This window comes from Streptomyces sp. SAI-135 (assembly GCF_029893805.1).
Lineage (GTDB): Bacteria > Actinomycetota > Actinomycetes > Streptomycetales > Streptomycetaceae > Streptomyces.
The window spans coordinates 4,800,334-4,855,663 of the sequence record NZ_JARXYP010000002.1 but is presented as its reverse complement, the minus strand read 5'-3'; the positions used below and the strand labels follow the sequence as shown (position 1 = coordinate 4,855,663).

General features: G+C 73.0%; 51 protein-coding genes, 1 pseudogene and 1 riboswitch (2 of these 53 running past the window's edge). Of the genes and pseudogenes, 26 read left to right on the top strand and 26 right to left on the bottom strand.

The window, feature by feature from the left end:
- Positions 1-130 carry the 5' portion of a DUF6445 family protein gene (locus tag M2163_RS26450; RefSeq protein ID WP_280895211.1) on the bottom strand. The gene continues 551 nt to the left of window position 1, outside the view, so only the first 130 of its 681 coding nucleotides appear in the window; it begins with the start codon at positions 128-130; its stop codon lies off the left edge, out of view.
- A 229-nt stretch (positions 131-359) separates the two neighbouring features.
- Here M2163_RS26450 and M2163_RS26445 point away from each other — a divergent pair, with 229 nt between their 5' ends.
- The gene (locus M2163_RS26445) at positions 360-1,139 is read left to right on the top strand and encodes a DUF4142 domain-containing protein (protein WP_280897318.1); all 780 of its coding nucleotides are present in this window, start codon (positions 360-362) and stop codon (positions 1,137-1,139) included.
- An 8-nt stretch (positions 1,140-1,147) separates the two neighbouring features.
- Here M2163_RS26445 and M2163_RS26440 read toward each other — a convergent pair whose 3' ends face one another.
- Positions 1,148-2,833 (bottom strand): alpha-amylase family glycosyl hydrolase, encoded by a 1,686-nt coding sequence (locus M2163_RS26440; protein ID WP_280895210.1) that lies wholly within the window; start codon positions 2,831-2,833, stop codon positions 1,148-1,150.
- Between the two features lie 279 nt (positions 2,834-3,112).
- Here M2163_RS26440 and M2163_RS26435 point away from each other — a divergent pair, with 279 nt between their 5' ends.
- The 4 genes from M2163_RS26435 (at position 3,113) to M2163_RS26420 (ending at position 5,797) form a co-directional block, all read left to right on the top strand.
- On the top strand, positions 3,113-4,057 hold the full coding sequence (locus M2163_RS26435; protein WP_280895209.1) for an LAETG motif-containing sortase-dependent surface protein: 945 nt from the start codon (positions 3,113-3,115) through the stop codon (positions 4,055-4,057).
- A gap of 176 nt (positions 4,058-4,233) precedes the next feature.
- The gene (locus tag M2163_RS26430) at positions 4,234-4,455 is read left to right on the top strand and encodes a hypothetical protein (RefSeq protein WP_280850380.1); all 222 of its coding nucleotides are present in this window, start codon (positions 4,234-4,236) and stop codon (positions 4,453-4,455) included.
- A gap of 44 nt (positions 4,456-4,499) precedes the next feature.
- A complete protein-coding gene (locus tag M2163_RS26425; RefSeq protein WP_280850381.1) occupies positions 4,500-4,724 on the top strand; it encodes a hypothetical protein in 225 nt (74 codons plus the stop codon).
- 362 nt (positions 4,725-5,086) lie between these two features.
- Positions 5,087-5,797 (top strand): alpha/beta fold hydrolase, encoded by a 711-nt coding sequence (locus M2163_RS26420; protein ID WP_280854140.1) that lies wholly within the window; start codon positions 5,087-5,089, stop codon positions 5,795-5,797.
- Here the strand turns inward: M2163_RS26420 and M2163_RS26415 are convergent.
- From M2163_RS26415 to M2163_RS26385, 7 genes are all read right to left on the bottom strand, one after another.
- Positions 5,767-6,657 carry a YihY/virulence factor BrkB family protein gene (locus M2163_RS26415; protein ID WP_280895208.1) on the bottom strand — a complete coding sequence of 297 codons (891 nt, stop codon included), beginning with the start codon at positions 6,655-6,657 and terminating at the stop codon, positions 5,767-5,769. The two genes, M2163_RS26420 and M2163_RS26415, sit on opposite strands and share 31 nt — an antisense overlap.
- A complete protein-coding gene (locus tag M2163_RS26410; RefSeq protein ID WP_280895207.1) occupies positions 6,647-7,231 on the bottom strand; it encodes a hypothetical protein in 585 nt (194 codons plus the stop codon). Before M2163_RS26410 ends, M2163_RS26415 begins: the two co-directional genes overlap by 11 nt.
- Complete coding sequence (locus M2163_RS26405) at positions 7,231-8,208, bottom strand: DUF6286 domain-containing protein (RefSeq protein WP_280895206.1); 978 nt, start codon at positions 8,206-8,208, stop codon at positions 7,231-7,233. The genes M2163_RS26410 and M2163_RS26405 overlap by 1 nt, the downstream gene beginning before the upstream one ends.
- Entirely contained in the window at positions 8,205-8,390 is a 186-nt protein-coding gene (locus tag M2163_RS26400; RefSeq protein ID WP_280850385.1) for a hypothetical protein, read from the bottom strand. The genes M2163_RS26405 and M2163_RS26400 overlap by 4 nt, the downstream gene beginning before the upstream one ends.
- 55 nt (positions 8,391-8,445) lie before the next feature.
- Positions 8,446-8,952 (bottom strand): Asp23/Gls24 family envelope stress response protein, encoded by a 507-nt coding sequence (locus tag M2163_RS26395; protein ID WP_280850386.1) that lies wholly within the window; start codon positions 8,950-8,952, stop codon positions 8,446-8,448.
- 145 nt (positions 8,953-9,097) lie between these two features.
- Positions 9,098-9,757, bottom strand: coding sequence for a fasciclin domain-containing protein (locus tag M2163_RS26390; RefSeq protein ID WP_280895205.1), 660 nt, complete (start codon positions 9,755-9,757; stop codon positions 9,098-9,100).
- A 64-nt stretch (positions 9,758-9,821) separates the two neighbouring features.
- Positions 9,822-11,471 (bottom strand): molybdopterin-dependent oxidoreductase, encoded by a 1,650-nt coding sequence (locus M2163_RS26385; protein WP_280897317.1) that lies wholly within the window; start codon positions 11,469-11,471, stop codon positions 9,822-9,824.
- A gap of 371 nt (positions 11,472-11,842) precedes the next feature.
- Here M2163_RS26385 and M2163_RS26380 point away from each other — a divergent pair, with 371 nt between their 5' ends.
- From M2163_RS26380 to M2163_RS26370, 3 genes are read left to right on the top strand one after another with little or no spacing between them, the layout of a single operon-like run.
- A complete protein-coding gene (locus M2163_RS26380) occupies positions 11,843-12,427 on the top strand; it encodes a sigma-70 family RNA polymerase sigma factor (protein WP_280850388.1) in 585 nt (194 codons plus the stop codon).
- Complete coding sequence (locus M2163_RS26375; RefSeq protein ID WP_280895204.1) at positions 12,424-13,068, top strand: Asp23/Gls24 family envelope stress response protein; 645 nt, start codon at positions 12,424-12,426, stop codon at positions 13,066-13,068. Before M2163_RS26380 ends, M2163_RS26375 begins: the two co-directional genes overlap by 4 nt.
- Complete coding sequence (locus M2163_RS26370) at positions 13,065-13,442, top strand: hypothetical protein (RefSeq protein ID WP_280895203.1); 378 nt, start codon at positions 13,065-13,067, stop codon at positions 13,440-13,442. Before M2163_RS26375 ends, M2163_RS26370 begins: the two co-directional genes overlap by 4 nt.
- Positions 13,443-13,448: 6 nt before the next feature.
- Here the strand turns inward: M2163_RS26370 and M2163_RS26365 are convergent, their stop codons facing one another.
- From M2163_RS26365 to M2163_RS26355, 3 genes are all read right to left on the bottom strand, one after another.
- Entirely contained in the window at positions 13,449-14,201 is a 753-nt protein-coding gene (locus tag M2163_RS26365; protein WP_280895202.1) for an anti-sigma factor, read from the bottom strand.
- Positions 14,198-14,782, bottom strand: a complete 585-nt coding sequence (gene sigK / locus M2163_RS26360; protein ID WP_280850393.1) for an ECF RNA polymerase sigma factor SigK — start codon at positions 14,780-14,782, stop codon at positions 14,198-14,200. The genes M2163_RS26365 and sigK overlap by 4 nt, the downstream gene beginning before the upstream one ends.
- A 93-nt stretch (positions 14,783-14,875) precedes the next feature.
- Complete coding sequence (locus M2163_RS26355) at positions 14,876-15,412, bottom strand: TetR/AcrR family transcriptional regulator (RefSeq protein ID WP_280897316.1); 537 nt, start codon at positions 15,410-15,412, stop codon at positions 14,876-14,878.
- A 120-nt stretch (positions 15,413-15,532) separates the two neighbouring features.
- On the opposite strand from M2163_RS26355, the pseudogene M2163_RS26350 reads away from it, so the two are divergent.
- The 3 genes and pseudogenes from M2163_RS26350 to M2163_RS26340 all read left to right on the top strand — a co-directional run.
- Positions 15,533-16,387, top strand: a pseudogene (locus M2163_RS26350) (DMT family transporter); the annotation flags it as partial.
- Positions 16,388-16,874: 487 nt separating this feature from the next.
- The gene (thrS, locus tag M2163_RS26345) at positions 16,875-18,101 is read left to right on the top strand and encodes a threonine--tRNA ligase (protein ID WP_348541374.1); all 1,227 of its coding nucleotides are present in this window, start codon (positions 16,875-16,877) and stop codon (positions 18,099-18,101) included.
- A gap of 38 nt (positions 18,102-18,139) precedes the next feature.
- Positions 18,140-19,102, top strand: coding sequence for a nucleoside hydrolase (locus tag M2163_RS26340; protein ID WP_280850396.1), 963 nt, complete (start codon positions 18,140-18,142; stop codon positions 19,100-19,102).
- Positions 19,103-19,118: 16 nt separating this feature from the next.
- Here the strand turns inward: M2163_RS26340 and M2163_RS26335 are convergent, their stop codons facing one another.
- Entirely contained in the window at positions 19,119-20,213 is a 1,095-nt protein-coding gene (locus M2163_RS26335) for a HoxN/HupN/NixA family nickel/cobalt transporter (RefSeq protein WP_280850397.1), read from the bottom strand.
- Between the two features lie 28 nt (positions 20,214-20,241).
- Positions 20,242-20,448, bottom strand: a riboswitch (cobalamin riboswitch).
- Positions 20,449-20,543: 95 nt separating this feature from the next.
- On the opposite strand from M2163_RS26335, the gene M2163_RS26330 reads away from it, so the two are divergent.
- Together M2163_RS26330 and M2163_RS26325 are read left to right on the top strand one after the other, a co-directional pair.
- Positions 20,544-20,891 carry a metalloregulator ArsR/SmtB family transcription factor gene (locus M2163_RS26330; protein ID WP_280850398.1) on the top strand — a complete coding sequence of 116 codons (348 nt, stop codon included), beginning with the start codon at positions 20,544-20,546 and terminating at the stop codon, positions 20,889-20,891.
- Between the two features lie 148 nt (positions 20,892-21,039).
- Complete coding sequence (locus tag M2163_RS26325) at positions 21,040-21,837, top strand: hypothetical protein (RefSeq protein ID WP_280895201.1); 798 nt, start codon at positions 21,040-21,042, stop codon at positions 21,835-21,837.
- Between the two features lie 4 nt (positions 21,838-21,841).
- Here the strand turns inward: M2163_RS26325 and M2163_RS26320 are convergent, their stop codons facing one another.
- The 4 genes from M2163_RS26320 to M2163_RS26305 all read right to left on the bottom strand — a co-directional run bounded on the left by M2163_RS26320 (position 21,842) and on the right by M2163_RS26305 (position 26,186).
- The gene (locus tag M2163_RS26320; protein WP_348541375.1) at positions 21,842-22,846 is read right to left on the bottom strand and encodes an ANTAR domain-containing protein; all 1,005 of its coding nucleotides are present in this window, start codon (positions 22,844-22,846) and stop codon (positions 21,842-21,844) included.
- A gap of 137 nt (positions 22,847-22,983) precedes the next feature.
- Positions 22,984-23,742, bottom strand: coding sequence for a TIGR03943 family protein (locus tag M2163_RS26315; RefSeq protein ID WP_280895200.1), 759 nt, complete (start codon positions 23,740-23,742; stop codon positions 22,984-22,986).
- Positions 23,739-24,749, bottom strand: a complete 1,011-nt coding sequence (locus M2163_RS26310) for a permease (RefSeq protein ID WP_280854144.1) — start codon at positions 24,747-24,749, stop codon at positions 23,739-23,741. The genes M2163_RS26315 and M2163_RS26310 overlap by 4 nt, the downstream gene beginning before the upstream one ends.
- A gap of 90 nt (positions 24,750-24,839) precedes the next feature.
- Entirely contained in the window at positions 24,840-26,186 is a 1,347-nt protein-coding gene (locus M2163_RS26305; protein ID WP_280850401.1) for a tetratricopeptide repeat protein, read from the bottom strand.
- Positions 26,187-26,309: 123 nt separating this feature from the next.
- Between M2163_RS26305 and M2163_RS26300 the strand changes: the two genes are divergently transcribed.
- Complete coding sequence (locus tag M2163_RS26300) at positions 26,310-26,489, top strand: hypothetical protein (protein ID WP_280850402.1); 180 nt, start codon at positions 26,310-26,312, stop codon at positions 26,487-26,489.
- Positions 26,490-26,510: 21 nt separating this feature from the next.
- Here M2163_RS26300 and M2163_RS26295 read toward each other — a convergent pair whose 3' ends face one another.
- Positions 26,511-27,065, bottom strand: a complete 555-nt coding sequence (locus M2163_RS26295; protein WP_280850403.1) for a tellurite resistance TerB family protein — start codon at positions 27,063-27,065, stop codon at positions 26,511-26,513.
- 146 nt (positions 27,066-27,211) lie between these two features.
- On the opposite strand from M2163_RS26295, the gene M2163_RS26290 reads away from it, so the two are divergent.
- The gene (locus M2163_RS26290) at positions 27,212-28,447 is read left to right on the top strand and encodes an amidohydrolase (protein ID WP_280895199.1); all 1,236 of its coding nucleotides are present in this window, start codon (positions 27,212-27,214) and stop codon (positions 28,445-28,447) included.
- On the opposite strand, the gene M2163_RS26285 is transcribed toward M2163_RS26290, so the two are convergent.
- Together M2163_RS26285 and M2163_RS26280 are read right to left on the bottom strand one after the other, a co-directional pair.
- Positions 28,444-29,976 (bottom strand): hypothetical protein, encoded by a 1,533-nt coding sequence (locus M2163_RS26285; RefSeq protein ID WP_280895198.1) that lies wholly within the window; start codon positions 29,974-29,976, stop codon positions 28,444-28,446. The genes M2163_RS26290 and M2163_RS26285 overlap by 4 nt on opposite strands.
- 70 nt (positions 29,977-30,046) lie before the next feature.
- Positions 30,047-31,192 carry a PP2C family protein-serine/threonine phosphatase gene (locus M2163_RS26280; RefSeq protein WP_280850406.1) on the bottom strand — a complete coding sequence of 382 codons (1,146 nt, stop codon included), beginning with the start codon at positions 31,190-31,192 and terminating at the stop codon, positions 30,047-30,049.
- Between the two features lie 113 nt (positions 31,193-31,305).
- On the opposite strand from M2163_RS26280, the gene M2163_RS26275 reads away from it, so the two are divergent.
- Together M2163_RS26275 and M2163_RS26270 are read left to right on the top strand one after the other, a co-directional pair.
- On the top strand, positions 31,306-31,734 hold the full coding sequence (locus tag M2163_RS26275; protein WP_280895197.1) for a hypothetical protein: 429 nt from the start codon (positions 31,306-31,308) through the stop codon (positions 31,732-31,734).
- Positions 31,735-31,820: 86 nt separating this feature from the next.
- Positions 31,821-32,651, top strand: coding sequence for a hypothetical protein (locus M2163_RS26270; RefSeq protein WP_280895196.1), 831 nt, complete (start codon positions 31,821-31,823; stop codon positions 32,649-32,651).
- Here M2163_RS26270 and M2163_RS26265 read toward each other — a convergent pair.
- The gene (locus M2163_RS26265) at positions 32,560-33,888 is read right to left on the bottom strand and encodes a PLP-dependent aminotransferase family protein (protein ID WP_280850409.1); all 1,329 of its coding nucleotides are present in this window, start codon (positions 33,886-33,888) and stop codon (positions 32,560-32,562) included. The two genes, M2163_RS26270 and M2163_RS26265, sit on opposite strands and share 92 nt — an antisense overlap.
- A 90-nt stretch (positions 33,889-33,978) precedes the next feature.
- Here M2163_RS26265 and M2163_RS26260 point away from each other — a divergent pair, with 90 nt between their 5' ends.
- From M2163_RS26260 to M2163_RS26250, 3 genes are read left to right on the top strand one after another with little or no spacing between them, the layout of a single operon-like run.
- Positions 33,979-34,725: an alpha/beta hydrolase gene (locus tag M2163_RS26260; protein WP_280895195.1), complete on the top strand. Its 747-nt coding sequence runs from the start codon at positions 33,979-33,981 to the stop codon at positions 34,723-34,725.
- 10 nt (positions 34,726-34,735) lie between these two features.
- Positions 34,736-35,683: an endonuclease/exonuclease/phosphatase family protein gene (locus M2163_RS26255; protein ID WP_280895194.1), complete on the top strand. Its 948-nt coding sequence runs from the start codon at positions 34,736-34,738 to the stop codon at positions 35,681-35,683.
- Between the two features lie 22 nt (positions 35,684-35,705).
- Positions 35,706-37,631 carry an FUSC family protein gene (locus tag M2163_RS26250; protein ID WP_280895193.1) on the top strand — a complete coding sequence of 642 codons (1,926 nt, stop codon included), beginning with the start codon at positions 35,706-35,708 and terminating at the stop codon, positions 37,629-37,631.
- Positions 37,632-37,698: 67 nt separating this feature from the next.
- Here the strand turns inward: M2163_RS26250 and snpA are convergent, their stop codons facing one another.
- Complete coding sequence (gene snpA, locus M2163_RS26245) at positions 37,699-38,361, bottom strand: snapalysin (RefSeq protein ID WP_280895192.1); 663 nt, start codon at positions 38,359-38,361, stop codon at positions 37,699-37,701.
- Between the two features lie 151 nt (positions 38,362-38,512).
- On the opposite strand from snpA, the gene M2163_RS26240 reads away from it, so the two are divergent.
- The gene (locus tag M2163_RS26240) at positions 38,513-39,469 is read left to right on the top strand and encodes a LysR family transcriptional regulator (protein WP_280895191.1); all 957 of its coding nucleotides are present in this window, start codon (positions 38,513-38,515) and stop codon (positions 39,467-39,469) included.
- A 14-nt stretch (positions 39,470-39,483) separates the two neighbouring features.
- On the opposite strand, the gene M2163_RS26235 is transcribed toward M2163_RS26240, so the two are convergent.
- Positions 39,484-41,541, bottom strand: a complete 2,058-nt coding sequence (locus M2163_RS26235) for a PhoX family protein (RefSeq protein ID WP_280895190.1) — start codon at positions 41,539-41,541, stop codon at positions 39,484-39,486.
- A 272-nt stretch (positions 41,542-41,813) separates the two neighbouring features.
- Here M2163_RS26235 and M2163_RS26230 point away from each other — a divergent pair, with 272 nt between their 5' ends.
- The 3 genes from M2163_RS26230 (at position 41,814) to M2163_RS26220 (ending at position 45,738) form a co-directional block, all read left to right on the top strand.
- A complete protein-coding gene (locus M2163_RS26230; RefSeq protein WP_280895189.1) occupies positions 41,814-43,310 on the top strand; it encodes a VWA domain-containing protein in 1,497 nt (498 codons plus the stop codon).
- A 146-nt stretch (positions 43,311-43,456) separates the two neighbouring features.
- Entirely contained in the window at positions 43,457-45,184 is a 1,728-nt protein-coding gene (gene metG / locus M2163_RS26225) for a methionine--tRNA ligase (protein ID WP_280850417.1), read from the top strand.
- A 77-nt stretch (positions 45,185-45,261) separates the two neighbouring features.
- Positions 45,262-45,738: a hypothetical protein gene (locus M2163_RS26220; RefSeq protein WP_280850418.1), complete on the top strand. Its 477-nt coding sequence runs from the start codon at positions 45,262-45,264 to the stop codon at positions 45,736-45,738.
- Positions 45,739-45,748: 10 nt separating this feature from the next.
- Here the strand turns inward: M2163_RS26220 and M2163_RS26215 are convergent, their stop codons facing one another.
- Positions 45,749-47,005 (bottom strand): polysaccharide lyase family 1 protein, encoded by a 1,257-nt coding sequence (locus M2163_RS26215; protein ID WP_280897313.1) that lies wholly within the window; start codon positions 47,003-47,005, stop codon positions 45,749-45,751.
- Between the two features lie 305 nt (positions 47,006-47,310).
- Here M2163_RS26215 and M2163_RS26210 point away from each other — a divergent pair, with 305 nt between their 5' ends.
- Entirely contained in the window at positions 47,311-50,520 is a 3,210-nt protein-coding gene (locus M2163_RS26210) for a VCBS repeat-containing protein (protein WP_280895188.1), read from the top strand.
- Between the two features lie 71 nt (positions 50,521-50,591).
- Here M2163_RS26210 and M2163_RS26205 read toward each other — a convergent pair whose 3' ends face one another.
- Positions 50,592-51,545 (bottom strand): intradiol ring-cleavage dioxygenase, encoded by a 954-nt coding sequence (locus tag M2163_RS26205; RefSeq protein WP_280850421.1) that lies wholly within the window; start codon positions 51,543-51,545, stop codon positions 50,592-50,594.
- Positions 51,546-51,660: 115 nt separating this feature from the next.
- On the bottom strand, positions 51,661-53,424 hold the full coding sequence (aspS, locus tag M2163_RS26200) for an aspartate--tRNA ligase (RefSeq protein WP_280850422.1): 1,764 nt from the start codon (positions 53,422-53,424) through the stop codon (positions 51,661-51,663).
- Between the two features lie 145 nt (positions 53,425-53,569).
- On the opposite strand from aspS, the gene M2163_RS26195 reads away from it, so the two are divergent.
- Positions 53,570-55,330: the 5' portion of a SpoIIE family protein phosphatase gene (locus M2163_RS26195; RefSeq protein WP_280895187.1), read on the top strand. 420 nt of this gene lie beyond the right edge of the window; 1,761 of the gene's 2,181 nt are visible here — the first part of the coding sequence; it begins with the start codon at positions 53,570-53,572; the stop codon falls past the right edge of the window.

Below are 55,330 nucleotides of genomic sequence, written 5' to 3'. Positions count from 1 at the left end.
CGAGACAGCGTTCCCGTACGGCGTCGGCGTCGGGGAGCACGTCGTCGAGCACCCAGTAGTCGCGGCCCTTGGTGGGCTTGCGGTAGGGAAGGACGGGGAGGGACCGCTGCGACCGCTGTGGCATGGACATGCAGCGAATCTAGGTCCGGGGCACACCAGGTCTCTCCCGCGATTTCCTCCGGAGTTCCCCGCGAACCGGTCAACGAACGGTCAACGCGCCGCCGGTCCGTGACTCCGGCCACGCCCGGCGGACCTGATGAACACTCACGCCCCCGCGTCCGTACTCCTGTGCGTCCGACCCGCCTCGTGGCGGGGCAACCTACCGGGCAGGAGGCACGGTGCCACTCTCGCGCAACGCGATGGGAACGCTGTTCGTCGGCGGAGCCCTCACATTGACCCTGGGCGCACTCGCCTATCCGTCGATGCTCGGAGTGAGCACCGTAGCCAGCGCACAGGACAGAGTGATCGCCCAGACACAGTGGGGCCCGCTGACCGAGCTGGACCGGGACTTCGTCGTCAAGGTGCGGGCGGCGGGCCTGTGGGAGTACCCGCTGGGGGAGGTCGCCCTGCAGAAGGGGACGACCCCGGAGGTGAAGGAGGCCGGACGGCACCTCATCGACGGGCACGCGGCCCTGGACGCCGCGTGCCGCAAGATCGCGCCGATGCTCAACATCACCATCCCGAACGTGGCGAGCCCGCAGCAGGTCGGCTTCGTGAACACCATCGAGTCGAGCAGCGGCCAGCAGTTCGACACGAACTTCGCCAACATCCTCCGGGTGACGCACGGTTCGATCTTCAACACGATCTCGAAGGTGCGCTCCACCACCAAGAACTCGCTGGTGCGGTCGCTGGCCGACATGGCCAACGACACGGTGCTCGACCACATGACGGTCATGGAGAAGACCGGCTTCGTCAACTTCGACCAGGCCCTCTTCATGCAGACCACTCCGCCGAAGCTGCCGGACACGGACCTGACTCCGCCGGCCCCGCAGCCCGGCGCCCCGATGGTCGTGCTCACCCCGCCGCCGAACCCGACGTCGACGCCGCTCGCGGTCCCCGGCGAGAACGCGAACGGCGCCACCCCGGCCCCGGGGGCCACCCCGGCCACGGGCGCGACCCCGGCACCGACCGTCGGCTGACCCCGGCCCTATCCGAGCCAGACCGTCGTGTCCGGTCCCAGCAGCCCGTCCTCCAGGGGGCTGCTGGTCAGCAGCACCTCGCCGACCGGAAGCGGGACGGCGCCGGCCGACAGGTTGGTGACACAGCGCCAGCCCTCGTGGCGCTCGAAGTCCAGCACGCCGGCCGGGCCGGCGTCCGTCCAGGTGAGCTCCTCGCCCTCGAGGAGCTTGCGGCGCAGGCGCAGCGCGGTGCGGTACAGCTCCAGCGTGGAGCCCTCGACACCGTCCTGGGCCTCGACGGCGTACTCGGCGAACCACGGCGGCTGCGGCAGCCAGGCACCGCCCGCGCCGAAGCCGTACGACGGACCGCCCCTCGTCCACGGCAGCGGCACCCGGCACCCGTCGCGCCCCTTGCGGACCCGGCCCGTCTGCTCCCAGATCGGGTCCTGGAGCACCTCGAAGGGCAGGTCGGCGACCTCGGGCAGCCCGAGTTCCTCGCCCTGGTAGACGTACGACGATCCCGGCAGCGCCAGCATGAGCAGGGTGGCCGCGCGGGCGCGTCGCAGGCCGTGGGCCAGGTCGATGCCGGGCGCGTGGCCGCCGGACAGCAGCCAGGCGTTCTCGTCGGTGCCCGGCGGGAGCACGAGCCGGGAGGCGTGCCGTACGACGTCGTGGTTGGAGAGCACCCAGGTGGCCGAGGCGTGGGCCGCGCGGGCGGTGGCGAGGGAGTCGGCGATGACCTGGCGCAGCTCGCCGGCGTCCCAACCCGTCTGGAGATACTCGAAGTTGAAGGCCTGGCCGAGTTCGTCCGCGCGGGCGTACAGGGCGCGGCGGGCGGCCGGGACCCAGGCCTCGGCGACGGCCGTGCGGGGCGGGGAGTAGGAGTCGAGGACGGTGCGCCAGTCGCGGTAGATCTCGTGGACCTCGTCGCGGTCCCAGTAGGGGTGGCCGCCGGGCGGCAGAAGGTGCAGGGCCTCCTCCGCGACGCCGGGCAGGTCGCCGAGGTCGCGCAACGGCTCGGTGAGGTCCTTGGCCAGGGCGTGCGCCACGTCCACGCGGAAGCCGTCGACCCCGCGGTCGGACCAGAAGCGCAGGGTGGTGCGGAAGTCCTCGCGAACCTCGTCGTGGGACCAGTTGAGGTCGGGCTGCTCGGGGGCGAAGAGATGCAGGTACCACTGTCCGTCGGCGACCCGCTGCCAGGCGCTGCCGCCGAAGACGGACTGCCAGTCGGTGGGCGGCAGTTCGCCCTGCGCACCCCGGCCGTCCCGGAAGACGTACCGCTCGCGGGCGGGGGACCCGGGCCCCGCGGCGAGGGCCTCCTGGAACCACGCGTGCCGGTGGGAGGTGTGGTTGGGGACGAGGTCGACGATCACCTTCAGGCCGAGCCGGTGGGCCTCGGCGACCATCGCGTCGAAGTCGTCGAGGGTGCCCAGACGCGGGTCGACGTCCCGGTGGTCGGCGACGTCGTAGCCGCCGTCGGCGAGTTCGGAGGGGTAGAAGGGGCTCAGCCACAGGGCGTCGGCGCCGAGAGCGGCCAGGTGTGTGAGGCGCTGGGTGACGCCCCGCAGGTCCCCGAGCCCGTCATCGTCGGCGTCCGCGAAGCTGCGGGGATACACCTGGTAGACGACGGCCTGCCGCCACCAGTTCGGGTCGTTGCTGGAGAGGTCGGGCGAGCGGGTGGGCGAGGCGTCGGGCGTGGTGGTGCGGGCGGTCACGCGGGCTCCTCTGCAGGGGCGGGTGCGATGCACTTCCGTGAAGGCGACAAAGGGGATATCTGTCCACGTCACCGGAAAAGTGAACCTGGGTTGTGCGGAGTGAATCCTTCCCGGTGTGTCGAAATTGTGATGGGCGTCGAACCGCCCCCGTATCGCCGCCGGTTGACAGCATTCCGCAAGGAGATCCACGATGTGCGAACACCGTGGCTCATGTGACCAATGGGCCCAGTGTCTCTGAATGCTTGCTGTAACCACTCACCTCATCCTGACGGGATACGTATGTCCATAGCGAGACGTGTCACCATGCGGCGCCTGTTGGGGACGGGCGCCGCGACGCTCGCCTTCTCCGCCGCCCTCGCCTCCGTCGCCTCCGCCTCCGACTGCCCCGGCGGCAAGGGCTGGCAGGACGGCGGAAGCTACAAGCCGGGTACGGGCGCCGGCTCCAAGACCGAGACCGACCGCTGCGAGTTCTCCCTCGACGGCAAGAACTTCTTCGCCTCGGTCAAGGTCGACGACCAGAACCTGAAGCCGACCGACGACGGCAAGGTCCACGTCAAGGTCCGCGCGGCGGGCGACGCGGCCACCTGCACCGCCTCTCTCGCGTCCTACCTCGCGCACGGCCCGACGTTCGCCACCTCCGGCGAGCAGGTCTTCCACGACTTCGACACCGTGACCGTCAAGGCCGGCTCCGTCGACTCCCTCGACATCTCGATCCCGGACCTCGGCTGCTACGCGCAGATCGACCTCTACCGGGGCAACACGAAGTTCGACGGCAAGCTCGACGCCAACGACGGCCTCCCGCACGGCGATCTCCCCAAGGGCCCGGACCACCCGGTCATCAAGGACAAGCTGATCGCGGCCTGGAACGGCGGCACGAAGGACTGCACGACCACGCAGACCACGCCCCCGGCGACCCCGCCGGCCTCGGAGAGCACTCCGCCGGCCTCGGAGTCGACCCCGCCGGCCTCCGAGTCCACCCCGCCGGCGTCCGAGAGCACGCCCCCGGCCTCCGAGACCCCGGGCACGGACACCCCGACCCCGTCCGCCTCGGAGTCCACCACGACTCCGGGCGCCCCCACCCCGAACGGCGGCGGCGGTGACAACCTCGCCGAGACCGGCGCCAGCAGCAACACCCCGCTGATCGCGGGCGGCGCCGCCGTGCTGCTCGCGGGTGGCGCGGGCATCGTGCTCGCCACGCGTCGCCGCAAGGCCTCGCGCGCCTGATCCCTTCCGACGACGGGCCGTCCCACCCTGCGGGGTGCGGGCGGCCCTTCGCGTGCGCGGGTGCCTGCCGTCAGTGCCCGGTTCGTCTACTGGGTCTCCGGTCTCTCCGAGGAACTCGGACGCGTCGCTCGGCCTCGCCATGGCACAGAAAATCGAACACATGATTGAATCCGGGCATGCGACCGTTCCCCGACGACCTCGCCCGGGCCCAACGCGAGTGGAGTGCCGCCTACCGGCAGCTCGCCGAGCGCCCCGGCCGCACGGAGCTGCGCCGACGCCTGTACCGGCTGTCGGCCGAGGTGTTCTTCCACCCCCACTGGCAGGACCGGCGCCCGCCCGCCGCGGAGTGGCGGGACCTGCGTGACCTCGCGGCCGTCGCCGAACGGCTCGACCGATGACGGACCGACATGCGGGACCGTACGCCGCGGACGATCCTGAAGACATGTCCGGACCGATCCGCGTGATCGTGCACCCCCCGTCCCCCACCGGCGGCCGCCGCGTACGCGTCGACGGCGAGATCCTCGGCCTGGCCCACAACCTGGCCGACGTCGCCGAGTTCCTCCGCCGGGCGGGGCTGGAGATCGATCCGGCGGAGGTGGCGCAGTCGGCCTGGATCGACTGGCGGGGAGGCGGGCCCGAGCAGTGGGGCCCGGAAACGAGCGGCTGAGCGCTCAGAGAAGGCTGAGAAGATCCCGTGCCGGGCGCCGCTCCGGCCGAATGCGGCGCACAGGCAGGGCGGTCGTGCCGCTCGCCCGACCGGCGCCAGGGCCAGGGCCTGCGGCCGTGGGCACAGGGCCCGTTCGTACCGACGGCCGCCGTCCGGTGTGCGGCCCGCCGTACGGCGGCGTGCGGGCCATGGCCGCGGTGCGGTCGCTCGTGGTGGGCACGACAGCTTCCCAGGACGGTGACCCGCGAGGACCAGGCACGCACGAGCGGTTTCCTCCCCCGGCCGCCGAGGAAGAAGAGGGTGGGCCCGTCATGACGGACCGGTCCGGCGGACACGGGTACCGGGGCAGGGGGCGCGACGGCATGCGGCAGGACGCGAACGCTCTCCCCGTACCGGCCGCGCGCGCGTTGCTGCCCCGCCTGAGCCCGCCCGACCCGCGGGCCGCCGTCGTGGTGCTGCACGGCGGGCGGGCGACGAGCGAGCGGCGGACCCGGTCCTGGCAGCTCGCCGCTCTGCGGATGGATCCGTTCGTACGCTCGGTGACGGCCCTGCTGCCCCGCCAGGACATCCTGGTCGCCCAGGTCCGCTACCGCCTGCGCGGCTGGAACGGCAGCCGGGCCGATCCCGTGCGCGACACCCGGCAGGCACTGGACGAACTCGCCGAACTGACCGGGCCGGTCCCGACGGTGCTCCTCGGCCACTCGATGGGCGGCCGGGCCGCCCTGCACGCCGCGGGTCATCCGCAGGTGCGCGGGGTGGTCGCGCTGGCCCCGTGGTGGCCGCCCGGCGAGCCCGTGGACCATCTGGCGGGCCGGCACGTCGTCGCCCTGCACGGCGACCAGGACCGGGTCACCTCCCTCGCCGACACCGCCGACTGCGTACGCCGGGCGCGGCGGACGGCGACCCGCGCGGGCCTGGCGGTGGTCGGCGCGGGCGACCACGCGATGCTGCGCCGGCACCGCCTGTGGCACCGCACGGCCGCGGGGGCCGTCGCCCACCTGCTCGACCCGGAGGGCACCCCCGACCCGCTGCCCGCGGGCTGCTACCGCGCCGGGGACGTGCCCGTGCTCTGACCGCGGCTGCCCGCGAGCTCCGCCGCGAACTGCGCTCCCGCGAGCAGAGCCAGGTTCGACAGCCACAGCCAGACCAGGAAGACCACGACGCCGGCGAGGGAACCGTAGAGCCGGCTGTAGGCGCCGAGCGTCGAGGCGTAGACCGAGAAGCCCGCGGAGACCGTCAGCCACAGCCCCGCGGCGAGCGCCCCGCCGGGCAGGCTGTGTCCGCGCCGGCGCGCCGGTGCCGGGCCGGTCCGGAAGACGACCACGACCAGGAGCGCCACCAGGCACAGCAGCACGGGCCAGCGCAGCAGGCTCCACGCCCAGGCGGCGGTGCCGTCCACGCCCACCGTACGGCCCGCGGCCTGGGCGAGCGGGCCGGTCAGCAGCAGGGTGAGCGAGCCGACCAGGAGCAGCCCGAGCAGCACGAGCGCGGTGAGGGCGATACGGGGTGCCGTGCGCCAGGGCGAGCGCCGGTCCTCGACGTGGTGCATGCGGTGCAGGGAGCGGCGGAAGACGGCGAGATAACTGGACGCCGACCACAGGGCGCTGGCCGCACCGGCCGCCAACAGGGGCCAGGCGCGGCCGTTGCCCAGCGCGCGGGTCAGGACGGCGTGCAGGTCCGTGCCGGACTGGGCGGGCGCGTACGCGGTGACGTGCCGTAACTCCTCCGCGGTGGCCGGGCTGATCATGCCGAACGCCAGGACGGTGGCCAGCATCGCGGGGAGCACGGCGAGGATCGCGTAGTACGTCAGCGCCGCCGCGTCGTCCGAGAGGTCGTCGTTCCACAGCGACACCGGGGTGCGGCGCAGCGCCGGCCACCAGGTGGCGGGCGGACGGGGCCGGCGGGCGCCGCCGGGACACGGTTCAGCGGACATGGGGCATGCGGTGCGACACGGCGCTCAGGCGGACCCGGGCGCGCAACTCGTAGGGCGCCGCCGACTCTTGGGCCTCGGCGGTCACCGCGCGAAGGCCGGGAACGACCTCGTCCGGTGGCGTGTCCGGATCCAGCCAGACATGCAGGCCCACCTCCAGCCGCCGACCCGGCCGGGTCAGTACCCGGGCCCGGCTGCGGGCGACACCGGGAAGGGCGGACACGCGGACCGTCAGTGCCTCGGCCAGTGCCTGCGGACGGATCGTGCCGCCGGGCGAGGGCAGGTCGAGCCGCCGGGTACGGCCGGGGCGCAGCCTGGTGAGGGTCCCGTACGCGAACAGGACGGTCAGGCCGATCGCCACGGCCATGACCGCGGGCGTCCACCAGCCCTCGGCGCGCCAGCTCGTCAGCCGTTCCGGGTCCAGCAGCACACCGCCCTCGCGGGGTCCGGGCCACCAGGACGGCAGCCGGCCGGTGACGACGGGTGCCGAGGCCGCGAGCCAACCGCCGGCGAGGAGGAGCACGAGCCCGGCGACGCCGAGGGCGGCCCGGTCGGCGGCGCCACGGGGGCGGGACATCACACGTCACCTCCTGCGGTACGACGGTGTCCGAGTACGGCTGCCCGCTCCGGACCGTCGGGCGGGACCGTTCCTGCGGCGGGTGGCCGCCAGACCGGCTCGGGCACGAGGGCGACCCGCAGACGGGCGGGGCGGCGCAGCCCGCAGGAGTCCAGGGCGCCGCGGGCGGCGGCGGCCACGGCGGCGTGGGCGGCGGACCGGTCGCCGAAGGCGAGGCCGGCCCGCACGGTGACCCGGCGGCGCCCGGTCCGCACGCGCACCGCGGTGACTCCCTCGACGTCACCCACGGCGTCGCGCACCAGGGCCGTCACCGCCGAGCGGTCCACGGCCGAGGTGAGCAGGGGCGATCCGGTGTGCACGGTGGACAGACCGCGGTGGCCCGGGGTGAGGGCGAGCACCACCGTCCAGAGGCCGAGCAGAGCGGTCAGAGCGCCGGCGAGTACCACGGCGGGGTCGCCGGGGCCGTGCCCGGACAGCCAGTGCACGGCGGAGGTACGCCAGGTGCCGGCCTCCCGGTGGGCGGCGTGCACGAGGACCAGATCGACGGCGAGTGCGCCGCAGGCCACGGCCGCGACCAGGGTCAGCAGCGCGACCGGGACCCGGCGCCGGGACCACCAGCGCCGGGGCGTGCGGCCCGGGTGCTCGTCCGGGGGGCCGGACACCGGCGGGTGCGCGGATGCCGGGACGGCGAGCGAGGTGACGCGGACCGGCGCGACCGGTACGTCCAGGCCGGTCAGGTACCGGGTGCGGGCCACCACGTGCCGCTGGAGTCCGCGCACCGTGTCGGCGAGCGGAGCGGGGTAGGGCAGGGACACCCCGAGCGACACCCGCGCCCTGCGGCCGTGGACGGACACCGCGGCCTTCGCCGTACGGGCGCCCTGCTGACCGGGAAGGGCCTCGGTGGCCGCCCGTTCGGCGATCCTGCGCACCGCCCGTTCCGAGACGGTGGTGGTGCCCCGCTGGGCGGCGGCCGTCATCGGCGGCTCCGCTCGAAGGCGTCCCGTACGTCCTGGACGCCGCCGCCGCGCTCGACCCACCGCCCCAGTGCCCAGCCCAGGCCGCCGAGCGCGGCCACCAGCAGGAAGGCGCCGAAGCCGCCGAAGAACCCGGCGAACGCCAGGGCCATGCCCGCGATCATCCCCGTGACCGGTGTGCTCATTCCCCTCCGCCTCTCACCCTGATCCACTCCTGTCTGCTTCCGCGCGGGGCCGGGATCACTCCACCCGGGTCCCGGTCTGCTGCGAGGTGTCCTCCTCGTCCTCCGGCAGCCGGACGTCGTTGACCGTGACGTTCACCTCGACGACCTCCAGGCCGGTGATGCGCTCCACCGCGGAGATGACGTTCTCCCGGACGTCCTGCGCCACGTCCATGACGGGTGCCCCGTACTCGACGACGAGGTCGAGATCGATGGCCGTCTGGCGTTCGCCGACCTCGACCTTCACTCCCCGTCCCACGTTGGGCCGGCCGCCGGGCACCCGGTCGCGCACGGCGCCGATGGTGCGGGACAGGCCACCGCCCATGTCGTACACACCCGGGATCTCCCGGGCGGCGATGCCGGCCACCTTCACGACGACGATGTCGGCGATGGAGGTGCGGCCGCGGTTCGCGGCCGGCTGGTCGGCACCGGTCCTGCCGTCGGAGACGGACGTGGTGGCCCGGGCCGCCTCGCCGGTGCGAGGGGTGGACACGTCCTTGGCGACGGGTGCGGTGTGTGTGGTCATGTCGTGCTTCCCTTCCGCCGTGCTGTTGTCGGTTGCTCTCACTGCCTTGGACCCGCTGCGGCCGCGTCTGTGACGCGGTGGTCCGGGAACGGCCCGAGGGCGCCACCGGAGTGGCGCCCTCGGGTCGCGCGGGACTGACGTGTCGTCAGCCGGTCGGCATCAGCACGCTGTCGATGATGTACACGGTGGCGTTGGCGGTCTTCACGTTGCCGCAGACGACCTTGGCGGAGTCGTTGACGGTGTAGGACTCGCCCGAGCCGGAGGTGGTGAGCTTCGACTTCTCCAGGGTGTCGAAGGAGCCGTTCTCCAGGTCCTTCGGCGTGAGCTTCTGGCCGACGACGTGGTAGGTCAGGATCTTCGTGAGCTGGGCCTTGTCGTTGAGCACCTTGTCCAGGGTGGCCTTCGGGATCTTCGCGAAGGCGTCGTTGGTCGGCGCGAACACGGTGATGTTCTGGGCGTTGTTGAGGGTGTCGACCAGTCCGGCCTTCTTCACCGCCGCCACCAGCGTGGACAGGGCGGGGTTGTTGGACGCGGCCGTGGCGACCGGGTCCTGCGCCATGCCGTCGAAGGAACCGGCACCGCTCGTGGGCACCGCGGAACAGGCGGAGCCGAACGGCTGGTCCGTGGCGGCGGTGCTGCCGGAGCCGGCCATGCTCTCGTCCGACGGGGACGCCGACGCCGCGGCCTTCGAGGAGGAGTCCGGCTTGGCCGAGTCGTCGCCGCTGTCGGAGCAGGCGCTCAGGGCCAGCGGCAGGACAGCCGCGGCGGCGAGGGTGACGGCGGTACGGCGGATACGGGTGTTCATGGTGAATCTCCTGTTGAAGGGGTCGACCTGCGTGGTGATGGCTTGCGGAAGGTGGTTCGGGGGGTCACTCGACGGTGACCACGACGGAGTGCCGTCCACTGGCCCCGTCGGGGATCGTGCGGGCGCGTTCGCCGGTCTGCACCGCGCCGGTGCGGTCGGTGGCGCGCACGGTGAGGGTGTGGCCGCCCTTGGTCGCCCGCCACGGGAAGGACCACTGGCGCCAGGTGTCGCGCGAGTCCTCGGCCGCCAGCCGGGCCGGCTGCCAGGGGCCGTCGTCGACGCGGATCTCGACCTTGTCGATGCCGCGGTGCTGCGCCCAGGCGACCCCGGCGACCATGACGGTGCCGGTCCTCGGCCGGGCGAACGGCTTGGGGGTGTCGATCCGCGACTGCGTCTTGACCGGCGCCTTGCGGGCCCAGCCGCGCTCGACCCAGTAGGGGTCGTAGGAGTCGAAGGTGGTGAGCTCGATGTCCTTGATCCACTTGCAGGCGGAGACGAAGCCGTAGAGGCCGGGCACCACCATGCGGACCGGGAAGCCGTGGGCGAAGGGCAGCGGTTCGCCGTTCATGCCGAGCGCGAGGAGCGCGTCGCGGCCGTCCATGACGTCCTCGACCGGGGTGCCGATCGTCATGCCGTCGACCGAGCGGGCGACCAGCTGGTCGGCCGGGCCGCCCTGGGACGGCGGCCGCACCCCGCACTCGGCCAGCAGATCGGCCAGGCGTACGCCGATCCAGCGGGCGTTGCCCACGTAGGGGCCGCCGACCTCGTTGGAGACACAGGTCAGGGTGATGTCGCGCTCGACCAGCTCGCGGCGCAGCAGGTCGTCGTAGGAGAGGGTGCGCGGCCTGGTGACGCCCTTGCCGTGCAGGCGCAGCCGCCAGGAGGTCGCGTCCACCTTCGGCACGACGAGGGCGGTGTCGACGCGGTAGAAGGAGCCGTTGGGGGTGACGAACGGGCTGATCCCGTCGATCCGCAGCCCGGCGCCCCTGGGGACGGCGGGGGCCGGGGATGCGGGCCGGGGAAGCACCGCCGCCTGGCGGGAGGCGACCGCGTCCCGGCCTTCGGCACCGCTCAGGGACCGGCCGAGCAGGGCGGCCCCGGCCGAGGCGGCTGCGGTGGCGCCCGCCGCGAGCACGAATCCGCGGCGGTCCCAGTCCCGCGCTCCTGCGGGCGCAGGGGCCGGGTCGGGGCCGGCCTGCCGCAGCGGCACAGTCGGGCCGGATGCCGCCGGGCCCGGTGAACCCGTGCCCGGCGCCTGCGCGGGACGGCCGTCGGCCGCCTGGATCCGCGAGGGGCCCGCGTCCGCCACGGTGACGTCGTCGGCCGAGGCGCCCGCGGTGGCCGTGCCGCGGTCCCGGAGGACGAGGCGGCCCGCGAGGACGTAGAGCACCGCCGCCCCGGCCACGGCGCCGACGAGCGAGGGAAGGGCGTCCGTGGCCCCGGTCGAGTCGGGACGGCCGGTCGCCGCGACCGCGCCGACGGCACCGAACAACAGGACGCCCGCGGCGCCGGTGCGCCGGAACCGCAGGGCGGCAATTCCCAGGGCCAGGGCGAAAAGCGCGAGCACCGCGAGAATTCCGCATTCGAGAACCAGTTTGTCGTCGGTGCCGAATTGCCGGATCGCCCAGTCCTTCACCGCGGCGGGCGTACGGTCGACGGCCGCACCGCCCACCGCGACCACGGGACCGGCCTGGGGGCGTACGCCCCCCGCCACCGCCTCGGCGACCGCGAGCGCGGCGCAGCCGGCCAGCACACCGCTGAGCGCGCCCAGCGGCAGCCGCACCGGGCCGCTCCGGCTCCTCGGTTCCTTCTCGTTCTCGGTCACGTGGGGAATCCGGCTCCGGAAGCCGGGCGGATTGGTCGTCCCCACGATCGGATGAAATTCCTTTTCCGACCCATCCGCGGCCGCTTCGGCTACGGATACACGGGTATTCGGTTCTTCTCTCGCGTACCGATTTCCCGCGCCTCACCGCTTTTCCCGGGCGTCCCCGCCTCCGGGGGGCGGCCGTGCCCCGAAGCCCTTGCGTAACGGGCGGGGCGCAGCCGTGTCCAACCCTCGGAAGACCGGACGAGAGGAGCCGCCCAGTGGCGGGGGCCCGCACACAGAGCGCACCACCGGACACCCGGGCCGACACCGACGACGCCCTCCTGGCGATCCGGGCCGCGGAGGGGGACGAGGACGCCTTCGCCGTGCTCGTGCAACGGCACGCCCCGGCGCTGATCCGGCTCGCCACGAGTCTGCTCGGGGCCGCGGCCGAGGCGGAGGACGCCGTACAGGACGCCTTCCTCAGCGCCTGGCGCAGGCTTCCCGAGTTCCAGGGACGCGCCGCGTTCGGCACCTGGATGTACCGGATCGTCACCAACCGCTGCCTGAACGTCCTGCGGGCGCGCCGGCCCGTGGCCCCGCTGGAGGCGGCGGACGAGGTCCCCGCGGCCGAGCACACCGTCTCGCCCGCCCGGATCACCGAGGGCCGCGACGCGGTGCGCGAACTGCGGGAGGCGCTAGACCTGCTGTCGGCCGAACAGCGCGCCTGCTGGGTGCTGCGGGAACTGGACGGCCGGTCCTACGAGTTCGTGGCGGAGGCGGTCGGCATCAGCCAGGAGGCGGTCCGCGCCCGCGTCTTCCGCGCACGCCGTTGTCTGACACAAGCACTGGGGGCCTGGCGATGACCGCCCACACCGAACCGCCGAACCGGGCGTCCGACCCCGGCGACGACGACGAGATCCTGGCCTGCGGGCGGCTGTTGTCGCGGACCTGGGAGGACTGGGAGCTGCGGCCCGACGACGCGCACCTGCGGTCCTGCCCGCACTGCCGGGAGGCGGTGCGCGAACTCGACCGGCTGGAGTCGGCCGTGAGCGGCCTGCGCACGCAGACGACGGACGGCCCGGCGTACGACGCCGAGCCGCTGACCCGGCGGATCATGGACGTGGTCCGCATGGAACTGCGTCCCGGCCGCCCCCTGCCCCTCGGTGAGCCTGCCGAGGACCTTTGGATCATGGAAGCGGTCGCTGCACGCTCGCTGCGCGCGGCGGCCGAGACGGTCAGCGGTGTCCGGGCCGGATCCTGCCGCCTCCTGGAGACCGGCCCGGACAGCGCGGTCGCGGACGGCGCCGTCGCGGGAGTCGGGGTCCGGCTCGACATCCACGCCCCGGCCGGCGCCCCGCTGCCCGAGCTCGCCGCGCGGGTGCGCGAACGGGTCCGGGAGGCCGCCGACCGTGAGCTGGGGCTGGTCGTGGCGGCTGTGGACATCCGTGTCACCGACCTGGTCCCGGCGGGGACCGAGCACGGTCAGGAGGGCCGTACGCGATGACCTTCGACACTGCGGGCACAGAGGACACCGCGGGCCCCGCGCACGCGGCACTCGTCGAGCAGGCCGCCGCGGCCGCGGCGGGCGTGCGGGGCGTGGCGTTCCTCCGGCCGGGCCTGGCCGACCGGTTGCGCTCCGTCCGGCACCGGCCCGCCCACGGCGACGGCAGCACCGGCGGCACGCCTGCCGGAGTGCGGATGACCCGGCCGGACGCCGACGGCCCCTGGTACGTGGAGATCCACGTCGTCGCGCTCCGGGAGGCCAGGGCCGTGGACGTGGCCCGGGCCGTGCGGGCCACCGTCGCCCACAGGCTGGGGGCCCTTTCGGCCCCGCAGCCCGGGCCGCGGATCACCGTGACGGTCACGGGCCTCGTCTGAGGAGCCTCAGCCCGGGAAACTCATCAGGGCGACCGGCGCGGAGCTGGGGTGCTTCGAGCCGCCCGCGGGTTCGACGGTGACGCCCATGCCCGACGCCCCGTCGACCGCGCCCCGCATCAGCACCGCCTGGTCGCTGCGGCCGGGGTCCATCAGACCGGCCGACCGCATGGTGCCCTCGTCGTCGAACCAGAGCTGGTACACCTTGCCGCCCGGGGGCCGGGCCATCCCGGACACGGCGAAGACGGCCCGGTCGAGACCGCGGGAGACGACGACGGTGCCGGTGGCGCCGTCCGCCAGTTCCGCGGCCCGTGTCCGGGCGTCCGGCGCGGACAGCACGGCGGCGATCTCGTCCGTCGTGCGCACCGCCTGCCCCGCCCGGCCCCGGGCGTCCTCGGCCCGCTGGTACTGCCACACGGTCGTGCCGCCCAGCGCCGCGGCCGTCGCGAGGCAGGCCGCCAGTGCCCACCGGGACAGGGCCCGGGTGCGCAGCCGGGCCCGGACGGTGGGCGCCTGGGCCGGCGGTCCGGGCGGCACCTGCCGGACGGTGGTGATCCGGCGCAGCACCTGTGCGCGCAGGGCGGCCGGCGGTGCCGTGGTGGCGGCGAGGCCCAGCCGGGCCGCGGTGGCGCGCAGTTCGGCGGCCTCCTGGGCGCACGGCTCGCAGTCCGGGAGGTGACGCTCGAACGCCGTGTTCTCCTCGTCGGACAGCGCGTGCAGGGCGTAGGCACCTGTCATCCGGTGCAGGTCGACGGTGGTCACGCGGTCACCCCCAGGCAGTCGCGCAGCCGGATGAGTCCGTCGCGCAGTCGGGTCTTCACGGTGCCGAGGGGGAGCGACAGTGCCTCCGCCACCTGGCGGTAGGTCAGTCCCCGGTAGTAGGCGAGGGTCACGGCCTGGCGCTGGATCTCGGTCAGGGTGCGCAGACAGCGCCGTACCTGCTCCCGCTCCAGGCGGGCCTCGACGTGCTCGGCCACCTCGTCGTACTCGGGCAGCCGGTCCAGCAGCGCCGCCTTGTGGTCGCGGGCCGCGGCGGCGTCCGCCGAGCGGATCCGGTCCACCGCGCGGCGGTGCGCCAGGGTGAGGATCCAGTTGATGGCCGTCCCGCGGTCGGCGCGGTAGCGGGGAGCGGTCCGCCACACCTCCACGAGCACTTCCTGCACGACTTCCTCCGACTGCGCCCGGTCGCGCAGTACGGCACGCACCACTCCGAACACCGACCCCACCACGGTGTCGTAGACCCGGGCGAACGCCTCCTCGTCACCCAGCGCCACCTGGCCCACCAGCTCCTGAAGATCCGGCTCCACCGCCGGATTTCTTCCGATATGCACTGCTTCTTTCACCGAGGGCCTCCGCGGTCGGGACATGTCCGGGTGTAATCCGTTTCTGCGCGGGCCGCGGATTGGATGCGCAGCGGAGGGTGCCGGGGGCCGCGGTCACGAAGCTCCTGCGCCGAGGAGTTCCACCGCCCGGTCGCGGGCGTACCCGATGGGGTCGGGGAAGACGCGCAGCCCGTGGGCGACCATGGCGCCCTCGTGCAGGAGCACGAGGGTGCCGGCCTGCCCGGGGGCCAGGTCGGTGAAGAGCCGGAGCATCCACTGCTTCTGGCCGGCGATGACGGCGTACGCCGGGTGGGCGGGGTCGCTGATCTCGGCGTGGGCGTTGACCATCCCGCAGCCCTTGGGGCTGTTGTCGTCCATCCACTCCCGAGAGGCCTCGAAGACCGCGCGGACCCGCTCGACGGTGTCCGGTCCCGCCGCCGCGAGCCGCTCCGTGAGGTACGCCCGCCAGCGCTCGTCCCGGTCGGCGAGGTACTCCACGACGATCTGCTCCTTGGAGCCGAACCGGTCGTAGAGCGTCTTCTTCGTCACCCCGGCCTCGGCGGCGATGAGGTCCACGCCGACCGCGTGGATGCCGCGCTCGTAGAACAGCCGGGACGCCGCCGCGAGGGCGCGCCGGGCGCCCGGGGTCATGCCGATCCGCCGCACCTGGGGTGCCTGTCCACTGTCTCCCACCCCACCGACTATACCGATCTGTATAGTGGTGACGGCAAGGAGGTAGACCGATCTGTCTAGTCACGGGTGGTGACCTGCATGAACGTCCTGCTCTCCGCCGCCTTCGTCGTCTGCTGGAGCTCGGGGTTCGTCGGCGCGAGGCTGGGCACCGAGGACGCCGGCGCGACGACGCTCCTGATGTGGCGGTTCCTGCCGCTCGCGGCCGTCCTGCTCGCGTACGCGCTCCACCGGGGCCGCGCCCCCTGGCGCGCGCTCGCACCCCGCGACCTCGCCCGGCAGGCCCTGATCGGACTGCTCTCCCAGAGCGGTTACCTGCTCACCGTCTACTACGCGATCCAGCTCGGCGTCTCCAGCGGTACGACGGCCCTGATCGACGGCACCCAGCCGCTGGTCGCGGGCGCGCTCGCCGGTCCGCTGCTGCGCCAGTACGTGTCGGCCCGGCAGTGGCTCGGTCTGTGCCTGGGCCTGTGCGGAGTCGCCCTGGTCACCACGGCCGACGCGGCCTCGACGACGGGGGTGGCGTGGTGGACCTACCTCGTCCCGTTCGCCGGGATGCTCTCGCTGGTCGCGGCCACCTTCCTCGACCGGCGCTCCCGCACCCCGGTGACCCCGGCCGACGCGATGACCGTCCACTGCGCCACCAGCGCCGTCGTCTTCACGGCCGCCGCCCTCGCGACCGGCACCGCGACCCCGCCCGCCACGGGATCCTTCTGGCTCGCGACGGTCTGGCTCGTGACCCTGTCCACCTTCGGCGGCTACGGCCTGTACTGGCTCGTCCTCCAGCGCTCCGGAGTCACCGAGGTCAACACCCTCATGTTCCTCATGGCACCCGTCACGGCCGTCTGGGGCGCGCTGATGTTCGACGAGCCCTTCACGCCACAGACCGCGCTGGGCCTGGCGGTGGCCCTGACGGCAGTGACGGTGGTGCGCGGGACGGGCCCCCGCCGAGAGGAGGCGGAGCCCGCCGGTTCCCGCTGGCGGCGCTCAGGGCCTGGCCCCGAGGGCGCACACCGCGGCCGACGCCGGAACTCCGGCCGCCGGGCGAAGACGTCACGCTCACGACCGCGCCGGGCCGCACCCCGGCCTGCCGTAGAGCGGACAACAGCCGGGGTGCTCCGCCAGACCCGGGATCGGGTTGCCGTGGTGCTCCCGGCGGCACACTCGGCGAGCCGCTTCCTGCGCATGACACGCACGGCCCGTCGGCGCCCCCCGGTCGAAAAGCCCTCGCGCCGCCCCCGCCCGTCCCCCTACCCTCACCGCATGCAGCGTGCCCACGTCATTGCCGTCGTGTCGATCACGACGACGCCGGAGCAGGTCCCGGCGCGCTGACCGCTGTCGCAGTCCGAAGCCCCGGGGCGAGTGCCCCGGGGTTCTGTCGTTCCCTTCGGTTCCTCGCCCCCCCACCGCGAGGGAGATCCCCATGGACGACCACCTGTACGACCACCGTCGGCTCGGCCGTGAGCTCGGTCTGTTCGACACCGATCCGCTGATGGGCGCGGGCCTGCCGTACTGGCTGCCCGACGGGGCCGTCGTACGGCATGTGCTGGAGGAGTACGTCCGGGAGGTCGAGCGGGCCGCCGGGTACCGGCACGTGTACTCGCCCGTGCTCGGCAAGCGGGAGCTGTACGAGATCTCCGGGCACTGGTCGCACTACGGCGACGACATGTTCCCGCCGATGCGGCTCGGCGGCGAGGAGGTCGTCCTGCGGCCGAGCCTGTGCCCGCACCACGCCCTCATCTACCGTTCCCGGTCCCACAGTTACCGGGAACTGCCGTTGCGGATGGCCGAGTTGGGCGGCATGTACCGCTCCGAGCTCTCGGGCGTCCTCGGCGGCCTCACCCGCGTCCGCGCCATCCAGCTCAACGACGCCCACGTCTTCTGCACCCCCGAGCAGGTCGTGGCGGAGGCCCGCGCCGCCCTGGACCTCATCCGGCGCGCCTACGACGACCTCGGCATCCGGGCGGCCAGGTACCGCCTGTCCCTGCCGGGCGGCTCCGGCAAGTACGTCGCGGACCCCGCGCTCTGGCGCCGCGCCACCGCCCTCCTCGAAGAGGTCCTGGACGGCGTCGACCACGACTCCGTCGAGGGCGAGGCCGCCTTCTACGGCCCCAAGATCGACGTGCAGATCACCGACCCCGCCGGCCGCGAGTCCACCCTCTCCACCGTCCAGATCGACTTCCACCAGCCCGAGCGCTTCGACCTCCACTACATCGGACCCGATGGCGACAGGCACCGTCCGGTCATGGTCCACCGCAGCGTCATCGGGAGCGTGGAGCGGGCGGTCGCCCATCTCGTCGAGACCCACGGCGGCGCGTTCCCGGTGTGGCTCGCGCCCGTGCAACTCGTGGTCCTGCCCGTGGGCGACGCCCAGGAGGAGCGGGCCCACGAGGTCGTACGGCTGGCCGCAGCGCGCGGCATCCGGGCCGAACTCTCCGGCCCCGGCCACGGCACCCTCGCCGCCCGCGTCCGCGCCGCGCGCCTCGTGCCGTACCAGGCGGTGATCGGCGAGCGGGAGGCCGGCGCCGGCCGTGCGGCCGTGCGACTGCGGGACGGACGCCGGCCGGGAGCGGTACCGGTCGACGAGCTGCTGGAACGGATCGGCGTCCGGGCCGGTGATCGCGGGCCCGGACTCTGGGCGGCTGCGTAAGGTCGGTCCCGTACGCCAGTGACGAAAGGATCCCCGCCGTGACCGGTCAGCCCATCCCGGTGATCATCGACTGCGACACCGGTGTCGACGACGCCCTGGCCCTGCTGTTCGCCGTACGGCACCCCGGCATCGACCTGCGCGCGGTCACCTGTGTCGCCGGGAACACCGACGTCGACGGCGTGGTCCGCAACACGCTGACCGTCCTGGAGCAGGCCGGGGCCGGGGACGTCCCGGTGGCCCGGGGTGCCGAGCGGCCGCTGATCGAGCCCGTGCGCACCGCGCAGCACGTGCACGGGCTCGACGGGATGGGCGACCTGGGGCTGCCCGCCCCGACCCGGGTGGCGGTGGACGTGGACGCGGTGACGCTGCTCCGGCGGGAGATCCTCGCCTCGCCCACCCCCGTGACGCTCGTCCCGACCGCCCCGCTCACCAACATCGCGCTGCTCCTTCGTACGCACCCCGACGTGGTGCGCAACATCGAGCGGATCGTGTTCATGGGCGGCGCGGTGGCGACCGGGAACGCCACCCCGGTCGCGGAGTTCAACGTCTGGCACGACCCCGAGGCGGCCGCGGTCCTGCTCACCGCGGGGGTGCCGATCACCATGTACGGGCTGGACGTCTTCGAGCGGGTCGTCGTCCCGGCGGCGGACGTCCAGCGGCTGCGCGCGAGTGCGGAACCGGCCCTGCGCATGGCCGGGGAGCTCCTCGCCCACCGCGACCCGGCCACCTCCGGCGACCCCACCCCCAGCGGCGGCCTCGGCGACGCGGGCGCGGTGTGCGCGGTCGTCGACCCGGGCGGCCTGACCACCGAACTCCTGCCGGTGGAGGTCTCGTTGACCCCCGGCCCGACCCGCGGCCAGACCGTCGTCGACCGCCGCCGCCGTCCCGGCGAGTCCGAGATCCACGAGGGCGGACGCGAAGTGACCCTCGTGGACGTGGGGTTGGACGTGGACGTGGAACGGTACGTGAAGCTGTGGCTGACGGCGGTGGAGGGGGCCTAGCGGCCGGTCCGGGCCCTCAGGAACCGCTGACGCCCCACCGCTGCTCCACCTTCGCCAGCCGCCAGTAGGCGATCGCCGCCGCCCACACCACCACGAACAGGCCGACGATGACGTACCCGACGTTGTCGAGGTCGATGTCGGCGATCCAGGTGGTGAGGGCGTCGGTGAGGGCGAGCTTGTCGTGCAGGACGCCGACGAGCTCGATCGTGCCGATGAAGAAGGCGACCGCGATGGACAGGCCGGTGATGGCGAGGTTGTAGAACACCTTGCGCACCGGGTTGGAGAAGGCCCACTGGTACGCGAAGTTCATGAACGTGCCGTCGAGGGTGTCGAACAGGCTCATGCCGGCGGCGAAGAGCAGGGGGAGGCACAGGATCGCGTACCAGGGCAGTCCGGCCGCCGCACCCGACCCCGCCATCACCATCAGCGTGACCTCGGTGGCCGTGTCGAAGCCGAGCCCGAAGAGAAAGCCCAGCGGAAACATCTGCCCCGGCCGGGTGATGGACCTGGTGAGCCGGCCGAGGATCCGGTTCATGAAGCCCCGGGAGTCCAGATGCTGCTCCAGCTCCTGCTCGTCGTACGACCCCGCCCGCATCGCCCGGAACACCTTCAGGATGCCCACCAGGGCGACCAGGTTGAGGGCGGCGATGAGGTAGAGGAACGTCCCGGAGATCGTCGTACCGAGAAAACCCAGGACCTGGTGGGTGCCGGACCCCTCGTTCATGACCTTGCCGGCGAGCTGGGTGCCGCCCGCGATGAGCGCCGCGAGCACGACGACGACACTGGAGTGCCCGAGCGCGAACCAGAACCCCACCGACACCGGCCGCTTGCCGTCGGCCATCAGCTTGCGGGTGGTGTTGTCGATCGCGGCGATGTGGTCCGCGTCGAAGGCGTGCCGCATGCCGAGGGTGTAGGCGGTGATGCCGAGGCCGATGCCGAAGGCCCTGTCGCCGACCTCGTAGTGCCCCGGGACGACGAGCAGGAACAGGATGCCGAAGGCGAGGACGTGCAGCGCGGCTATCGCGGCCATCAGGCCGGCCGTCCTGACGGTGTCCTCGCGCCGCCAGCGGAAGGAGGCGGCGGCGGTCCCGGGCAGGGCAGGGTCGGTCATACGGTGGTCACTCCAGCACCTCGTGGATGAACGCGTGAGCTGCCGTGGCCGGTCTCCTGGCTTACGGGTCGTACGTTTCCCTGCCCGCCTTCCCGGCCTGGTGGTGACGGCCAGTGGCTGTCCCGCGAGGGACGTGGGAGGGGAACTCCCCGATCACAGTGGCGAGGGCCGCACCGGCATGGACCCCTGAGGGGTCGTCACCGGTTTCCCGAGCACCACGGCCCGCCCACCGTAGGCGGGGCCGGGGGTTCCTGCATAGCTGCACACCTGCGCAGGTATGGAAGATCACATACGGCAGATCACATACGGCCGCCTGCGAGGATGTGCCCCATGCACCTCGTCCCGGCCGACCGAGCCGACCGCCGCACCATCGACGGGCACCGGGTGTGCGACGCCATCGCCGCGATCGGCGACCCGGGACACGTCCGCACCTGGTCCGACCGCTTCGCCCTCCTCGCCGACCCCAACCGGCTGTCCCTGCTGCTCGCCCTGCACCGCACCGGCCCCCTGGCCGTCTCCGACCTCGCGATCGCGACCGGCATGAACGACCCCGCCGTCTCCCAGGCCCTGCGGCTGCTGCGGGCGGCCGGCGTGGTGGCGGGCGAGAAGGCGGGACGGGTGGTGCGGTACCGGGTGGTGGACGAGGCGGTGCGGGGGTTGTTGCAGCAGGTGTCCTGACCGCGGCCGGGCGGAGGTTGTTGCAGCGGGTGTCCTGACCGCGGCCGGGCTCCGCGGGTGTGCCGGAGCGGACCGTCGGCCGCGTGGTGCGTAACCCGTACGGCCCGGACCACTGGTGACCTCCGAGCGCCCGGTGATCACTTGAAGCATGACCCCGCCCCGCGCCGCCCGCGCCGCCGCCTCCGCCCTCGCTCTCTCCGGGCTCCTCTCCGCCACCGCCTGTTCCGCGCTCTCCACGCCTCCCACCGCGCCCAAGCCGACGATCACCCTGCCGAACAGTGCGCCGCCGCCGTCCGCGAAGGCGTCCGCCAAGGCGTCCACCGGCCCTTCCTCGGCCCTCACCGAGGCGATGGCGCAGGCCGCGCTCGTCACCGACGCGGACCTCGGCGAACCCTGGACGCCGGCCCAGGGGGTGGCCACCTGGCACGACGGGGTGCTGAAGGCGAAGGCCGACCGGCGCGGGTGTCAGCGGCTGCTGGACGCGCTGTACGCGGACGAGTTGTTCGGGGCCGACGCCCGGCCCCGCGCGGTCGTCGGGATGGACGACGAGTGGAACCAGGCCCAGATGCGCTATCAGGTGCTCGCCCGTCCGCCGGCGGAGATCGACAGGACCCTGGCCTGGCTCGGGAGCCTGCCGAGGAAGTGTGCGCAGTTCGCGGCCACCACGACCACGGGGGCCGTCCTCGGGGTGCAGGTCGGGGAGTTGCCGCTGCCGGAGGCGGGGGACGCCCGGCAGGGGCTGCGGGTGCTGCTGACGGGGCAGTCGCCGGACGGCGAGCCGACCACGCTCACCCTGGACGTCGCCGCGCTCCGCGTCGGTGAGGACGCGATCAGCGTGACGAACGGCGGCTTCGGCGACGTGCAGACGGAGGCCACGCAGGCGGCCGTACAGCTGGGCGCCGAACGGCTGGCGGAGGTGCGCAGGCAGGGGCGGGTGCAGGTGTGAGGGGTCAGTCGGGGGCGAGGCGTCTGCGGTGCCGGACCACCTCGTGCGCCACCTCCAGCACGCTACGGCCGTGTGCGAAGGCGTGGGCGCGCAGGCGGGCCAGCGCCTCGTCCGCGTCGGCGCCGAGCTGCACCATGACCATGCCGACGGCCTGGTACACCTCGTCGTGGGCGGTGGCCAGACCGCTGAGCCAAGGGGCGTCGCCCTCGGGGCCGTACTCCTCGTCCCGGGGCAGGGCCATCAGGGCCACCGTCATGACGTTCGCCACGAGTTCGGCGACACGCCGCTCACGCCGGGTGAGTTCGCCGGGGACGTCACGATAGAGGTCGAGGGTGCCCACGCAGACGGTGTCGTTGCCGAGCGGCATCGAGTACACCGCCCGTATCCCGGCGGCGGTGGCCTCCTCGGCGAAGACCGGCCAGCGACCCGCGTCCCCGCCCGAGGTCAGGTCGGTGGCGAACACGGCGGCACCGGACGCCGCGGCTGCCGTGCACGGTCCGTCCCCCAACGTGGCCTGGATGTCGGAGAGTTGAGCGGCCCGGTCACTGCTGGCACTGAGCTGCACGGGCATGCCGTCGCTGCGCAGCGACACACTCGCCCCGACCACCGGCAACAACTCGACAGCGGCCACGCACAGCTTCCCCGGAACCTGTACGGGCGCAGCACCCCGGACCCCGGCCGCGATCACGTCGGAGACGCGGGGGTGATCGGGGGGTCGCGGGGGGTTGGGGGCGGCGGTGAGTGGGTTGGGGGCGCGGCCGCTGTCCCGGGCACGTTGTCGCGTGGGTCGGCGGTCCTGTCTGGTCTCGCTCTGGTGACCGCCCTGGCCCAGTGCCCGCTCACGCTCACGGTCACGGTCCCGATCGGCGTCGTGGTCGCGACCTTCCTCGCCACGGCGTTCGTCTGCCGGTTGCGCGAAGGAGTCGGTGCCGTCCTCCGGTCGGCCGGACGGTGCCCCGGGGAACGGACCGGGCTCCTCGCCGTCGGCGTCCCTGGGCCGCACGGTCACCGCCTCCTTCGGGTCGACGCGGGGCTGGCGTCATCGCCCCCGAGCAGGCTCGCCAGGAGCGGGGAGGGCACCGCCCGGCTACCCCTGGCCCCCTGGGCGAAACGCCCGCAATCAGTACGCTGACCGGGGCTCCCCGTTCAGCGCTTCTCGTACGGGTCCGCCGGCTCCCGTACCCGCCGTACCTCGCTCGCGTCCACGACCGGCGGCCAGGCGCCGTCGGTGCCGAGCTCGCCCTCCGGATGCCAGGTGCCCGTGACGGTGACCCAGGTGTCGACCGGCGGCGCCCCGTCCGCGGCACCGCGCACCTCGACCTTGCTGGTGGTGGCGTCGGCCGCGCAGCAGGTGACGGAGAGCCGGGTGAGGTACCAGGTCCCGTCGTCGCCGTGGGTCACGAAGCCGGTCATCCGGACCGTACGGCCCTTCAGGGAACGCCCGCTGTCGTAGATCGCCCGGGAGCTGAACTGGCCGAGGGTCAGCCCGACCGGGTCCCCGGCGGGCAGCGCCGGAAAGGTCCCCACGCCCTGAGCCGCCCGCTGTGCCGTCTCGCGCTCGGCGCTGTAGGAGCCGAGCGCGGGCGGCGGGAAGAGGAGCAGGGCGAGTGCGGGCAGGGTGAGCAGCCAGGCGACCCTGGGCCCGGCGGCACCGTGCCCGTGCCCGTGGCCGTGCCCCTCCCCGTGTCCGTGCACGTCCTCGTCGTTCGCCTCGTCCACGTCCCGGGCACTTCGCCGTACGGCCGCCGTCCCCGCCCCCAGCAGCACCAGCACCACGCCGGACACCACCAGGTACGGCCGCAGCGCCGCCTGCACGTACCGCAGATACAGCTCGCTGAGGAGCGAGATCCGCAGGACCGCCGCGCCGACCAGGACGAGGAGCAGACAGGGACCGTAGCGCCTCACAGCAGCCACCACCCGACGAGCACGCTGCTCAGTACGGCCACCGCCCAGGTGACGGCGGAGAAGCGGACGGCGAAGGCCCGCCCGAAGGTGCCCGCCTGGAGGGCGATCAGTTTGAGGTCGACCATCGGTCCCACGACCATGAACGCCAGCCGTGCGGTAGGCGAGAAACCGCTCAGCGACGCGGCCACGAACGCGTCCGCCTCGCTGCACACGCACAGCACGACCGCGAGGACGGCCAGCAGCAGCACCGACAGCCAGGCCGAGCCGGTGAACAGGCCGAGCACCGAGCGCGGAACCACGATGTTGAAGGTCGCCGCGGCCGCCGCGCCGAGCACCAGGAAGCCGCCCGCGTGCAGGAAGTCGTGCTGGAGCCCCGTGCCGAAGGCCCGCAGTCCACGGGCCGCGGTCCCGGTTGATCGTTTCGGCGGCCGCAGCCACTCCTCGCGCCCGAACCGCGCCCACAGCCACCCCATCACCACGGCCGTGGCGAGCGAGGCGAGCAGCCGGCCGAGCACCATCCCCGGCTGCCCGGGAAAGGCGATGGAGGTCGCCACGAGCACCACCGGGTTGATCGCGGGCGCGGACAGGAGGAAGGCGAGTGCCGCCGCCGGGGCCACCCCGCGCCGCATCAGGCTCCCGGCCACCGGCACGGACGCGCACTCGCACCCCGGCAGCACGACCCCGGCCGCGCCCGCCACCGGCACCGCGAGGGCCTGGTTGCGCGGCAGGAGACGGGTGAAGACCCGCTCCGGCACGAAGGCGCCGATCGCCGCGGAGACGACCGTGCCGAGCAGGAGGAAGGGCACGCCCTGGACCACCACGGCCGTGAACACGGTCCACCAGGCGGCGACGGGAGGCGTGTAGAGGTCGAGGGCGAGGGTGGGTCCGAGGACCGAGGCGACGGTGGCGATCGCGAGCAGCGCGGCGCCGCCGAGGGCGACGTGGACCAGTACGCGCAGCCCGAGCGCGAACAGCCGCAGCCCGTCGGCCACGGTTCGTCCGGCCATCGTCCTCTGATTCGCCACGTGCCCTGTCCCGCCCGCTTCTCCGTACCCGCGCAGGCTAACCGGACCCCCCTGTGCGCAGGCCCGGAATCGTCACAGAGGCGGCTGTGCGGGTGCGGGTCCGAGGGTGGTGGTGCCGGGGGCCGTACGGTGTCCGAGGCCCGTCCGGTACGCGTCCAGCGCCGCCTCCACCCTGCCGGTACGGCGGAGCAGATCGCCCAGCAGCCGGCACAGGTCGGCCAGGTCACCGGCGGCGCCGGCCCGCTCCAGGAGGCTCAGGGCGCGGACGTAGTGCTCCTCGGCGGCCTCGGTGTCCCGGGCGTCCTCGGCGATGATGCCGAGGAGGCGGTGGGCGGCGGCGGAGTGCAGGGCGCCGCGCTCGGAGCTGAGGTCGCTGAGCACGTCGTGGAGCAGGGCGGCGGCCTCGTCGGACTTGCCGCGCCGGTGCAGCACGTCGGCGAGTTCGACGGCGGCCTGGCTGGAGTAGAGGGCGGCCCGCTTGGCGGAGAGCATGGCGAGGGCCTGCCGCAACTCGGCTTCGGCGCGCTCCAGTTCGCCGTTCTGGGCGTAGACGTAGCCGCGCATCCAGTGGCAGTTGGCGAGCTCGGTGCGCAGCTGGAGCTGCCGGTACAGTTCGGCGGCCTTGGCGAGGGAGGCGTCGGCCTCGGCCAGGCGGCCCTCGGCGAGCAGGGTGCGGGCGACGGAGCGGTGCATACGGGCGACGAGGGCGGGGTCGCCGGAGCGCGGGGCGAGGGCGAGGGCGAGTTCGGCGGCCTGGGCGGCGCGCGCGTGGGCGCCCATGTCCATGTAGGGGCCGATGACGCTCGCGTAGAGGAGGAGCAGGGCGTCCGGGTCGTGCAGGCCACCGCGGTTGAGTTCGTCGATGGTGGACTCCAGCAGGTACACGGAGTAGCGGAGTTCACCGGTGAGGTAGTGGGCGAGGGCACGTCCGCGCAGGGCGGGGACCCGGGCGGGCAGCGGGACGTCGTCGCCGAGGGCCTGCTCGGCCCGCTCGAAGTACTGCCGTGCGGCGCCGAGTTCGCCGGTCTCCACGGCGCACTCCCCGAGCCCGAGCAGGGCGGCGGCCCGCACCTCGGCGAGGTCGAGTGTGTCGGCCTCGGCGAGCAGGGCGGCGTACTGGCCGGCGGACTGCTCGGCCTCCCCGGTGGCGAGGGTGCGCTGGGCCTCGGTGAGGCGCAGCCGCAGGTCGGTGACGAGACGGGCCGGACGGCCGGTGGCCAGTTCCTCGAAGCCGACACCGAGGCGGTCGGCGAGATGCCGGAGCGCGTCGTCGGAGGGCCGCACCCGCCCGGACTCCAGGGTGGAGATGTAGGCCGGTGTGTAGGCCGGTTCGGCCAGCTGTTTCTGTGTCAGCCCGCGTTCGACCCGCAGCTGTTGTACCCGTCGCCCGATGACGCCCGGGTCGTCCCGCTCCGACATGGCCAACTCCCCAAGCCCCTCTTGCCGTTCGGCAACCGAAGCCCCTAGGTTAAACGGCGTATTAACCCTGCTTAATACACCGTCACCGCCCTGGGTACTCACCGTCACCGCTGCGAGGTCGCCGTGCTCGGACGCACCAGCACCACCGCGCGCTACACGAGGGGTTTCGCCGCCGCCGTCGTGGCCGTGGCCACACTGGTCCTGGCGGCCAACGCGGGCCCCGCGAAGGCGTCGGGACCGCACCATCCGGCCGAGGAGCGGGCCGCCGTGCCCCGGCACGCGCCCGAACGCCCCTCGGACTGAGCCCTTCTCCCGAACGGCTCCTCAGAGCTGGAACTCCCCCGGCGGGACGCCGAGGGCCGCGCACGCCTCCCGCAGGACGGCCTGCTCCGCCTGCGAGAAGTGGCCGTCGGCGCCGGCGATGACGATGCCGGTCTGGATCACCGCACGCGCCTCGGTGGGCTTCTTGGCGGCCTTGGCGATCTCCTGGAGCGCCTCGGCCTTGCCCTGCGGGAAGTTGCGGGTCAGCTGGTCGACATGCTTGTGGAAGCGCTGGCGCAGCTGCTCCGGCGGGAAGTTCTGCAACACGTCGTTGCCCAGGATCAGGGACTCCATCTGCTGCATCTCGGCCGCGTCCACCTGGCCGTCCGCGGCCGCGACCAGGGCGCACATCGCCATGCTGGCGTCCCGGTACGCGCCGCTCTTCAGCTCGGCCTTCAGGGAGCCGAGCTGGGTCTTCAGGACGCCGACGAGCTGGGCGCGCGAACCGCCGCCGCGCGAGGCGCCCTGTCCGTGCCCGCCGGTCGTCGTGCCGCGCCCGCCCTGCGCCTGCTGCTGCAGGTTCCTGGCCTGGTCCTTGAGCCGGTCGAACAGTGCCATTGACGTCACCTCGGTACTCGTCTGAGTGATCTCATCCGGTCAACGGATCCGCCCGGGTAAAGGTTCCACCAAGTGACACCGGCGACCGAGGCACCGCGGCCCACGGCACCCCTGCGGTCGGCGCCCCCGCCCCCTACGCTGCCCGCATGACCTCTGTCGCAGCCCGTACCGCGCTCGACCTCACCGCCGGTCTCCCGGTCCCCGACCTGGAGGACTTCTACCGGGACCTGCACCGCCACCCCGAGCTGTCGGGCGAGGAGCACCGCACGGCGGCCCGGCTCGCCGAGCGGCTGACGGCGGCCGGTTTCGAGACCGCGGAGGGCATCGGCGGCACCGGCGTCGCGGGCGTCCTGCGCAACGGCGACGGCCCCACCGTCCTGCTGCGCGCCGACATGGACGCGCTGCCGGTCGAGGAGCGCACCGGGCTGCCGTACGCCTCCGAGACGCCCGGGGTGATGCACGCCTGCGGGCACGACCTGCATGTGACGTGGCTCGCGGGGGCGGCGAAGGCGCTCGCGGACGGCCGGGACGCCTGGTCCGGGACGCTGGTCCTGGTGGGTCAGCCCGCCGAGGAGGCCGGCGGGGGAGCGGCCGCGATGGTCGCCGACGGCCTCTACGACCGGGTCCCGCGCCCCGACGTGCTCCTCGGCCAGCACGCGGTGCCGGGTCCGGCGGGTCTGTACGCGCACGTGCCGGGCCTGATCATGTCGGCGACGACGGACGTGGAGATCGTGGTGCACGGCCGGGGCGGACACGGCTCGCGCCCCGAGACGACGGTGGACCCGGTCGTCACGGCCGCCTACATCGTCACGCGGCTCCAGACGGTCGTCAGCCGGGAGATCAGACCGCGCGAGTCGGCGGTGCTGACCGTCGGCCGGATCGAGGCGGGCACGGCCCCGAACATCATCCCCTCCGTCGCCCGCATCTCCCTGAACCTGCGCACCCAGTCCGATGCGGTGCGGGAGCGGATGCTCGCCGCGATCCGCCGGATCGCCGAGGGCGAGTGCCGTGCGGCCGGCTGTCCGCGCGAGCCCGAGGTCACCCTCGGCGGCTCGTTCCCGGTCACGGTCAACGACCCGGAGACCGACCACCGGATCGCCGCCGTGCACCGCGAGGTCTTCGGCACCGACACCGTCTTCGACTCCGGCCCGGCGATGGGCAGCGAGGACTTCTCGAAGCTCGCGCTCGGCGAACTCCCTTACTCCTACTGGTTCGTGACCTGCACCCCGGCCGCCACCTGGGACGCGGCGCCGGGCGCGGACCTGACGGAGAAGTTCGACGCCGTCCCCAGCAACCACAGCCCGCACTTCGCCCCGGACCTGTCGACGGTGGCGCCGGGTGTGCGGACCCTGGTGTCGGGGGCGCTCGCGATGCTCGGCTAGAACGGCGTGGCCTGAAGCTCCCGCAGCTGCTTCCGCACGTTCTCCAGGGCACCGGGGCGGCGGCCCGGGACACGGGCGCGCAACTGGGCGAGCAGCGCGCCGAGTTCCTGGGCCCGGGACTTGTCGCGCACCTGGCCCCACTGGTGGTGGGCCCGGTCGACGGCCTTCTCCACGCCCGGCGAGTCCGGGGCCTGCCCGGCGGCCAGCCGGGTCTCGGCCACCGTCAGCCAGATCCGGCAGCTGCGTGCCGAGTCCCTGGCGAACATCGCGAGGTCCGCCCGGACCTCGGACCAGTGCAGGGCCTGCTCGGAGGCGGGACCGTGGGCCCGGGCGGCGGTCTGCTCGTGCGCCGCGGCAAGCGTGTCGGCCTCCTGATGGCGCCCGGCCTGCACGGCGACGGTCACCTGCACGTGGGGGTCCTGCGCGGGGGAGGCAGCGGCGACCTCCGCCTGGGGGCGCGGCGGTCCGGGGACGACGCCCACCGGTGGCGCCACCGGCATCGGCGGCACGGCCCCGTACACCCCGGAGCGCTGAAGGTCCCCGGACGAAGAAGGAACGGCACCCGCAGGCTGCGGAGCCCGGTCCGGTGCCTGCGGGCGCAGCTGTTCGGGCCGAGGCGGCAGGCCGGGAGCGGCCACCGGCTGGGCAGGAGCCGCGACCGCCGGAGCCTGGGAGCCCGGCTGCTCGGGCCGGGAGGGCGGACCCGGGACGACGCCCGCCGGTGCCGTCACCGGCTGGGCAGGAGTCGTGGCCGCCGGGTGCGGGGCCTGGGAGCCCGGCTGCTCGGGCCAGGACGAGGGTTCGGGGGCGACGCCCGCCGGTGCCGTCACCGGCTGGGCAGGAGCCGTGGCCGCCGGGTGCGGGGTCTGGTAGCCGGGGGCAGGGCCGGCGGGGGTGGGCAGCGGCGGTACGGTCAGCACCACGTCCCCGTACGCGTCGGGCCCTAGCCTGGTGAACGCCTGCTGATGGAGCTGCTCGACCGGCGGACGCCACCCGCTGCGCAGAATCGTCGCGATCGTCTTCATGTACGCCGGCGCCGCCACCGTACGACGGGAGGGCGGCGGCGCGATCCGCCCGAACACCGCGTTGTTGCGGCCGCAGTCGAGCGCGTGCGTCCGCAGCCATCCCCAGCTGTCGGCGTCGGCGTGCAGGTCGAGGACGAGCGTCGTCGACCCCGGGGAACGCAGCCGGAACTCCTCGCGGATCCACTGCCAGGGCAGCGCGGTGTAGCGCACGGTGGCCGGGGTGGTGCGGGCCAGCGCGAGGTGCGGCAGGTGCTGGCGGCGGTCCAGGGCGAGCTGGCCGGTGACGAAGACGGTGAGCGGGCCCGGCGTGGCCGCGACGGCGCGCAGGCGGGTCAGGACGGCCTGCGGTTCCAGGGGGTCGGCGAGCTCGACGACGTTGGCCGTCTCGGTGCCGGAGAGCACGGCGGGCGGCACGGCCGCGAGGACGGGAAGCACGGACGCCGCGTCCACCAGACGGCTCTTGCCCACCGGTGAGGCGGCGAGCAGCAGCACGGTTCCGGGCATCGGTCCCTCCCCATCCCCCGTCGATCACGTACGGCAGCACGGTAACCGGTGCGGCTGCGAAGGGGAGTTCTCAGGACGGCAAACGTCCCTTTCCTGCCCCCTCGTCGGCCCTGCGCACCGCGAAGACCGTGGTGTCGTCGAGCAGCCGTCCGCCGCAGTGCCCGAGGGTGCCGTCGCGGACGAGGGCCACCAGGCGGCGGGGTTCGGCGGCGCGCGGGTCGGCGGCGAGGGCGCGGGTCACCTCGTCGGCGAGGGCGTAGAACTCCCCGCTGCCGTCACGGGCCTCGGTGACGCCGTCGCTGGTCAGCAGGACGGTCTCGCCGGGACCGAGGGGGACGCGGTGGACGGGCGGCGGGCCGTCGGCGGACAGATCGGTGAGGCCCAGCGGGAGTCCGCCGGCGGCGAGCAGCGGCCGTACCCCCGAGGGGCCGACCACCAGTGGCGGTTCGTGACCGAAGACCATGGCCTCCACCACGCCGGTGCCGGCCTCGGGGAAGCCGAGCAGGACGGCGGTGGCGAAGCGGTCGCCGTCGTCGCGGCCGAGCGCCGTGACATGCCCGCCGTGCCGGCGCACCCGGATCTCCAGCCGCTCGGCGACCGTCGCGAGCTCCGGCTCGTGGTACGCCGCCTCACGGAAGGTGCCGAGCAGCGCGGCCGCCGCCTCGACCGCGCCGAGCCCCTTGCCCTGGACGTCACCGACGAGCACGCGGGTGCCGTGCGGACCGGGCTGGATGTCGTAGAAGTCGCCGCCCACGCGGGCCTCGCTGTCGGCCGCGAGATACACCTCCGCGTGCTCCAGGCAGCCCCACACGGGCGGCAGCGGGCGCAGCACGGTACGGCGGGTGGTGTCGGCGACGTCCCGCATGTGCAGCATGCTGCGCTCGCCGCGCAGGCGCACCGCGCAGGCCAGGACGGCGAGGATGCCTCCGACGGCGACCAGGATGAAGTCGGGCAGGCCGGACCGGTACTGGTGCGGCCAGGAGCCGTCGGCGACCACGTAGGTGACGAGGGCGAGGGCGGCGAAGGCGGCGGTGGCCGGGACACCGCAGATCGCGGCCGCGATGCCGGGCACCAGCACGACCCAGGAGATCATCCGGAACTGGGCGGCCGTGTTGTAGTCGATCGCGGTGATCGCGGCCAGCAGCAGGAGGGGCGGCACCCAGGCGACACTGCGGCCGCGGACGCGGAGCACCTGTCCCCGGCCGACACCGCTCATGGGGCCAGCGAAACACGGGGTGTCCCCCGCCGCCATCCGACTTGCCAGCGCCCCCTCGCAGGTGTGCTCTGGTAGTCGGGGGCGGAGCGGGGTGGACAGAGAGGAGTGCTCCCATGGCTCATGCGGCACCCGCGGGCGGGTTCGCCCGGACACCCGATGTCTTCAGCGCCAAGGTGCACACGGCCGCCCGGTACGGCGTCCCGGTCGTGCTCGGACTGGTCTACGGCTACTGGGCGGCCGCGAACCGCCGTCACGGCGGGCCGATCACCGGCTGGAACGTGCTGTTCGGCTTTGCCACGGCGATCGCCTTCATCGTGCTGTGCATCGCCGTGGCGACATTCGCCCCGCTGCTGAAGCGGGAACTGCACTCGGCCGTGAAGTCCGGCTTCGCCGGTGCGGCCGTCGGCTTCCTCTACAGCCAGACGGGCGAGAGCGTGCTGCGCTCGACGGCCCTGGGGCTGGCGGTCGCGGTGGGGATCTTCCTGGTGTTCTTCTACCGCTACTACACGCACGAGGACGCTGAGGGGAACCGGATCCGGTAGCGGGCGCGCGGGGCCCCGGCCGGCGCGGAACACCCGTTCGGCCGCCACGGCTCGCGCGTCCGCCCGCGACCGTCTTGCCTGGAGAGGTGACCTCCCGTGTCCAGGCCGCCCTGTCGGCCGCCCTGATCGCCCTGGCCTGTCTCCTGGTGCCGTTCGGCGCGCCGGCGGCCTGGGTGGCGTACGGCCTCGCCGACACGGACCGGTACGTCACCGCGCTGGCGCCGCTGGCCGCCGACCCCGCCGTGCAGGACAGCGTGGCGGACGCGGTGGCGGGCGAGGTCGGCGAGCCGGCCCGGCCCTTCGTGCGCACCCTCACCCGCACCCACGCCTTCGGCACCGCCTGGGACGCGGGCAACAGGGCGGTCCACCGGGCCGTGCTGCGAGCGGTGCGGGAGGGCGGCCACCACGAGGTGACCGTCGACATCGCCCCGATCGCCGCCCGGGTGGAGCACCGGGCCGCCCTGCCCCGCACCGAGGTCGCCGTGCTCCCGGCGCCCGCGCTCGACCGTCTCCGGAAGGGCTACGACGTGCTCGAAGTCGCCGGTTTCTGGCTGCCCGTCACGGCCGCCACGCTGGCCGTCGCCGGTATCGCGGTCGCCGCCTGCCGCCGCCGCGCCCTCACCGCGACCGCCCTCGGCACGGCACTGGGCGGCGCGCTGCTCGGCCTCGCCGTCGCCGTCGGCCGCCGCCTCACCCTGACCGACCTGGCCGACCCGGTGCGCCGCCCGGCCGCGGGCGCCGTCTACGACGCCCTGACCGGCACCTTGCGCACGGTCTCCTGGCTGCTGGTGGCCGTCGGTCTGACGGTGGCCCTGAGCTGCTGGCTCACCGGCCGGTACGGCTCGCCGCGAGCCCCGCGAGGGTCCGCAGCGCCCGTTGCAGATCCGGCACAGCAGCCGACGCGAGCCCGAGCCTGACCGCGTCCGGGGTGCGGTTCGGGTCGACGGCGAAGGAGGGCCCGGGCGTCAGGGCGATGCCGAGCGCGGCGGCGGCGGCCGTGAAGGTGTCCGCCCGCCAGGGGGCCGGGAGCTGCCACCAGGCGTAGTAGGCGCGCGGATCGGACCGCACGGCGAACCCGTCCAGGCACTCGGCCAGCACCCGCTGCCTGCGTGCCGCGTCCGCCCGCTTGGCCTCGACCAGCCGCGCCACGGTCCCGTCCGCCGTCCACCGCGTCCCCGCCTCCAGGGCGAACCGCCCCGCGCTCCACCCCCCGGAACGGACGGCGTCCGCCACCGCGTCCACCCGCTCCTCCGGTACGACGAGGAAGCCGACGGTCAGCCCGGGCGCGACCCGCTTGGACAGGCCGTCGACGACGTGGGTGAGGGTGGGGGCGTGCGCGGCGAAGGGGTCGTCGGCCTCCGCCAGGAACGACCAGATGCGGTCCTCCACGACGGGGATGCCCAGGTCGAGCACGACGTCGGCGAGCCGGCGCCTGCGTCCCGGGCTCATGGTGAGCGACGTCGGGTTGTGCAGGGTCGGCTGCACGTAGAGGGCCGACAGGGGAGCGGTGCGGTGGGCCGCGGCGACCGACTCCGGGCGCGGGCCGTCCTCGTCCGTGGCCAGCGGCACCAGGGTGATGCCGAGCCGGGCCGCGATGTCCTTGACCACGGGATACGTCAGCTCCTCCACGCCGACCCGGCCGCCCGGCCGCACCAGGGAGGCGAGGGCGGCGGCGACGGACTGGCGGGCGTTGCCGGTGAAGAGGATCCGGGAGGGGCCGGGGCGCCAGCCGGGGGTGGTGAGGAGGGCGGCGACGGCCTCGCGGGCGGCCGGGGTGCCGGTGGCGGCGGCGGGGCGGAGCGCCTCGGTGAGGACGTCGGGGCGCAGCAGGGGCGCGAGGGTGCCGGCGAGGAGCTCGGACTGGCCTTCGGCGGAGGGGTAGTTGAGCTCCAGGTTGACGGGGGTCCCGGCGTCCTCGACGAGTCCCCTGGCGGGCCGCCCGGGGACGGTGGCCTTCACGAAGGTGCCGCGTCCGACCTCGCCGACGACCAGTCCCCGCCGGACGAGTTCGCCGTACGCCCGCTCGGCCGTCGAGGCGGCGATGCCGTGCCGGCGCGCGAACTGCCGCTGCGGGGGCAGACGTTCGCCCGGCCGGAGCCGTCCGGTGGTGATGTCGGCCGCGATGCGGTCGGCGATGCGCCGGTAGTCGTGCACGGGGACCCCCTCTTGCCGCCCTGCCCATGATTGCACCGAGGGCAAAGATTTTATTGCACCGAGAAGTCGGGCCGACCTAGGGTCGGCGTCATGACGGCGATCCCCCTGGTCCTGGTGCACGGCCACCCCTTCGACCACACGATGTGGCGCCCCCAGATCGAGGCGTTCTCCGCCTCCCGCCGCGTGGTCGCGCCCGACCTGCGCGGCTACGGCGGCGCGGAACCGCCCGCGGAGGTCGACCGCTTCGAGCGCTTCGCGCAGGACATCGAGACGCTGCTGGACGAACTCGACGTGCGGGCCTGTGTGCTGGCGGGCCTGTCCATGGGCGGCCAGATCGCCATGGACTGCTACCGGCGCTTCCCCGGGCGGATCCGGGGCCTGGTCCTCGCCGACACCTCCCCGGCGGCGGAGACCCCCGAGGGCGTGCGGGTCCGGCACGCCATGGCGGAGCGGCTGGAGCGCGAGGGCATGCGCGGGTACGCCGACGAGGTGCTGGAGAAGATGGTCGCGCCGTACGCCGCTCCCGAGGTCAAGGCGCACGTCCACGGCATGATGGCGGCCACCCGCCCCGCCTCCGCGGCGGCGGCCCTGCGCGCCCGCGCCGCCCGTCCCGACTACCGCGAGCTGCTGACCCGGGTCACGGTCCCGGCGCTGGTGCTGGTGGGCGCCGACGACACCTGGACGCCGGTCTCCGACGCCGAGGCCATGCACGCGGCGCTCCCCGAGTCGCGGCTGCACGTCTTCGAGGGCGCGGCGCACCTGCCGAACCTGGAGCGGGCGGGGGAGTTCAACGCGGTGCTCGGGGAGTTCCTGGCGAAGGTCGACGCCCGCTCGTAGGCTCGGGACGGTGACCCGCCGAGGACTCGGTACCTGGACCGCCGCCCTGCTCCTCGCCGCCGTGAGCGTCGTCCTGGGGTGCCGGCTCGCCGACACGGACGGGATCACCCCCGTCCCCCAGCTGCTCGCCTTCCTCCCGTGGCTGCTCGCGCCGGCCGCAGCGGGCCTGGCCCTCGCCCTGCTGGCCCGCTGGTGGCCGGGGACCCTCTGGGCGGTCGTCGTGATGGGACTGCTGGCGTGGTTCCTCGCCCCCTACGGGCAGGGCGGCGAACCGGACGGGCGGGTGCTCGCCTCCTTCCGCGTCCTGACCTCGAACGTCGAGTTCGGCCGGGCCACCGGTGCTCTCGTCACCGCCGTCCGCGAGCACCGACCTGACGTCGTGTTCGTGCAGGAGTGCGAGTACGGCTGCTCGGCGGCCCTGCGGCGGGCCCTGTCCGAGGACTATCCGTACCGGCGGTCCGTGGAGGGCGCCGGCTCGAGGGGGTCCGTCGTGCTCAGCCGCTTCCCCCTGGAGCCCGCCGCCGGGATCCGGGGCAGCACCATGGGCATGCCGGGGGCCATGGCCGACGTACGCGGTCATGCCGTACGGCTCCAGCTCGCGCATCCGATGCCGCCGCTGCCGGGCCAACTGGACGTGTGGCGGCGGGAGCTGGGGGAGCTGCGGGACTTCGCCGCCGCCACCGGTTCCCCCACCGTCCTGGCCGGCGACTTCAACGCCTCCCAGGACCACGCGGCCTTCCGCGCGATCCTCGACACCGGACTGCGCGACGCGGCCCGCCTCGCCGGGTCCGGCCGCACACCGACCTGGCCGGCCCGCACCGCCCCGGCGATCGGCGCGCAGATCGACCACGTGCTGGTGTCGGCGCGGTTCTCGGCGAGGTCCGCGAGGTTCCTGGACCTCGCGGACACCGACCACCGTGCCCTGCTGGTCGACATCGCGCTGCACGGACCCGGTTGACCTGGGTGTTCATAATGACCCCATGTCCCGCATCGGCCTCACCCCGCCCGACTGGCTGGTCCGGAACCTCCAACCGCAGCAGGCACCAATCAATTGGCCCGCCGTGGCCCGCGCGGCGATCGCGATGACCCTCCCCCTGGCGGTCGGCCTCGCGGTGGACCGGCCCCTGTACGGCGCCCTCGCCTCCATGGGCGCCCTGTCCGGGGTCATCGGCGACACCGCGGACGCGTACCGCATGCGCATCCTCAACATCGCGATCCCCCAGCTGTTCGGCGCGGTCGGCGTCACGCTCGGCTCGCTGGTCTACGGCCAGGGATGGCTCGCCGTCTGGGCGGTCACCGGGGTCGCCCTCGTCTCCGGGATGATCTCGACGATCGGCGCGGTCGCCTCGGTCTCGGGACTGCTCCTGCTGCTGAACTCCGTGGTGGGCGCGGGCCTTCCGATGCCGGGCGAGTGGTGGACGGCCCCGCTGCTGATGACCGGCGGCGGACTGCTCGTCCTGCTGCTGGCCCTGCTCGCCTGGCCGCTCAGGTCCGGGGTGCCGGAGCGGGCGGCGGTCGCGGGCAGCTACCGGGCGGTGGCCGGCCTGATGGCCGCCTGCGGCCGCGCGGAGTACGACGAGGCACGGCACGCCGTCACCCAGTCCCTGAACCAGTCGTACGACCTCGTCCTCGCCCGGCGCGCCCGCCATCACGGCCGCAGCCCCGAACTCACCCGGCTGCTGGCGCAGTTGAACGCGATCACACCGGTGGTGGAGGCGGCCCCCGCGGCCCACCTGTCCGGCCGGCCGCTGGCACCGGAGATCCCGGAGGCGGTCCGCCATCTCGCCCAGGCGGTGGAGACGGGGTACACGGGACCGACCGGACTGCGTCTGCCGGTTCCGGTGTCGGAGACCGCCCGCGCCGTCGACCACGCCCTGCGCCACGCGGCCGAGGTCGTCGCCGCGCCGGACGTGGATCCGAGCGGCATCGACGACCGGCTGGGCCGCCCGGCCGCGCTCGGCGTGCGCGCCGCCCGGGCGGCTCGGAACGTGGCCCTGTCGGCGGCGTCCTGGCGGTACGGCCTGCGGCTCGCCCTGTGCATCGGGCTGGCCCAGGCACTGGTGTCGATCGTCCCCGTGCCCCGCTCCTACTGGGTGGCCCTGACGATCACCTTCGTGCTGAAGCCGGACTTCGGTTCGGTGTTCTCGCGGGCCCTGCTGCGGGCGCTGGGCACGGTGGCCGGGCTCGTGGTCGCGGCGGCGGTGCTCTCCCAGGTGCCGCGCGGATGGTGGGACGTGGCGGTGATGCTGGTGCTGGCCCCGCTGATCCCCGCCCTGACCCCGCGCGGGTACGGCTACCAGACGGCCGCGATCACCCCGGTGATCCTCCTGCTGTCGGACGTCCTCAACCACCAGGGCACCGCCCTGCTGATGCCCCGTCTGCTGGACTCCCTGATGGGCTGCGCGATCGCCCTGGTCGCGGGCTATCTGCTGTGGCCGGAGAGCTGGCACACCCGGGTCGGCGACCGGCTGGCGGACGCGGTGGCGGACACGGCGACCTATGTGGAGTCGGCCTTCCTGCCGAGCACGGAACCCTCGGCCCGCGCCCGGATGCGCCGCCGCCTCTACCGCGACCTCTCGGTCATCCGTACGGAGTTCCAGCGCGCGCTGACCGAACCGCCGCCCACCGGACGCCGGGCCGCCGCCTGGTGGCCGCTGGTCGTCGCGGTCGAACGCATCGTGGACGCGACGACCGCGGCACGCGTCCGTGTACGGCACGGAGCACAGCCCCCGTCCCCGGCCGAGGTCGGCCAGGTCGCCCTTCAGCTGCGCGAGTTGGCGGAGGGGCTGCGCGAGGCGGAGACCCTCTACGAGGTCCGCACCGACCTCACCGGGCCCGCGGGCAGTGTGCTGGAGCCGGTCCGCCAGGAGGTGGCGGCGGCCCGGGCGATCACCTCACCGCGCTGACCGGCGGCATGCCGGTGCGGGCCGCCCTCTCGTGGTGGGCGGCCCGCACCGGGGTGGGGGGTGGCGGCTAGCGGTCGGACTTGTGCAGGGCCTTGTCCATGGCCGCGGCCAGGCCGTTCGCCCAGAGCTGGTTGACCCGGCTGCGCTCGGCGGCGTTCGGGACGGCGTTGGTGCAGGACGGGCCGGGGCCGCCGCCCGACATCAGCTCACTGCACGGACCGGAGTAGTGGTCCGGCAGACCGAGCACGTGTCCGGTCTCGTGGGCGGTGACACGGGTCGAGTCGTACTGCTGGTTCTGGCGGTAGTCCAGGAAGACATACCCGCTGCCGTGACCGTCGGTCGAGGCGTACGAACCGCGCGAGTCGTTGCCCTCGCGGTAGGAGAAGTCGGCGCTCGACGCCGACCCCGACTGGAGTCTGACGTTGGAGACCGAGCTGTTCCATATCTGGGCGCTGCGGCTTATCTGCGCGCTGAACGAGGGCGCCCGGGAGGCGTCGTAGACGACGGTGACGGCCGCCGTGCTGTCGGGGTGCGCGGCCCGCTTCTCGGCCACGGACGCGAGGACGGCCTGGAAGAAGGCCTCACTGGTGTCCGTCGTCGTGGCGGCGGTGTATCCGGCCCGCGGTGCGGGAGCCGGTGCCGCGGTCGCGGGAACCGCCGTGACCAGACCGGCCGTTGCCAGTCCGAGGGCCATCGCGCCGGCGGTCAGGGCATGGGTGTACTTGCGCATCGAGGACTCCTTGGTGGGGGGGTGAGTCGTCGATGTGAGTGTCGGTGGCTGTGCGACGGCTGTGATGATGCCAACAGGTGATAGCGCGGCCCTATCACGGGAGTTCGGCGCCTCTGGTGAAAGCCCTTCCCCCGCCTTACGCTCCGATCGCATGGACCTTGAGGTGCGACACCTCCGCGCGCTGGTGGCCATAGCCGACACCGGCAGCCTGCACCGGGCCGCCCGTCAGCTGGGCGTGTCCCAGCCGTCGCTGAGCACCCAGCTGCGCCGGATCGAACAGTCTCTGGGCGGCGCCCTGTTCGTGCGCGCGAGATCCGGCTGCCGCCCCACCCCGCTGGGCCGGCTGGTCCTCAGCCGCGCCCGCCCGCTGGTGGCCGAGATGCGCTCCCTGGTAGCCGATGCCCGCGCGGCCGCCACGGGCGGACCTCAGCTGCGTGTCGGCTCCACCGCGTCCCGGGCCCTGTCCGGCTGGCTGCGCCGGCTGCGTGCCCGCGGCCAGGACCCCACCCTGCACATGAACGTCTCCCCCAACGCCCTGCTGCACATGGTCGCCGAAGGACAGCTCGACGTGGCGTTCGTGCACGAGGTGGAGGGCTGCCCGCTGCGCATCCCGCGCGAGCTGTGCCTGCGGGTCCTGGTGGAACGCGAGCCGCAGTTCGTGTCGCTGCCCGCCGACCACCCTGCGGCCGCGAAACCCACGGTCACCCTGGCCGACCTGGCCCGGGACCGCTGGATGATCGACCCCACCGTCGACGGTGAATGGGACGCCGTGCACCGCATGTTCCGCGCGGCCGGCGTCAACCCCGTCGTGCTGCACGGCGATTACCACACCGCCGACGCCCTGGTCGCCACCGGCGAGGTCGTCACCGTCTGCCAGCCGACCCGGGTGCCCCGCCCCGACATGGCGGTACGGCGGCTCCAGGGCGACCCGCTCGGCGTACGGCTCCTCCTCGCGGCCCGCACCGAGACGGACCTGGACGGGGTCCGTCCCGCGCTGGAGGAGGCGTACTGGGAGAGCGCGCGGCAGGCGCCGGCCTACCGGGAATGGCTGGAACGCGACGGTGCCGGGCGCCGGGAGGCGCGACCGACGGTTCCGGCCATTCCCTGAAGGAGCCGCGGGGCTCAGACGCCGATGTCGTCGCCGTCCTTGCGCCACACCGCCACGACGGCCGGGCGCACGATCCTGCCCGGTCCGTCGGGCCAGGTGCTCGCCGGGTTCTCCACCGTCGCCCCGTTGATCTCCCCCGGGTGCTGCACGGCGACCAGGACGCGCCGGTCCTGCACCAGCGGGCCGCAGGTCTCCGCGCCGGTCGGCACGGTCAGGAACTGCTTGAGCTCACCGCGCCGCTCGCCACGGGTGGCCACGCCGAACAGACCGTCGTGGGAACCGAGCTGGTTGCCGTCCGTGGAGATCCACAGGTTGCCGTGCGGGTCGAAGGCCACGTTGTCCGGGCAGGAGATGGGACTGACGTCGTCCTTCGGGAACCCGGCGAAGTAGGTTGCCGGGTCCTCGGGGTCGCCCGCGACGAGGAACAGCGTCCAGGCGAACCGCGTGCTGTCGGCCCGGTTCCAGCGCTCGGTGAGCTCCAGGATGTGGCCGTGCTTGTTGGCGTTGCGGGGGTTGGCCTCGTCGGCCGGGGCATTCGCGCCCACGCCCCGGTTGGTGTTGTTCGTCAGGGCCACGTACACCTTGCCGGTGCGCGGGTTGGGCTCGATGTCCTCGGGCCGGTCCATCCTGGTCGCCCCGACCTTGTCCCCGGCGAGCCGCGTGAAGACGAACACCTCGTCGGCGCTCATGCCCTCGACGTGCGACACGGCCCCCTTCGCCGTGGCGGTCGCCAGCGGGATCCACTCGCCGCTGCCGTCGAACTCACCGTCGGCGGGCAGCTTCCCGGTCCCGTCGACCTCGATCGCGGGGGAGTCCCCGGTGAGCCGGGCGACGTACAGCGTCCCCTCGTCGAGCAGCGAGAGGTTGTGCTCCCGCACGGCCCGGGAGGTTCCGTGCTTCATCCGCTTGCTGCCGACGAACTTGTAGAAGTAGTCGAAGCGCTCGTCGTCGCCGGAGTACACGACCGGCCGCCCGTCGTCCGTGAGCCGTACGGTCGCGCCCTCGTGCTTGAACCGGCCGAGCGCGGTGTGCTTGCGGGGCGCGGAGGAGGGGTCGTAGGGGTCGAGCTCGACGACGTACCCGAACCGGTGCACCTCGTTGGGCTCCTGGGCGACGTCGAACCGCTTGTCGAACCGCTCCCACTTGCGCTCGCTGGCGCCCGTGCCGATCCCGTACCGCTTGTCCGTCGCCCGGGTCGCGCCCGCGAAGTACTGGTTGAAGTTCTCCTCGCCGTGCAGGGTGGTGCCCCAGGGGGTGGTGCCGCCGGAGCAGTTGTTGAGCGTGCCCAGCACCTTGCGGCCGGTCGGGTCGGCGGAGGTCTTCAGCAGGTCGGAGCCGGCGGCGGGGCCGGTCAGCCGGAACTCGGTGGTGGCGGTGACGCGCCGGTTCAGATGGTGGCGGGGTACGACGGTGAGCGCGCCGTTCTTCTTGTTCTCCTCCACGACCACGGCGGACAGCCCGTGCGCGGCCCAGGCGATCTCGACCTGCTCACGGGTGGGGGCGGCGGCGTCGTAGCCGCGGAACATCAGGACCTCATCGGTGTACTCGTGGTTGGCGACGAGCACCTGCCGGCCGCGCTCGCCCGGCACGGGCAGCAGCGCGAGGAAGTCGTTGTTGTACCCGAACTGGCCGGCCTGGGCGGCGGCGGTCTGCTTCTCCGGGTCGAAGGCGGGGGCGCCGCGCAGGATGGGCTCGCCCCAGCGGACGACGACGTTCTGGGAGTAACCGGCCGGGACGGTCACGGTGTCCTCGGTGTTGGGCGCGACCGGGGTGAAGCGGAGACCGCGGGCGGCCCTGCCCTTCGGCTTCCACCCGGTCGGGGCCTGGGGGGCGGCTTCGACCGAGGGGGCCGCGACGACGGTGCCCGCGGTGCCGGCCGCGGCGGCGACGGTCACGACGGCGGCGGCGCGCATCATCGAGCGGCGGCTGAGCGCGGAGGCGATGACGTCGCCGACGTACGGGTTGGCGGAGGTGTTGGGCGCCGGGTGGAAACAGGCGTCACCGCACCGGAAACGGCAGGTCAGGGCGGATCGCCCATGGGCGGTGTTGATCAACGGCAGCTGTACGCGCACTTTTGCTCTCCCCTTGCTTCCCCTTGAAGCTCGCTTGACGGACGCTAGGCGCGCGTATGTGCGAGAGCGGGGCGGGGCGGTGAACGGTGGATGAACCCGGGGTGGACGTAGCGGAGTTGACGTCCCGCGCGAGTGACGGCCGGAAGCAGGTCTTGACTCCCCGGGCCCCGGGTGGGCGCCCCTGCCCAAGATCGCAATCCGGGGCCGCTAACCTTACGTGTCCGTCCTGGCCAGGGATTGACGGGCTACAACTCATGCGAAGGGTTGCGCACATGGGCATTCTCACTCTCCTGCGGAACGCGTTCGGCGGCCGATCACGCAAGGGCGCTGCCACCGAGGCAGAGGGTGCGGTTCCTTCGCAGGAGGCGACGGCACCGACCCAGGCGCCTCCGGCGACGGCGACGGCCACGGTTCCCGAACCCCGCGCCGAGGCACCGGACACCGATTCCGATTCCGAGCACGAACTGGTCTCGGCCGCGTTCAACAACGTGACGGTCCCGAAGCAGGCGCCTCCGGCGGGGGCGGCGGCGGAGGAGACGCCGGTGTCGCCCGAGGCGGTGCCGGCCGAGGCACCGGTCACCGAGCCGGAGCAGCCGACGTCGGCGCCTGTCGCGGAGGAGCCCGCCAAGGAGGCACCGGCCGCGGAGGAGGCCCCCGCGGTGACCGAGGCTGCGGACGAGAAGCAGGGCGCTGAGGAGGTCGTAGCCGAGACGACTGAGGCGGCCGAGACGACTGAGGCGGCTGAGCCCGCCGTAGAGGAGCCGGTGGCTGAAGAGCCGGCGCCCGCTTCGGTGGACGAGGCCGAGCCGCAGGCCGCGGAGGCGGAACCCGCCCCCGAGCCGCAGGCCGCGGAGGCGGAACCCGCCCCCGAGCCCGAGCCCGAGCCGGTCGCCGAGGTCGTCCCCGCCCCGGAGCCCGAGACGGTCGTAGAGCCGGAGCCGGAGCCGGTCGTACCCGAGCTGGAGCCCGAGCCCGAGCCGGTCGCCGAGGTTGCCGCCCCCGTCGCAGCGGAGCACGCGCCCGCGCCCGCCGCCGACGGTGAGGACGCCCCACAGGGGCCACCCGCGGCCGACGACGAAAGTGGTACGGGTGCTGCGGGTGGGAACGACGACGACCCGGCCGAAGGCCGGTCGGTGACGGTACCCCCCACCCTCCGCACCGCCCACGACGCCGCCGCCACCACCCTCGCCGCCCACGGCCTCACCGGCACCACCGCGAAGACGTACCTCGTCCTGGACCGCTCCGCGAGCATGCGCCCGTACTACAAGGACGGCTCCGCGCAGGCACTCGGCGAGCAGACCCTCGCCCTCGCCGCCCACCTGGACCCCGAGTCCACGGTGCACGTCGTCTTCTTCTCCACCGAACTCGACGGCACCGGCGAGCTCACCCTCACCGACCACGAGAACAAGATCGACGAGCTCCACGCCGGCCTCGGCCGCATGGGCCGTACCAGCTACCACGCGGCCGTGGCGGAAGTCCTCGCGCACCACACCAAGGAGAACCCCGGCACCCCCGCCCTGGTCGTCTTCCAGACCGACGGCGCCCCGGACGCGAAGACCCCCGCCACCCAGGCCCTGACGGAGGCGGCGAAGTCCCACCCCACGGTCTTCTTCTCCTTCGTCGCCTTCGGTGACCCGGAGAACAAGGCCTTCGACTACCTGCGCAAGCTCAAGCTCCCCAACACGTCCCACTTCCTCGCGGGCGAGACCCCGAAGGAGCTCACGGACGCCGAGGTCTACGAGGGCATCCTGGCGAACTGGCGCCCCTGACGCCGTAGCACCGCACCACCGTCGCAGACGATCGGCCGCCCCTTCCCACCCCGTAAAACGGGAAGCGGGCGGCCCACCCATGTCGGCTACGATTTCAAGGTTCGCAAGCACACGTTTGAAACGACCCGACCTGGGAGCAGCCCCCGATGGCTCGACACCTCATCACCAGCGCCCTTCCGTACATCAACGGGATCAAGCACCTGGGCAACATGGTGGGGTCCATGCTCCCGGCGGACGTCTACTCCCGTTACCTGCGCCAGCGCGGCCACGACGTCCTCTACATCTGCGCGACGGACGAGCACGGCACCCCGGCCGAGCTGGCCGCCAAGGAGCAGGGGCTGCCCGTCGACGAGTTCTGCGCGCAGGCGCACGACGCGCAGAAGGCGGTCTACGACGGCTTCGCGCTCGCGTTCGACTACTTCGGCCGCAGCTCCAGCGCGCAGAACGTCGAGATCACCCAGCACTTCGCCCGCCGCCTCAACGAGAACGGCTTCATCGAGGAGCGGGCGATCCGGCAGGTCTACTCGCCCACCGACGGCCGCTTCCTGCCGGACCGCTACGTCGAGGGCACCTGCCCCCACTGCGGCTACGACAAGGCCCGCGGCGACCAGTGCGAGAACTGCACCCGGGTCCTGGACCCGACGGACCTCATCAACCCGCGCTCGGCGATCTCCGGCTCCACCGACCTGGAGGTCCGCGAGACCAAGCACCTCTTCCTCCTGCAGTCCAAGCTCCAGCACGAGGTCGAGGAGTGGGTCTCCCGGCACGAGGCCGACTGGCCGCAGCTGGCCTCCTCCATCGCCCGCAAGTGGCTGACCGAGGGCCTGCACGACCGCGCGATCACCCGTGACCTGGACTGGGGCGTGCCGGTCCCGGCCGACACCTGGCCGGAGCTGGCGGCCGAGGGCAAGGTCTTCTACGTGTGGTTCGACGCCCCGATCGAGTACATCGGCGCGACGAAGGAGTGGGCGGACGCCGCGCGAGACACAGACCCGGAGAACCGCGACTGGAAGTCGTGGTGGTACGACGTCGACACCGAGGTCCGCTACACCGAGTTCATGGCGAAGGACAACGTCCCCTTCCACACGGTGATGTTCCCGGCGACCGAGCTGGGTGTGCGCGAGCCGTGGAAGAAGGTCGACTACGTCAAGGCGTTCAACTGGCTGACGTACTACGGCGGCAAGTTCTCCACGTCCCAGAAGCGGGGCGTGTTCACGGACCAGGCCCTCGACATCCTCCCGGCCGACTACTGGCGCTACTTCCTGATCGCCAACGCCCCCGAGTCGGACGACTCGTCCTTCACCTGGGAGCACTTCACGGCCACGGTGAACAAGGACCTCGCCGACACCCTCGGCAACTTCGTCAACCGCGTCCTGTCCTTCTCGAAGAAGCGCTTCGGCGAGGAGGTCCCGGCGGGCGGCGAGCCCGGCGAGGCGGAGGCGAAGCTGGGCGAGGAGATCGCCCGTCTGCTCGCCGAGTACGAGCAGCAGATGGAGGCGCTCCAGTTCCGCAAGGCGGCTGCCGCCCTGCGCGCCCTGTGGTCGGCGGGCAACTCCTACCTGGAGGAGAAGGCCCCCTGGCTGGAGATCAAGACGGACAAGGACGGCGCGGCGCTGACACTGCGCACGGCGATGAACCTGATCCACCTGTACGCGGTGGTCTCGGAACCCTTCATCCCGGCGACCTCGGCCGCCATGCGCCAGGCCTTCGCCCTGCCCGACGACACCGCCACCTGGGTCACCGCCGACGAGGCCCGCGCCCTCACCGCCCTCACCCCCGGCGTCCCCTTCACGGTCCCCCCGGTCCTGTTCGCCAAGCTGACGGACGAGGACCTGGAGACGTACAAGGAGCGCTTCGGCGGCTCCCCGGAGTAGTCCGGAAGCCGTCGCCGGACCGTCCGGACACCGACCCGGGCATCGCCGTGTCCGCGCCAAGCCGTATGGTTTGCGCCATGGCAGTGCCCGGGGTCATTCCTGTCGCGTACGAGCCGAAGCACCGCACCGAGACGATCGGGCGGTATGCGGAGGGTCAGTTCCTGGCGTCGATCACGTATGCCTTTCCCGAGGGATTCCGCCTCGAGGAAGGCTGGGAAGATCAGAAACGCCTGTATGCGGTCCTGCACACCTTCGACACCGAGGGCAATTACCGCGACTCGGACATCTGGTGCGCCGGCACCTGGGCGGAGCAGCAGCGCGACCCGGGCGGCGACGCCTCGCCCCTCACCCGCGCCCAGGTGCACCGGGCGACCCTGCTCCGCAGCCTCCCGCGCCGCTCGTACACGGACATCGCGATCCGTCCCTTCAGCGTCATCCACGAGGGCGTCCGCTTCGGCCTGGTGATCCGCGAGGACGAGGGGGAACAGTGGGCGGAGCTCTACCCGGACCGCCTCGCCTTCGCGGAACCCTGGGACGGGACCTACGACACCTGAGAGGCGTCGGCTAGGAGAGCACTCCCGCGCCCGTGGTCGTCGCCAGCGACGCCGGCAGGTTCTTCACCGACGAGGCCGAGGTCTCCAGGCCCGCCGTCAGGGTCGGCGTCCAGTTCACCGTCGTCTTCAGGTCCTTCGAGGACGCGGCGTTGTAGGCGGCGACCAGGTCGGTCGCCGTGCCGTTGACGAGGTTGCCGGAGCCCGCGATCGCGCCCGTGCCGTCGCCGGACAGCAGCTTGGTGACCTTCACGCCCGACGGGACCGTCCAGTGGTTGTCCGCGGCGACGACCTGGGCCTTGGCGCGGGAGTTGATGCTGTACTGCACCGCGTAGCCGTTCAGGGTCGTGACGTCGTAGAGGTTGTTGTAGATGTGGACCTGGCCGACCCGGGCGAGCGGGGCGCGCTGGACGATGCCCTTCCACACGTTGTGGTGGATCGAGACGCGCAGCCTGCCGCTCGGCTCGCTGTCGCTGCTGCCGATCAGCATCGTCTTGTCGTGGTTGGTGAACTGGTTGCGGGAGACGGTCACCAGGTCCGAGCTCTTGGTGATGTCCAGGGCCCCGTCGTGGATCTGGTACTCGCGGCCGAAGTACTGCGGGTTGGCGGAGTCCAGGTGCGGCGCGTCCGTGAACGTGTTGTGGTCCGCCCACACGTGGGTGGCGCCGCGCAGGGTCACCGCGTCGTAGTTCGCGTTCCAGTTGCCGTCGTCGCCGTCGGTCGGGTCCCACTGCGGGAAGCAGTCCTCGGTGGCGGCGAAGGTGAGGTTGCGGACGATGACGTTGTCCACGTTCTGGATCTGGAGCATGCCGCCGGAGATGCCGGCCTTGGTGCCCGGCTCCCCCACGATCGTGGTGTTCGCGGGCACCTTGAAGACGATGTTCGCGGCCTGCTTCTTCTGCGCGGCGGCCCGCGCGGTCTCCTGCGTGCCCGACGGCAGCTTCGAGCGGCCGTAGGTGGCCGGGTTGTACGCCTTCAGGTAGGCGGAGAGCGAGTAGCCCGTCCCGGCCGCGTAGTTCGCGCACGTCAGCTTCTTGCCGGCGTCGTCGGTGTTGGCGTCGATGGTGCCCTTGACCTTGATGATCCGCGGGGTGCTGTCGGACGCCGAGCCCAGCGCCTTCACGAGCTGCGCCCGCGTGGAGACGGTGAAGGTGTGCGCGGAGTCGGCCTTCGAGCCCCCGGTCGTGCCCGTGCCGGAGGACGCCCAGCCGTCCTTCGCGGCGAGCGTCTGGTGGTACAGGTCCACCGTCCCCGCGTTGGCGTTCATCACGACGGCACCGGCGCCGACGCCCGCGGCCACCACGGCGGCGGAGACGACCAGGGTGCGGCGCTTGCCGGCGGTGAGAGGCAGAGGCCACGGGTTTTCCTTACGAGCGGTGGTAGGACATGTGCGTTTCATGAAGCACCGGTGAAGCGCTTCCGCCCTCAAGTGGCCGCCGGGATCAACGGGGTTGCCGTGCCGCACGGTTTTCTTCCCTGCTCGCCTCTTCCGCCTCTCCCGCATCCCCTTACCCGCCCTTCACTCCCCTCTTACCTGTGGATAAGGTTTGCTGACTCATAGGGAAGGACCCCCAGTTGGGCAGACACGCCCCGAGACGAGCGGGCCGTGCCACGCTCGTCTCCGCCCTGGCCGTAGCGGTGGCGGCCGGCTCGATCACCCTGTTCTCCAGCACCGAGGACACCGGCGCGCAGGCGGCCACGACCGCGTCCGCCGGCACCACCGAGATCGTCCTGGACGATCCCCGCAGCACCACCCCCCGCACCGAACGCCTGCTCGCCGCGGGCGCGACCGGCTACCTGCACCGGCAGTCCGGAGTCGCGGGCCTCCTGTGGACCGGCTACGCGGACGGCGCCACCGTGCCCGTCGAGGGCCCGACCGGCGTCTACCAGCCGACCACCACCAGCTGCTACGACATCTCCGCGCGCTGTGCCTCGGGCGTGTTCGGGCAGGCCGCCGACACCGTGGCCCTGCCCCACCGCACCTACGGCGACCCGGTGTCGCTGTGGAGCCCGGGCGGCGGCGCCCTCAGCACCCTGGACCTCAGCCAGTCGGCAACCCGCGTCGGCACGTACGGCGAGACGACGGTCACCGTCGAGTGGAACGGCGTCGTCGACGGCCAGGAACTCGACGGCTATGTGCTGCACCTCGTCGACCTGGTCGACGGCAAGCAGCGCGACCGCGTGGTCTCCGGGCTGCCCGCCGACGGCACCTGGGAGATCAACACCGGGCGCACCGGCGACGCGCAGGGCGCCCTGCTGACCTACCCGGACCGCGACGAGAACGGCGACTTCACGTCGTACACCGTCGCCTACCTCGACTTCGCCAGCGCCGAGCTGACCCCGGCCTTCACCGGCCTGTCCCGGGAGACGGTGCCGGAGGTCGTGCTGACGCAGGACCGCGTCGGCTGGTACACCGAGGCCTCCGGCCTGCACCTCAAGCCGCGCGCCGACCTCACCGCCGCCGAGACCGTCCCGGTGGCCGGCGAGGACCTGGCCGGCACCCCGGTGCCCGTGCTGACCGACGGCTGGCTGGTCCTCGCCACCAACGGCGGTTCCGTCCGGGCCGTCTCCCTGGCCGACGGCACCACGAAGACGCTGCTGACGTGGTCGTACGGCACCCCCCTGGCCGCCCCCGACGGGACCGCGCTGGTCACCGGCGGCTCCGGCGCGGCCGACTGGTGGGTGCAGCGGGTCGTCACCGGCGCGGACGGCACCCCGCAGCTGAAGAAGATCGCCAAGGTGCCGCCGCTGGAGAACGCCAAGACGGGCGTCGCCCTGAGCCGGGGCAGCCTGCGGGTGGCGGAGAAGAGCTCCACGAGCTCCATGGACACCACCTCGGTCCGCACCCTCACCACCGACGGCGCCGCCGCGCTGACCGCCTCCGCGGCCACGGAAGGCGACTCGGTGGCCGCCAAGTGCCCCTACCCGGGCACCACCTGCTCCGCCCTGTGGGGCAACAGCGTCTCGGGCCCCGACGACGTCTTCCTCAACACCTTCGCCGACGTCAACGAGGGCGGCAGCGGTCTGGAGAACGCCGACCAGCTGGTCTCCATCCACGACGGCTGGTCCAACTACACGCTGACGTACGGCACCCAGGACGGCGAGATCGTCGACGTCTCCGACGACTACGCCGTCTACAACTCGGGCGGTACCACCCCGACGCAGTACATCGGCGAGTTCGGCTACGGCGATCCGATCAAGCGCTCGGTCCGTGCCGCCGCCCTGAACGGCTCCACCCTCTGGAGCGCGACCACCACCCCGGGCCGGCTCACCTCGTACAGCCTGACCACGAGGAAGACCCTCTCCACGGTCGACGTCCCGGACCTCGGCTGTGTGCCGAGCGAGCTCCAGGCGGCGGGCCGTTGGGTGTACTGGTCCTGCGCCGGCGCCTCGGCGGGCGTCTACGACACCAAGGCCGCCAGGTCGGTCGCGGTGACGCCTGGTGACGTCCTGCTCGGCGACGGCTTCACGATCCGCCACGACCACGGGGCCGACCAGCTGGTCCTCACCGACACGACGACCGGCGCCACCCGCGTGGTCGCCTCCGGGCTGCCCGACTCGGGTCTCGCCGTGGACCGCCGCTTCCGGTGGACGGTCGACGAGTACACCGGTCTGGTCGCCTGGTTCGACACCTTCGAGCAGACGCACGTGGCCACCACCGGTGTCACGCCGTCCGCGGTGACGGCGTTCCGCGCGGAGGCCGAGGGCTATGTGGAGCCCGGCTCCGCGTCGGCCTGGAGCGGCCGGTGGGTGCTGTCCCGTCCGGTCACCTCCTGGTCCCTGACCTTCACCTCGGTGCAGAGCGGTGCGACCGGCAGGGCGACCCGCACCCTCACCGGCGGCGCGGCCTCGGCGGAAGTGACGGCGAACTGGAACGGCAAGACGTCGAGCGGGATCCCGTTCCCCCACGGCGAGTTCACCTGGACGCTCAAGGCCACCGGCCTGGGCACAGCCGCCCCGGTCACGGTGACGAGCGGCGAGGGCTACCTGTTGCACGGCTCGGCGGTCCGCCACGACTTCGTCAGCCCCGACGGCCCGGACGGCCGCGGTGACCTGCTCACCCTCAACACCTCCGGCGGCCTGACCTTCCACGGCGGCACCGGCACGGGCAGGTTCGGCGAGAAGGTCAGCGCCGGCGGCTGGCCCACCACGATCAGGGCGATCCCGTTCGGCGACCTCAGCGGCGACCGCTGCAACGACGTCCTGGTCCGCCTCAGCAGCGGCGCCCTGCGCCTGTACAAGCCCGGCTGCGGCTCCGCGGTCAAGCCGTCGACGTCGTACACCACGCTGAGCACCAGCGGCTGGAACCAGTACGACATCCTGACCTCGCCCGGTGACGTCAGCGGTGACGGCCGCCCGGACCTGATCGCACGGGGGGCGTCCACCGGCACGGTCTACCTCTACAAGGGCACCAGCACCGGCAAGCTCTCCGGGCGCGTGAAGCTCTACGACAACTGGAAGGGCTACAAGAAGATCATCGGCGCCGGCGACCTCAACGGCGACGGCCGCGGCGACCTGCTCGCCCAGGACACCTCCAACACCCTCTACCGCTACGACGGCACCGGCACCGGCACCTTCAAGGCCCGCGTGAAGCTCTTCACCAACTGGGGCGGCTCCTACAACGCGATCGTCGGCGTCGGAGACATCACCGACGACGGCAAGGCCGACCTCGTCTCCCGCGACACCGGCGGCACCCTGTGGCGCAACAGCGGCGACGGCAGGGGCTCGTTCGGAGCAAGGGTGAAGATCGCCACCGGCTTCAGCGGCTACAAGTTCCTTTCCTAGGATCCGAGGGATCGTGACGCACAGGGAGGCGCCCGGGACCGCACGGTCCCGGGCGCCTCTTCGTGTGGGGATCAGATCGACGTGTTGTCGTTCGTCGCGTCCGGGTCGACGCCCATCGTGATCGAGCCGATGACGCCCTTGGCGATGTTCTTCTTGTTGTACTTCAGCTTGAGCAGGCCGCCGGTGGTGCCGCTCTGGTCGTAGATCGTGTCCTCGGTGAGCGTGGTGCGCTCGGTGGTGCTCGTGGAGTACGGCTCGACCTCGGCGGAGGCCAGCACGGACTCCTCGTCGAAGAAGAACTGGCCGGTGTGGCAGGTGTTGCCGCCCTCGTAACCGGCGTCCGTCCACTCGCCGTTGACGTGCACCTTGGTGTGGATGTGCACGCAGCGGCCCCGGTACCAGCCCGGGAAGATCGTCCGGAAGGTGACCTGGCCGTGCCGGTCGGTCCTCCAGGTGCCGCGCAGATAGCGCTCGTCGTCGGTGGGGTCCTGGTGTACTCCGCCACCGGTGCCACCGGTCGGCGCGCCCGACGGGGGTTCACCCGTCGGGGTACCGCTCGGCATGTCCGAGGGCGCGTCGGTCGGGGCGGTGCCGCCACCGCCGGCCGACGAGGCCTCGTAGCCCGAGTAGATGCCGAGCGCGTCGCAGTGCCAGATGTCGACGGCGGCGCCGGCGATCGGCTTGCAGGTCTCGGAGTCGATCACTTTGAGGTTGAGGGTGAGCGGGATGCCCTCCTTGTCCTCGGTGATGTCCTGGCGGATCTTGTCCGCGTCGATGTAGTACGGCCCCTCGGTGGTCTCCGAGGTGAGCTTGTAGCAGGCCTCGGCAGCGGAGGAACTGCTGCTCGCGGAGGCCGTCGTGCTCGCCTCGCCCGCGAAGGCACCCGACGCGGCGAGGGTGCCGGCCGCACCCACCGCCACGGCCGCGCCCGCTCCGGCCACGACGACCTTGCGCCGCGTGAGGTCCTTCTTGTGTTTCGGCTCATGGGCCGACTGCCGGTGGTCCGGCTGCTGGTTTCCCGTCATGGACAGGCAAGTTAGGTAAGGAGGCTGTCATCCACGTGGGAGCGGACTGTGGTTTCCGTACAACGCCGAAGTGGCCCGGAACCGACGTCGGTTCCGGGCCACTTCGGATCAGCGCCTACTTCGGCTGCGGCTTGCGCACCGACAGGTGCAGCTCCCTCAGCCGGGCCTCCTCCAGCTCCGTCGGCGCGCCCATCATCAGGTCCTGGGCGTTGCCGTTGAGCGGGAAGGCGATGGTCTCGCGGATGTTGGGCTCGTCCGCGAGGAGCATCACGATGCGGTCGACGCCGGGGGCGATGCCGCCGTGCGGCGGGGCGCCGAAGCGGAAGGCGCGCAGCATGCCCGCGAACTTCTCCTCGACGGTCTCCCGGTCGTAGCCCGCGATCTCGAAGGCCTTGAGCATGATCTCCGGCTCGTGGTTCCGGATCGCGCCGGAGGACAGCTCGACACCGTTGCAGACGATGTCGTACTGCCAGCCCAGGATGTCCAGCGGGTCCTGGGTCTCCAGGGCCTCCAGACCGCCCTGCGGCATGGAGAACGGGTTGTGCGAGAAGTCGATCGCGCCGGTCTCCTCGTCCTTCTCGTACATCGGGAAGTCGACGATCCAGCAGAACCGGAAGACGCCCTCCTCGAAGTGCCCGGCACGCTTGGCGGCCTCGACGCGGACCGCGCCCATGATCTTCGAGACCTCGTCGAACTCGCCCGCGCCGAAGAACACCGCGTGCCCGGCGGCCAGCGACAGCCGCTTGGTCAGCTCGGCGACGTTCTCCTCGGTGAGGAACTTCGCGATCGGGCCGGAGAGCGAACCGTCCTCGGCCACCCGCACCCAGGCCAGGCCCTTGGCGCCCTGCGAGACCGCGTAGTCACCGAGCTGGTCGAAGAACTTCCGCGGCTGCGCGGAGACGTCCGGCACCGCCAGCGCCCGCACGTGCTTGCCGGCGAACGCCTTGAACTCCGAGCCCTCGAAGACATCGGTGATGTCGACGAGCTCCAGCTGGGCGCGCAGGTCCGGCTTGTCGGAGCCGTACTTCAGCATCGCCTCGCGGAACGGGATCCGCGGGAACGGCGAGGTGACGTGACGGCCGTTGCCGAACTCCTCGAACAGCTCGGTCATGAGCTGCTCGATCGGCTGGAAGACGTCCTCCTGCTCGACGAAGCTCATCTCGACGTCGAGCTGGTAGAACTCGCCCGGCGAACGGTCCGCGCGCGCGTCCTCGTCACGGAAGCAGGGCGCGATCTGGAAGTAGCGGTCGAAGCCGGAGATCATCAGCAGCTGCTTGAACTGCTGCGGCGCCTGCGGCAGGGCGTAGAACTTGCCCGGGTTCAGACGGGAGGGGACCACGAAGTCGCGGGCGCCCTCGGGGGAGGTCGCCGACAGGATCGGGGTCGCCATCTCGTTGAAGCCGAGGGCGACCATCTTCGAGCGGATCGAGGCGATCACCGACGACCGCAGCATGATGTTCTTGTGCATGCGCTCGCGGCGCAGGTCGAGGAAGCGGTACTCCAGACGCCGCTCCTCGTTGACCCCGTCCTCGGTGTTGATCGTGAAGGGCAGCGGGGCGGCCGCGCCGAGCAGCTCGACCTCGCCGACCTCGACCTCGACCTCACCGGTGGGCAGGTCCGGGTTGACGTTCTCGGTGCCACGGGAGACGACCTTGCCGTCGACGCGGACCGTGGACTCCTTGGTCAGCTTGTCGAGGGCCTCGTACGCGGGCGTGCCCGGACGGGCGACCAGCTGCGTGATGCCGTAGTGGTCGCGCAGATCGATGAAGAGGATGCCGCCCAGGTCGCGCCGATTGTGCAGCCAGCCACTCAGCCGGACGTCGGTGCCGACGTCAGAGGAGCGGAGCTCGCCGCAGGTGTGGGACCTGTACCGATGCATCGTCGTTCATCCAGTCTTCGCGGATCGAGGGGCGTGTTTCACGTGAAACAGCTCCCAGCCTACCGGGGACGCCGAGATCGCCTCCCCACCATTACGACTCGGCCAACAGTGGCACTCCCGGAGCCTGTGTTCTTAAAGTGGGGCAATGCGCACTGGTGAGCCCCTGCCCGCCGTGGGGGAAGTCCTCACCGCCCTCGCGACCGGCCTGTGGCACTGGGACACCGCCACCGAACTGGTCACGGTCGACGCGGAGGCCGCCCGGCTGCTCGGGCTGCGCGCCGAGGGGACCACGCTGACCGAGGCCCAGGCCCGGGCCCGGCTGCACCCGGTCGACTGGAACGAGATCATCAGCGTCGTCGGACTGGCGGTCGCCGAGGACACGCTCGCCGAGGTCCGGATCAGGATCATGGACGAGCGGGGCCGGGTGATCCGTACCGTGCGCAGCCGCTCCAAGCCGTCGTACGACGCGGACAAGAAGTCGTTCCAGCTCATCGGCACCCTCCAGGAGGTCACCGAGCCGACCCCCGGCACCCCCGCCGGACGCACCGCGGTCACCGGTGACTGGCGGCGCTCCCGCGAGGCCTTCCTGCTGGACGCCGGCCGAGCCCTGGCCGAGGCCCGCTCCACCGCCGAGGTGCTGCGGGTGGCCGCGGGCCTGTCCATGCCGGGCTTCAGCCCCGACGGCCTGGCCGTCTTCGGCGTCGAGGGCGACCGCCTGACGATCATCGGCCACCACGGTCAGCAGCCCGGTGACGAGAGCCCCTTCTCCCACATGTCCCTGGAGACGGACTACCCCGCCGCCGAGGTCGTGCGCACCGGCCGGGCCGTCTATCTCTCCAGCCCCGAGGCGTACCGCTCCCGCTACCCGGTCACCTGGCCGCTCGCCCAGCGCTTCGACCGCCAGTCCTGGGCGTTCCTGCCGCTGACGGTGGCCGGCCGCACGATGGGCGCGTGGATGGCGGGCTTCGCCTACCCGGTCGCCTTCACCCCGGACGAGCGCTCGGTCCTCACGACGGTGGCACGCATGCTGGCCCAGGCGCTGTCCCGCGCGGGCCTGGCGGAGTCGGAGCGCGAGCTGACCGACGGCCTCCAGCGCTCGATGCTGCCCACCCTGGGACCGGAGATACCGGGCATGACCGTGGCCGCGCGGTACGTCCCCACCGGCGGCGGCCTCCAGGTCGGCGGCGACTGGTACGACATGATCCCGCTGCCCGGGGGCACCTCGCGGGCGACGTCCGCAGCGGGACGGTTCGCCCTGGTCATCGGGGACGTCCAGGGCCACGACGTACGGGCGGCGGGCCTGATGGGCCAGCTCCGCATCGCCCTGCGCGCCTACGCGGCCGAGGGCCACCGTCCCGACGCGGTCCTCTCCCGCGCCTCACGCTTCCTCAACGGCATGACCTACGGGGTCGACGACCCCTCCGACATGCGCTTCGCGACCTGCCTGTACGTCGAGGCCGATCCGGCGACCGGTGTCCTGGAGATCGCGCGGGCCGGCCATCCCGACCCGGCGATCCGCATGACCGACGGCACGGTCCTGGCCCGCCGCACCGAGGGCGGCCTCCCCCTGGGCATCGACCCCGACGCCGACTACCCGACGACCCGGATCACCCTGGAGCCCGGCGAGACGCTGATGCTGTGCACCGACGGGCTGATCGAGACCGGCGGCCACGACTTCGAGACCGGCTGGAAGCGCGTCCGCACCATCCTGGAGACCCACGACGGCGATCTGGAGGCACTCGCCGACGCCCTGATCCAGGCCGTCCACGGCCCTTCCTCCCACCACACCACCGGTCCCTTCGCCGACCGGCGGGAGGACGACATAGCGGTCCTGCTGCTGCACCGGCACCAGGAGGGCGGCGACCCGGCCGCCGCACGGCCCGCGGTCCGCCGCACGATGCTCTCG

Bases quoted from the DNA above. Each gene is read 5' to 3' on its own strand.
- M2163_RS26445 (WP_280897318.1), top strand. From the start codon at position 360: ATGGGAACGCTGTTCGTCGGCGGAGCCCTCACATTGACCCTGGGCGCA.
- M2163_RS26435 (WP_280895209.1), top strand. From the start codon at position 3,113: ATGTCCATAGCGAGACGTGTCACCATGCGGCGCCTGTTGGGGACGGGC.
- M2163_RS26430 (WP_280850380.1), top strand. From the start codon at position 4,234: ATGCGACCGTTCCCCGACGACCTCGCCCGGGCCCAACGCGAGTGGAGT.
- M2163_RS26425 (WP_280850381.1), top strand. From the start codon at position 4,500: ATGTCCGGACCGATCCGCGTGATCGTGCACCCCCCGTCCCCCACCGGC.
- M2163_RS26420 (WP_280854140.1), top strand. From the start codon at position 5,087: ATGCGGCAGGACGCGAACGCTCTCCCCGTACCGGCCGCGCGCGCGTTG.
- M2163_RS26415 (WP_280895208.1), bottom strand. From the start codon at position 6,657: ATGTCCGCTGAACCGTGTCCCGGCGGCGCCCGCCGGCCCCGTCCGCCC.
- M2163_RS26410 (WP_280895207.1), bottom strand. From the start codon at position 7,231: ATGTCCCGCCCCCGTGGCGCCGCCGACCGGGCCGCCCTCGGCGTCGCC.
- M2163_RS26405 (WP_280895206.1), bottom strand. From the start codon at position 8,208: ATGACGGCCGCCGCCCAGCGGGGCACCACCACCGTCTCGGAACGGGCG.
- M2163_RS26400 (WP_280850385.1), bottom strand. From the start codon at position 8,390: ATGAGCACACCGGTCACGGGGATGATCGCGGGCATGGCCCTGGCGTTC.
- M2163_RS26395 (WP_280850386.1), bottom strand. From the start codon at position 8,952: ATGACCACACACACCGCACCCGTCGCCAAGGACGTGTCCACCCCTCGC.
- M2163_RS26390 (WP_280895205.1), bottom strand. From the start codon at position 9,757: ATGAACACCCGTATCCGCCGTACCGCCGTCACCCTCGCCGCCGCGGCT.
- M2163_RS26375 (WP_280895204.1), top strand. From the start codon at position 12,424: ATGACCGCCCACACCGAACCGCCGAACCGGGCGTCCGACCCCGGCGAC.
- M2163_RS26370 (WP_280895203.1), top strand. From the start codon at position 13,065: ATGACCTTCGACACTGCGGGCACAGAGGACACCGCGGGCCCCGCGCAC.
- M2163_RS26355 (WP_280897316.1), bottom strand. From the start codon at position 15,412: ATGACCCCGGGCGCCCGGCGCGCCCTCGCGGCGGCGTCCCGGCTGTTC.
- thrS (WP_348541374.1), top strand. From the start codon at position 16,875: ATGGACGACCACCTGTACGACCACCGTCGGCTCGGCCGTGAGCTCGGT.
- M2163_RS26335 (WP_280850397.1), bottom strand. From the start codon at position 20,213: ATGACCGACCCTGCCCTGCCCGGGACCGCCGCCGCCTCCTTCCGCTGG.
- M2163_RS26330 (WP_280850398.1), top strand. From the start codon at position 20,544: ATGCACCTCGTCCCGGCCGACCGAGCCGACCGCCGCACCATCGACGGG.
- M2163_RS26325 (WP_280895201.1), top strand. From the start codon at position 21,040: ATGACCCCGCCCCGCGCCGCCCGCGCCGCCGCCTCCGCCCTCGCTCTC.
- M2163_RS26310 (WP_280854144.1), bottom strand. From the start codon at position 24,749: ATGGCCGGACGAACCGTGGCCGACGGGCTGCGGCTGTTCGCGCTCGGG.
- M2163_RS26305 (WP_280850401.1), bottom strand. From the start codon at position 26,186: ATGTCGGAGCGGGACGACCCGGGCGTCATCGGGCGACGGGTACAACAG.
- M2163_RS26295 (WP_280850403.1), bottom strand. From the start codon at position 27,065: ATGGCACTGTTCGACCGGCTCAAGGACCAGGCCAGGAACCTGCAGCAG.
- M2163_RS26290 (WP_280895199.1), top strand. From the start codon at position 27,212: ATGACCTCTGTCGCAGCCCGTACCGCGCTCGACCTCACCGCCGGTCTC.
- M2163_RS26285 (WP_280895198.1), bottom strand. From the start codon at position 29,976: ATGCCCGGAACCGTGCTGCTGCTCGCCGCCTCACCGGTGGGCAAGAGC.
- M2163_RS26280 (WP_280850406.1), bottom strand. From the start codon at position 31,192: ATGAGCGGTGTCGGCCGGGGACAGGTGCTCCGCGTCCGCGGCCGCAGT.
- M2163_RS26275 (WP_280895197.1), top strand. From the start codon at position 31,306: ATGGCTCATGCGGCACCCGCGGGCGGGTTCGCCCGGACACCCGATGTC.
- M2163_RS26260 (WP_280895195.1), top strand. From the start codon at position 33,979: ATGACGGCGATCCCCCTGGTCCTGGTGCACGGCCACCCCTTCGACCAC.
- M2163_RS26250 (WP_280895193.1), top strand. From the start codon at position 35,706: ATGTCCCGCATCGGCCTCACCCCGCCCGACTGGCTGGTCCGGAACCTC.
- snpA (WP_280895192.1), bottom strand. From the start codon at position 38,361: ATGCGCAAGTACACCCATGCCCTGACCGCCGGCGCGATGGCCCTCGGA.
- M2163_RS26240 (WP_280895191.1), top strand. From the start codon at position 38,513: ATGGACCTTGAGGTGCGACACCTCCGCGCGCTGGTGGCCATAGCCGAC.
- M2163_RS26230 (WP_280895189.1), top strand. From the start codon at position 41,814: ATGGGCATTCTCACTCTCCTGCGGAACGCGTTCGGCGGCCGATCACGC.
- metG (WP_280850417.1), top strand. From the start codon at position 43,457: ATGGCTCGACACCTCATCACCAGCGCCCTTCCGTACATCAACGGGATC.
- M2163_RS26220 (WP_280850418.1), top strand. From the start codon at position 45,262: ATGGCAGTGCCCGGGGTCATTCCTGTCGCGTACGAGCCGAAGCACCGC.
- M2163_RS26205 (WP_280850421.1), bottom strand. From the start codon at position 51,545: ATGACGGGAAACCAGCAGCCGGACCACCGGCAGTCGGCCCATGAGCCG.
- aspS (WP_280850422.1), bottom strand. From the start codon at position 53,424: ATGCATCGGTACAGGTCCCACACCTGCGGCGAGCTCCGCTCCTCTGAC.